Below are 54818 nucleotides of genomic sequence, written 5' to 3' on the forward strand. Positions count from 1 at the left end.
TTTCCCTTTCCGGCGGTTCCGACTCTATCAGATCCTTTCGGGCCTGATTCCCAGTCAGTGGGGCTTGTCTTCCCGGCTGTTGGGCCGTTCCGACGAGTGAGACTTTAGCGGAATCTCGGCTCCCGACCTAATCGGGGGCGTCCTCTCGAACGCCGATTCCTCATTTCGCAAATACGCATGAAAGCGAGCCGAAGACAGGCTCCCGGGAGGGGAACGCGACGTCGATCGCTTGAATGGTTCTTGCGGAATGGCCACCCGGGGACCGACCAGAGGTCGATGCTCACGTCCGGGCAACTCGGAGAACACTACGTATCCACCTGGGGAGTGTCAACCACCTGCCACGGGGCCTCCCCGGCGCTACGCTGGCAGGCATGACAACGCATGCGTGCACCCAACTGTGGTGGGCCGCCTGACCGGCGGCCGTACACACGCATGTACTCAACGGCCGCCACCTCGGCGGCCGTTTTCGTTTCTCCCCTGGAGGACCCGGAGCCCGGCCGTCGGGCCGGCGGTCCTGCATCAGAAGGCGGAGAGATGACGAGGATCTTCAGTGGGGTCAAGCCGACGGGGCATCTGACCCTGGGGAACTACCTGGGCGCCGTACGGCAGTGGGCCGAGGTCGACCAGTACCGGGCGGAGTCGCTCTTCAGCGTCGTCGATCTGCACGCGCTGACGGTGGACCACGATCCGGGCCGCGTGCGGCGGCTCAGCAGGCAGGCCGCGACGCTGCTGCTCGCGTCGGGGATCGATCCCGAGCGGGCCGTCGTCTTCGTGCAGAGTCACGTGGACGAGCACGCCCGGCTCTCCTATCTGCTCGAATGCGTCGCCACGGACGGCGAGATGCGGCGGATGATCCAGTACAAGGAGAAGTCCGTCCTGGAGCGGGCCCGTGGCGGGAGCGTGCGGCTTTCGCTGCTCACCTATCCCGTGCTCATGGCGGCGGACATCCTCGCCTACGGGGCCGACGAGGTGCCGGTCGGTGACGACCAGACCCAGCACGTCGAGCTGACGCGGGATCTGGCGGAGCGGTTCAACCAGCGGTACGGGCAGACGTTCGTGGTGCCGCGTGCCACGCCGCCCAAGGTGGCGGCGCGGGTCATGGATCTACAGGACCCGGCGTCGAAGATGGGCAAGTCCCATGAGTCCGGTGCGGGCATCGTCTATCTCCTCGACGAGCCCGAGGTCGTACGGAAGAAGGTCCTCCGGGCGGTCACGGACAGCGGCAGCGAGGTCGGGTACGACCGGGAGGCGCAGCCGGGGATCTCGAATCTGCTGGAGATCCTCGCCGCGTGCCAGGGCGGGGACCCCCAGACCCTGAGCGGTGCCTACGCGTCGTACGGCGCGTTGAAGAAGGACACCGCCGATGCCGTGGTGGAGCTGCTCAGGCCCGTCCAGGAGCGGCACAAGGAGCTGATGGCCGACCCGGCGTATGTGGAGGAGGTGCTGCGGCGGGGGGCCGAGCGGGCCAGGGGGATGGCCAGGCCGACGGTGGACGGTGCCTATCGGGCGATCGGGCTGCTACCGCCGGTGAACGAGGCGCGGTAGGCGCGTGACCTCGCCGCCGAAGCCCGCGCGGCGTGCCACCTCGGGCGTGGGCAGGTCGGTGCGTTCGAGCAGTTTCTGCGCTGCCGCGACGCGCTGGTCCAGGAGCCAGCGGAGGGGGGGTCGTGCCGGTGGCCGCCGTGGCGGAGGGCGTATTCGCGTACGGAGGCGAGGGCGTCGGCGTCGCGGTCGGCGCGCGGGGTGGGGTGCTCGATGAACTGGGCCTGGGTGACGCAGGGGTGGGTCAGTTGTTGCCCGAGGCCAGTTCCCGGCTGCGGTCCCTCGCTGCTTCCAGGGCGGCGATCAGGGCGGCCCGTACGCCGTGGTTCTCCAGTTCGCGGATGGCGTTGATCGTCGTGCCCGCGGGTGACGTGACGTTCTCGCGGAGCTTCACCGGGTGTTCGCCGCTGTCGCGGAGCATGACGGACGCGCCGATCGCCGCCTGGACGATGAGGTCGTGGGCCTTGTCGCGGGGCAGGCCGAGGAGGATGCCCGCGTCGGTCATGGCCTCCACGAGGAAGTAGAAGTACGCGGGTCCTGAGCCGGACAGGGCCGTGCAGGCGTCCTGCTGGGTCTCGGGGACGCGGAGCGTCTTGCCCACGGCGCCGAAGATGTCCTCGGCGTGGGACAGGGCGTCGGCGGTGGCGTGGCTGCCGGCCGAGATGACGGACATGCCCTCGTCGACGAGCACGGGGGTGTTCGGCATGACGCGGACGACCGGGGTGTTCTCGGCGAGGCGCTCCTCGATGAACGCGGTGGTGATGCCGGCCGCGGCGCTGATGACGAGGCGGTCGGCGGTGACGTACGGGGCGAGTTCGTCGAGCAGCTTCGCCATGTCCTGCGGCTTGCAGGCGAGGATGAGGGTGTCGGCCTGCTTGGCGGCGTCGGCGTTGCTGACGGGGGTGACGCCGTAGCGGGTGCGGAGCTCGTCGGCGCGTTCCTGCCGCCGGGTGGTGACCATGAGGTCGGCGGGGGCCCAGCCGCCGCGGATCATGCCGCTGAGCAGGGCTTCGCCGATCTTTCCGGTACCGAGGACCGCGACCTTCTGGCTCGGGTGCGCATGCGGCCTGCTCGGCCTGCTGGACCGGCTCGGCTGGCTCGGCTGGCTCGTCGTGCTCATGGGCGGGGCCTCCCGGGTTGCGTCGTCCGGGGGACATCCTCGCACCGCGGACGCCGGGGCCAGTGGAGGTGTCCGGTGGGCGGACCATGCCGTGCGGGTCTCGTCCTGGTGTCAGGCCGTGCGGCGGCGGAGGGTTGCCGCGCCGAGGGCGAGGACCAGGAGGGCGCAGCCGGCGACGACCGCGGCGTCACGTACGAAGTCGCCGGTGAGGTCGGGGTTGCGCAGGACCTCGTTCATGCCGTCGACGGCGTACGACATGGGGAGGGCGTTGGAGATCCACTCCAGGACCGGGTGCATGCTGTCGCGCGCCGCGAAGAGACCGCAGAGCAGGAGCTGCGGGAAGATCACCGCCGGCATGAACTGGACCGCCTGGTACTCGGACGCCGCGAACGCCGAGACGAAGAGGCCGAGTGCGGTGCCCAGCAGGGCGTCTAGCAGCGCGACCAGGAGCAGCAGCCAGGCGGAGCCGGTGACGTCGAGGCCGAGGGCCCACAGGGCGAGGCCCGTGGCAAGGGCGGACTGGACGATCGCGAGGGCGCCGAAGGCCAGGGCGTAGCCGGCGATGAGGTCGGCCTTCGCGAGGGGCATGGCGAGGAGGCGTTCGAGGGTGCCGGAGGTGCGTTCGCGCAGGGTGGCGATCGAGGTCACCAGGAACATCGTGATGAGCGGGAAGATCCCGAGCAGCGAGGCGCCGATGGAGTCGAAGGTGCGCGGGTCGCCGTCGAACACGTAGCGCAGGAGCAGCAGCATCACGCAGGGGACGAGGAGTAGCAGCGCGAGGGAGCGCGGGTCGTGGCGGAGCTGGCGCAGGACGCGGGCGGCGGTGGCGCAGGTGCGGTAGAGGTTCATCGGGGGCGCTCCTGACGGTCAGCGGTCAGCGGTCAGGGATGAGGCTCAGGGGCTGGGGGCGTGGCCTCGTCCACCAGGCGGAGGAAGGCGGCTTCGACCGTTTCCGTGCGGGTCCGGGTGCGCAGGGCCTCGGGGGTGTCGTCCGCGAGGATCTCGCCGTCGCGCATGAGGAGGAGGCGGTGACAGCGTTCCGCTTCGTCCATGACGTGGGAGGAGACGAGGATGGCGGCGCCGCGGTCGTCGGCGATGGCGTGGAAGAGGTTCCACAGGTCGCGGCGGAGTACGGGGTCCAGGCCGACGGTCGGCTCGTCCAGTACGAGGAGTTCGGGAGCGCCGAGGAGCGCGACGGCGAGGGACACGCGGCTGCGCTGGCCGCCGGAGAGGTTGCCCGCGAGGGAGTCGGCGTGCGAGGCGAGGTCCACGTCGTCGATGGCGCGGGTGACGTGTTCGCGGCGGCGTTCGGCGGCGGTCCCCCGGCCGGGGTCGAGTACGGCGGCGAAGTAGTCGAGGTTCTGGCGGACCGACAGGTCGTCGTAGACCGAGGGTTGCTGGGCGACGTAGCCGACGCGGGAGCGCAGGGAGCGGGCGCCCGCGGGGTGCCCGAGGACCTGGAGGCTGCCGGTCACTCTGGCCTGGGTGCCGACGACCGCCCTCATGAGGGTGGATTTGCCGCAGCCGGAGGGGCCCAGGAGACCGGTGATCTGCCCTCGGGGGACGGTGAAGCCGAGGCCGCGGAGGACTGTGCGGGGTCCTCGGACGACGGTCAGCTCGGCGGCGCGGATGGCCGCGGGGGGCTCTTCGGGTGCCGGTGGACCTACTGAGCCCTTGATCCCCGGCATGTTATTCCAGTTATTCATCATGTGATGAATAGTGCTGCGGGGAGGTTTGGGGCGTCAAGAAGGCGCGGGCCCCAGCGGCGGTGGACTGACCGCTCAGCGCTTGCGCTTTTTGCGGGAGGGGTTGCCCGCTCGGCGCTGCGTGCGCTTCGCGTACTGCTCGCGGGCCTCCTCGTACTCCTTGCGGTGCAGGCCCTCGCCCGGGGCCTCCGTCAGGGAGCGGAAGAAGTAGGCGAGCAGGGTGCCGACGAAGCCGATCGTGAGCAGGCCGCGCATGGAGGCCTGGGACCCCGGGTCGTGGCGCTTGGTGAACCCCTCCCACGTGCGGCGGAAGGCGATCGCGCTGCAGATCGCGAACATCACGACGACGAGCATGTTCACGAACGAGCCCACCTCCGCGATGGTCAGGCCCTCGTACGCGAAGCGCAGCACGAAGCAGCCCGCGGCCGCCGCGATCAGGGACCCGGCGGCGAGGCCCGCCCGGCGGGCGCCGTAGCCGCCGTCGTGGGCGACCCAGGTCGTCCCGAAGAAACGGATCGACTCCGGCTGCGGGCCGGGCGCGGTGCCGGAGGCGGACCCGGAGCCGGAGCCAGGCGCGGTGCCAGAGGTGGCGGGGGTGCCAGGTGTGCCAGGTTTGCCAGGTGTTCCGGGTTCTTCGCTCACCGGGTCATTATCGCTCGGGAGCGGTGCGGGCCGTGTCGGCGCCTTCGTGCTGCGGGGACGGGATGTCTCCACGCCCTCCTCACCACCTCTCCACCTCCGCTCCACCCCTCTTGGCCGTACGCGCCCTATTCGTCCCCCTCCTTGTCTCCCCGTACCGTCCGGCGGTTAGTTTGGGCGGGGTAAAGACGTAGCCGGGAAGCGCGGGGGAGGTCTGGACATGTCACTCCGTGGAGGAGACCCGGAGGAGATCGGCGGTTATCCGCTGGAGGCGCGGCTCGGTTCGGGTGGCATGGGGACCGTCTTCCTGGGGCGCTCGGCCTCCGGGCGGCCCGTGGCCATCAAGCTGATCCACCAGCAGTTCGCGGACGACGAAGAGTTCCGCATCCGTTTCCGGCAGGAGGTGGCCGCCGCCCGGCGGGTCAGCGGTGCGTTCACCGCGGCCGTGATCGACGCCGATCCGGAGGCCGCGCACCCGTGGATGGCCACCACGTTCATCGAGGGCCCGACCCTCGCCCAGCGCATCGCGAAGCGGGGCCCGATCGGCGGTGCCGAGCTGCGCAGGCTGGCCATCGGGCTCACCGAGGCCCTGCGTGACATCCACCGGGCCGGTGTCGTGCACCGGGATCTCAAGCCGTCCAACGTGGTCCTCTCCCCGGAGGGCCCCCGCGTCATCGACTTCGGCATCTCCCGCGCGGCGGACCAGCAGACGCTGACGATGACGGGGCGGGTGATCGGTACGCCGCCGTTCATGTCGCCGGAGCAGTTGCAGGCGCCGCGCGGTGTCGGGCCGCGCTCCGACGTCTTCTCGCTCGGCACGCTGCTCGTGTACGCGGCGACCGGGCAGGGCCCCTTCGACGCGGACAGCCCGTACATGACCGCGTACCAGGTGGTGCACGAGGCACCGTCGCTCGGCGCGGTCCCCGACGCGCTGCGGCGGGTGGTCGAGCCCTGCCTCGCCAAGGACCCCGACGAGCGGCCGTCGGCCGACGAACTCCTCGTGCGGCTCCGGGACCTGCCCACCGACCTCGGGGGCGCTCCGGGAACCGGCGACGGCCCGCGCCGCACCCGGGAGACGGACACCCAGCACCACCTGGTCACCGATGACACTTCCGTGGCTCCTGTGGCTCCTGTGGCTCCTGTGGCTCCCGTGTCCACCGCCACCGCCACCGCCACTGCCGACGGCACCTCCCGCCGTCCGCGCCGCCGCCTGCGTTCCGTGCTCGCCGCGGCCGTCGCCGTCGCCACGATCGGCGGCGGGGTCGCGCTGTTGCAGGCCGGGGACTCCGGCGGGAGCGGCGGCACGGACGACGGCGGGCGCACGGTCGCCGCGGCCAATGAGGCCGCGCTGCCCGACGGGTTCCGGCCGTGGCGCGAGGCGGTGCCGGGCGGCCGCGAGGACATCCCGGACGAGGTGCGCTGCGTGGCGCGCGGCGACGCGCTGTTCTGCGGCGGCGGCGGGGTCGTCGCCACCCGGATCAGGGCCGCCGACGGCTCCCGCGTCTGGACGGAGAAGAGTCCGGGCGTCCCGACGCAGGGCATGCACCTGGTGGGCGTGAGCGGTGACACCGTGCTCGGCTACCGCATCGGGACCGAGGAGGAGCCGGACAGCGCCGCCACCGAGGTGGTCGCCCTGGACGCGGACAAGGGCACGGAACTGTGGTCGACCCCGTCCGGCGCCCAGTCCACGAACGTGACCGGGCGCACGCAGGACGCCGTGGTCGTCGGCTCCACGGTCGTGACGGTCGACGCGTCGAACTCCCGCTTCGAGGCGCGGCAGGCGCACAGCGGCCAGGTGCTCTGGCGCACGCCGTTCCCCGCGGGCACGCAGTGTGCCCCCGTTCCCGCGGGCAAGCGGCTGTACGCGATGTGCGCGCCCGACGCCGAGCTGGCCACGAGCGATGTGCGCCGTCCCGTCGTGCGCCGGGCCGACCTGACCTCGGGCAGCCTGGGCCCGGCCGTCGCCGTCAAGGGACCCGCCATGCCGGTCGGCACCGCGGACGGCCGCCTCGTACTCCTCCATGAGCACCGCGAGGGACCCGCCCTGCTCGGCTACGACGGGGTGGCGCGGGTGGACATGGCGTCGCGCGAGGTGTCGTACGCGCGGCTGCCCAAGACGTACGACGGGACGCCCGGCATGGTCGGCGGCACCCTCTACTTCAGCGGGCAGACCGGCCTGATCACCGCGATCGACCCGGCGACCGGCGCGAAGAAGTGGTCACGGCAGACGGCGGTCGAGGGCGTGTCGGGACCGGTGGCGGACGGCAAGGGGACGCTGTACTTCAGCTCGGCCAGCGGCAGGGTCGTCGCGCTCTCCGCCGGCAGGGGCAAGCCGCTCCTCACCACGGACCCACGGGCCGACGGCCTGGCGGGCGAGCTGAACGCCACGCCCCGCGTGACCGTCACGGGGCGCGTGGTCGTCGTGGCCGCCGCCAAGAACACGGTGTTCGCCTTCGACGCGACGAAGCCGCCGCGGACCGGCTGACGCGCCGCGCTCAGCAGCGCGGTGCCACGTACCCGGTGGTGCCCGTGCGCACGTACGTGTCCGAGACCCAGCGGCCGCTGCCGATCCGGTCCCAGAGCTTCGAGGTGCCGCCCGGCCCGCTGACCGTCTCGCCCGCCTTCTGGCACTGGATGGTGACGCGCGCGCCCGCGCTGAGGCGGCCCACCTTGGAGTACGACGTGCCCGGGCCCGAGCGGACGTTGACCGACGCGATGATCGGGTAGGTCCTCCCGGCCGCGGCCGCGGTCAGGGCCTCGGCGTCGGCCACGACCTCGGCGTCGGCCTGGGCGTCGGCCTCGGTGGCCGGGACGTCCCCGGGAACTTCCGGCGTGATGACGTTCTCGCTCACAGTTCTCTCCCCCGTAAACGGCGGCGCGGGCCGCCCCTGGCGTGTTCCTCACACCAAGGACGCACCCGCGCCCCAAAACGTTCCGGAGATACCGGGCCGGTCAGCCTTTCAGCCTCTCGACCTTTCAGCCTCTCGACCTTCAGCCGAGCTTCGACACGTCGCGGACCGCGCCCTTGTCCGCGCTCGTCGCCATCGCCGCGTACGCGCGCAGGGCGGCGGAGACCTTGCGCTCGCGGGCCTTGGGCGCGTACACGCCGTTCAGGACCTCACGGCGGGCGGTCAGCTCCTCCTCGGGGACGAGGAGTTCGATCGAGCGGCCGGGGATGTCGATGCGGATGCGGTCGCCGTCCTCGACGAGAGCGATCGTGCCGCCGGCCGCCGCCTCGGGCGAGGCGTGGCCGATGGACAGGCCCGAGGTGCCGCCGGAGAAGCGGCCGTCGGTGATCAGGGCGCAGGTCTTGCCGAGGCCGCGGCCCTTCAGGAAGGAGGTGGGGTAGAGCATCTCCTGCATGCCGGGGCCGCCCTTGGGGCCCTCGTAGCGGATGACGACCACGTCGCCCGGCTTGACCGCCTTGTTCAGGATCTTCTCGACGGCCTCTTCCTGCGAGTCGCAGACGACCGCGGGGCCCTCGAAGGTCCAGATCGACTCGTCGACGCCGGCGGTCTTCACGACGCAGCCGTCGACGGCGATGTTGCCCTTGAGGACGCCGAGGCCGCCGTCCTTGGAGTACGCGTGGGCGACGTCGCGGATGCAGCCGCCCGCGGCGTCCGTGTCGAGGGTGTCCCAGCGCTCGGACTGCGAGAAGGCCTCAGCGGAGCGCTTGCAGCCGGGCGCCGCGTGCCACAGCTCGCTCGCCTCCCCGGAGGCGGAGCCGGAGCGGATGTCCCAGGCGTCCAGCCACTCCTTGATGGAGGGCGAGTGGACGGTGTGCACGTCCTCGTTGAGGAGACCGCCGCGGTACAGCTCGCCGAGGAGCGCGGGGATGCCGCCGGCGCGGTGCACGTCCTCCATGTAGTACGTCGTGCTGCCCGCGACGTTCGGGGCGACCTTGGCCAGGCAGGGGACGCGGCGCGAGACGGCGTCGATGTCGGTCAGGTCGTAGTCGACCTCGGCCTCGCGGGCCGCGGCGAGCAGGTGCAGGATCGTGTTGGTGGAGCCGCCCATGGCGATGTCGAGGGCCATGGCGTTCTCGAAGGCGGCGTGCGTGGCGATGGAGCGCGGCAGGACGGAGGCGTCGTCGCCGTCGTAGTACCGCTTGGTGATGTCGACGACCGTCTGTCCCGCCCGCTCGTACAGCGCCTTGCGGGCGGTGTGCGTGGCGAGGACCGAGCCGTTGCCCGGCAGGGAGAGGCCGATGGCCTCGGTCAGGCAGTTCATCGAGTTGGCGGTGAACATGCCGGAACAGGAGCCGCAGGTCGGGCAGGCGTTCTCCTCGATGCGGAGGATGTCCTCGTCCGAGACGCTCTCGTCCACGGCGTCGCTGATCGCGTTGACCAGGTCGAGCTTGCGGACGGTGCCGTCGACGAGCGTGGTCTTGCCGGCCTCCATCGGGCCGCCGGAGACGAAGACCGTCGGGATGTTGAGGCGCAGGGCGGCCATCAGCATGCCGGGGGTGATCTTGTCGCAGTTGGAGATGCAGATCAGGGCGTCGGCGCAGTGGGCCTCCACCATGTACTCCACCGAGTCCGCGATCAGGTCGCGGGAGGGCAGGGAGTACAGCATTCCGCCGTGGCCCATCGCGATGCCGTCGTCCACGGCGATCGTGTTGAACTCGCGCGGGATGCCGCCTGCGGCGGTGATCGCCTCGGAGACGATGCGGCCGACCGGCTGAAGGTGGGTGTGGCCGGGCACGAACTCCGTGAACGAGTTGGCCACGGCGATGATCGGCTTCCGCCCGATGTCGGCCCCCGGTACACCGGAGGCACGCATAAGGGCGCGGGCGCCCGCCATGTTGCGGCCGTGGGTGACAGTGCGGGACCTGAGCTCGGGCATCGTCGCTCGCTCCTTCAGGAATTCGGCGATCTACGGAGACCATCTACAGAGATATGGGACTGCTGTCGAGCGTACGCCGCCGCTCCACGATCTGGACAGCCTGTCCGAATACCGGGACGCACGTCTCGGCGAACGGCTACGCCGGGACCGCCGTCACGGTCCCGTCAGATGGCCCTGTACGACCGGGGCCACCCGTGTCACGATCCGTTCCGGGTTTGCCGATGCCAGGGGTTCGACCTTGATGACGTAGCGCAGCATGGCGATGCCCACGAGTTGTGCGGCGGCCAGCTCGGCCCGTAGTTCCGCGTCCGGCAGGTCGATGCGGCGTGCGATGCGGCCCAGGAGCTGCGTGGCGACGAGGCGGCGGAAGACCGCGGTGGCCGTGTCGTGGTTGACGGCGGAGCGGACGATGGCCAGGAGCGGCGCGCGCGTGGCGGGGTTCTCCCAGACGCCGAGGACGAACCGGGTCAGGCGCTCGCCCACCTCGTCGAGCGGGCCCTCCTCGACCGCGGCGGGCGCTTCGAACGCGGGCGCGAAGGCGACGGTGACGGCGGCCTCGAAGACCTGTTCCTTCGTGCCGAAGTAGTGGTGCACCAGCGCGGAGTCCACCCCCGCGGCCTTGGCGATGCCGCGCACGGACGCCTTCTCGTACCCCCGCTCGGAGAACTCGTCGCGGGCCGCCTGGATGATCCGGTCACGGGTGGCGGGGCCGGTCTCCGTCTCCGTACGGGAGGGCCGTCCCCGGCGGCGCGGGGCGGCGGCACCCGCGTCGCCCGGCGTCACCGGCGCTTCACCCCGACCGCGGAGGCGAGGTGCAGCCGCGTGAAGGCGAGCGCCTCGGCGAGGTCCGCCTCGCGCTCGGCGCCGGACATCGCGCGGCGGGTGTTGACCTCGATGACGACGTGCCCGTCGAAGCCGGTGGTGGCCAGGCGCTCCAAAAGTTCGGCGCACGGCTGCGTGCCGCGGCCAGGCACCAGGTGCTCGTCCTTGGCCGAGCCCTTGCCGTCGGCGAGGTGCACGTGGCCGAGCCGGTCGCCCATGCGGTCGACCATGTCCATGGCGTCGGCGCGGGCGGTCGCGGTGTGCGAGAGGTCGACCGTGAAGTGGCGGTAGTCGTCCTTGGTGACGTCCCAGTCGGGGGCGTACGCGAGCATCTCGCGGTCGCGGTAGCGCCAGGGATACATGTTCTCGACGGCGAAGCGCACGTCCGTCTCGTCGGCCATCCGCCAGATTCCGTCGACGAAGTCGCGCGCGTACTGCCGCTGCCAGCGGAAGGGCGGGTGCACGACGACCGTGGAGGCGTCGAGCTTCTCCGCCGCGGCCTTCGCGCGCTGGAGCTTGACCCACGGGTCGGTGGACCAGACGCGCTGCGTGATCAGCAGACATGGGGCGTGGATGGCCAGGATCGGAATCTGGTGGTAGTCGCTCAGCCTGCGCAGGGCCTCGATGTCCTGGCTGACGGGGTCGGTCCAGACCATGACCTCGACGCCGTCGTAGCCGAGGCGCGCGGCGATCTCGAAGGCCGTCGCCGTCGACTCCGGATAGACCGAGGCCGTCGACAGGGCGACCTTCGCATCCGGGATGCGCACCACTGGTTCTGCCACGCAAGACAGGGTACGGGCCGCGCCGGGACACCGGGGAGGTGGCCTCATGCCGCCCCGCGCAAGGCCTCGCGCCCATCCCGGCACAAGGCCTCGCGCCCATCCCGGCACAAGGCCTCGCGCCCGCCCCGCGCAGGGAGCCGCCCCGCTCAGGAGACCCGCCCGCTCAGGAGGCCGGCAGGTGGTCGAGCCGGCGCAGGATCACGCCCTCGCGCAGTGCCCAGGGGCAGATCTCCACGTTCTCGACCCCGAAGAGGTCCATGGCGCCCTCCGCGACCAGCGCTCCCGCGAGCAGTTGCGCGGCCCGCCCCTCGGAGACGCCGGGCAGCTCGGAGCGCTCCTCCGTGGTCATCGCGGCGAGCCGCGGAACCCAGTCCTCCAGGGACTTCCGCTTCAGTTCGCGCTGGACGTAGAGGCCCTCCGCGGAGCGGGCGGCGCCCGCGAGCCTGGCGAGCTGCTTGAACGTCTTCGAGGTGGCCACGATGTGGTCGGGGGCGCCGAAGCGGCTGAACTCCCCCACCGTCCGGGCGATCTGCGCGCGTACGTGCCGGCGCAGCGCCTTCACGTCGGCCGGGTCCGGCGGGTCCGCGGGCAGCCAGGCGGCGGTGAGGCGCCCGGCGCCCAGGGGCAGGCTGACCGCCGCGTCCGGCTCCTCGTCCATGCCGTACGCGATCTCCAGCGAGCCGCCGCCGATGTCGAGGAGCAGCAGCTTGCCCGCGGACCAGCCGAACCAGCGGCGGGCGGCGAGGAAGGTGAGTTTGGCCTCCTCCTCGCCGGACAGCACCTTCAGATCGACGCCGGTCTCGTCCCTGACCCGGCCGAGGACCTCGTCGGCGTTGGTCGCCTCGCGCACCGCGGAGGTGGCGAACGGCAGGACCTCCTCCACGCCCTTGTCCTCGGCGGCCTCCATCGCCTCGCGCACGATGGCGACGAGGCGGCCCACGCCCTCGGGCCCTATCGCCCCCGACGGATCGAGGAGTTGGGCCAGGCGCAGATCGGCCTTGTGCGAGTGCGCGGGCAGCGGGCGCGCGCCGGGGTGGGCGTCGACCACGAGCAGATGCACCGTGTTCGACCCCACGTCGAGGACACCGAGTCTCATGTACGAGACGCTACGCCGCGCGCGGCGGCGGTCTGGCTCCGGGCGGCCCACCGCACGCATACCCTGGAGTCGTGCCAAAGACGAAAAAGACGAAGGCCGACAAATCGAAGTCGGCGAAGTCGTCGCCCGAGTCCCATGAGCCGTCGAAGCAGGGGAAGCGGGAGAAGGTGGTGGGAAGGCCGGAGAAGGCCGAGAAGGTGGGAAAGTCCGGAAAGCCTGCGAAGACCGGGAAGGCGGAACCGGACGAGAAGGGCCTTGACTTCGCCCGCTCATGGGTGGAGTTCCCGGATCCGGCGGACGACGAGCAGGTCTTCCGCTGCGATCTGACATGGCTGACCTCTCGCTGGAACTGCATCTTCGGAAGCGGCTGCCAGGGGATCAAGGAGGGCCGCGCCGACGACGGGTGCTGCACGCTGGGTGCCCATTTCTCGGACGACGACGACGAGAAGCGCGTCGCCGGCTTCGTGGAGCGGCTCACCCCCGACATCTGGCAGCACCACGACGTGGGCCGGGAGACCGGCTGGGTCTCCACGGACGAGGACGGCGACCGCCAGACCCGCCCGTTCAACGGCTCCTGCATCTTCCAGAACCGCCCCGGTTTCGAGGGCGGCGCCGGCTGCTCGCTGCACATCCTGGCGCTGCGCGAGGGCCGCGAGCCCCTGGAGACCAAGCCGGACGTCTGCTGGCAGCTCCCGGTGCGCAGGACGTACGAGTGGATCGACCGGCCCGACGACACGCGGATCCTTCAGGTGTCGATCGGGGAGTACGACCGGCGCGGCTGGGGCCCCGGCGGCCACGATCTGCACTGGTGGTGCACCTCGGCGACGTCGGCGCACGGCGCGGGCGACCCGGTGTACGTCACCTACCGCCCCGAGCTGATCGAGCTGATGGGCAAGGAGGGTTACGACCGGCTCGTGGAGCTCTGCGAGGAGCGCCTCGCCTCCCGGCTGCCGCTCCTCGCCCCGCATCCCGCGGATCCCGCGTAACACCTGTCCCCTCGGTCGCCGGGCCCGGTCAGCCCGGGCTCGTCCCGCCGTCGCCCGGAGGCGCCGACGGGCCGCCCGGGGCGGGGTACGACGGGGTGGTCGTCGGCTCCGTGGGCGTCGGCGTGGGGTCGGGGTCCGACGGGTCAGGGTCGGTGGGCCTCGGGGTCGGGTCGGGGCCCGGGTCCGGGTCGGAGGGCCCGGGGTCGGTGGGGCGCGGGTCCGTGGGCCGCGGGCCGGGGTCCGGCGTGTGCGGCGGGCGCCCGTCGCCGTGCCCGTCGATCGAGATGACCGCGCCGGAAGGTGCGATCGAGACGCGTGCGCGCCAGGGCCCCGACGGCTCGCGGCGGTGGTCCACGTACACCCGCAGAGTGACCGTTTCGCCGGGCGCCAGCGTGCCCGACGAGCGGTTCAGATAGAGCCATGAGGCGTTCGCGCCGGCCGACCAGTCCACCGGGGCGCTGCCCGACGCGGTCAGGGTGATCAGGGTGATGTCGCCGCTCGGCCTGGCCGTCACGGTGAGGCGCCCGGCCGACGGGCCGCCGCCGCTGATGACCTCCACGGAGACGTCCGGCGACCGGCCGCCCGCGGTGAAGTGCGGCCCGGGGCCCTTGCGGGCATTGCCCGCGTTCTCATAGCCGTCGCCCGCGTGGTCGCTGCCGAGGCCTCCGGCGCCCTCGTCCTCGCTCGCGGTCACCGAACCGCCGTCGTGGCCCTCGCCGGTGAGGGGGCCGCGGTAGGCCGCCCAGAGGGCAAGGACCGGGGCGGCCACCACGGTGGCGACGACGGTCGTGGTGACGGCACGCGCGCGGATCCGGTCCCTGCGGGCCGCGTGGTCCTTGGGGTCCATCGGGAAACCGCGCCGGTCATAGCGGGGGTGGACGCCACGCGCGCGTGGGCCGTGCGCCATCGCGCGGTGCAGGGCGGCCCGGGGGGCCTCGATCAGGGGGAGCGTGGCGGGGCTCACGGCCGTGCCGGGCCAGGTGCCCGCTCCGGCCCGCTCGGCGGTGCCGCGGCAGCGCGGGCAGTCGTCGACGTGCCGGACGAGTTCGCGGCGCAGGGCCGTGCCGAGCAGGAGCTGGTTGTCGCCGGTGAGGCGGGCCACGATGGGGCAGCTGCCGGTCTCCACCACGGCGAGGGCGGCGCGGGTGCGCTCCACCTCGCAGGCGGCGGAGGCGAGCAGCTCGCGGGCCTTCGCGGGGTCCATGCCGACCACGGCGGCGACCTCGGCGGGGGTGAGCTGGTGGCGCACGGCCAGCTCCAGCGCCTCGCGCTGCTCGGGGGTGGTGCCGGCGGCCTCCGGCCAGGCGAGCCGGGCCAGTTCGCCGCGGCGCTCCCGCTGGACCTCCTCGGACTCTCCGGAGGGGCGGGCCGCCCCTGGGGCGGGTCCTGCGTCCCGCGGCGGGTCCTTCGGGGTGCGGCCCGCGCCCGCGGCGTGGGCGGCATGGCGGCTGCGCTTGGCCTCGGCGAGCCTGCGCAGGCAGACCCAGCGGGCCAGTGCGTAGAGCCAGGCCTTCAGCTCGCCGCCGGACTCCGGTCCGCGCGAGCCCCTGCGCTCGGCGATGTGGAGGACGTCGCCCACGGCCACGGTCGCCGCGTCGTGGTCGCAGAGGACGGACAGGCAGTACGTGAACAGGCCGTCCAGGCAGGGGTCATAGCGCCCGTGCGGGGCGGTCCGGGGCGCCTGGCGGGGCGCCACACGCTTGCGCGCGTCGCGGTGCGCCCGGTGTGCGCCGGTTTTGGTCACTGCGGTTTCCGGCCTGCTGCTCGTCACCGTGTGAAGGTAGGCGGATGATGCAGGCGTCTTCCGCCGTCTTGAGCGTATTTAATCCTTACGGGTGAACCAATCCCTCGAAAGGGGACAGGAACCCATCATTCCGTCGGCCGGCCCCGGCCGGTGACGGGTGGTGAACCGCGGCAGACGGCGTTGTCAGTGGGCTCGGCTACGGTTCCGAACATGGCTGCCCGTACGAAATCCGCCAAGGACCGTCCGTCCTACCGCTGCACCGAGTGCGGCTGGCAGACGGCCAAGTGGCTCGGCCGCTGCCCCGAATGCCAGGCCTGGGGCACCGTCGAGGAGTACGGCGCGCCCGCCGTCCGCACCACCGCCCCCGGCCGCGTCACCTCGTCCGCCGTGCCGATCGGCGAGGTCGACGGCCGCCGGGCCACCGCGCGCAGCACCGGCGTGCCCGAGCTGGACCGCGTGCTCGGCGGCGGCCTGGTCCCCGGCGCCGTGGCGCTGCTCGCGGGCGAGCCGGGCGTCGGCAAGTCCACGCTGCTCCTGGACGTCGCGGCGAAGGCGGCCAGCGACGAGCACCGCACGCTCTATGTGACGGGCGAGGAGTCGGCGAGCCAGGTGCGGCTGCGGGCCGACCGCATCGGCGCCATCGACGACCACCTGTATCTGGCGGCGGAGACCGACCTGGCCGCCGTCCTCGGCCACCTGGACGCGGTCAAGCCCTCGCTCCTGGTCCTGGACTCCGTGCAGACCGTCGCCTCCCCCGAGATCGACGGGGCGCCGGGCGGCATGGCGCAGGTCCGCGAGGTCGCGGGCGCCCTGATCCGCGCCTCCAAGGAGCGCGGCATGTCCACCCTCCTGGTCGGTCACGTCACCAAGGACGGCGCGATCGCGGGGCCCCGCCTCCTGGAGCACCTCGTCGACGTGGTCCTCCAGTTCGAGGGCGACCGGCACGCACGCCTGCGCCTGGTCCGCGGCATCAAGAACCGCTACGGGACGACGGACGAGGTGGGCTGCTTCGAGCTGCACGACGAGGGCATCACGGGCCTCGCCGATCCCAGCGGCCTCTTCCTCACCCGCCGGGCCGAGGCCGTTCCCGGCACCTGCCTGACCGTCACCCTGGAGGGCCGCCGCCCCCTGGTCGCCGAGGTCCAGGCGCTCACGGTCGACTCGCAGATCCCGAGCCCCCGGCGCACCACCTCCGGCCTGGAGACCTCCCGCGTCTCGATGATGCTGGCCGTCCTGGAGCAGCGCGGCCGGATCACGGCCCTCGGCAAGCGGGACATCTACAGCGCGACCGTCGGCGGAGTGAAGCTCTCCGAGCCCGCCGCGGACCTCGCCGTCGCCCTGGCCCTGGCCAGCGCCGCGACCGACACCCCGCTGCCGAAGAACCTGGTCGCGATCGGGGAAGTGGGCCTGGCGGGCGAGGTCAGACGGGTCACGGGCGTCCAGCGCAGGCTGTCGGAGGCGCACCGCCTGGGCTTCACGCACGCGCTCGTACCGGCCGATCCGGGGAAGGTCCCGCCCGGTATGAAGGTCATCGAAGTCGCCGACATGGGGGACGCCCTGCGGGTCCTGCCGAGGTCGCGTCGCCGAGAGGCCCCACGGGAGGAGGAAGAGCGCCGGTAGACTTTGCCCTGGTCTCGCCCACTCGTACGAAGTCAGGCGTACGGAAGTGGCATGGAGAACCCGCGACCGAGGGAGTGCAGTGGCAGCCAACGACCGGGCAGCGAGTTCCGGCAAGTCCGGCGGAAGCTCCGCTGCCGACGCCCTGATGCGCGCCTCCCTGAGCGCCGTCGCCCCCGGCATGGCCCTGCGCGACGGCCTGGAGCGCATCCTGCGCGGCAACACCGGCGGTCTCATCGTGCTCGGCTGGGACAAGACCGTGGAGTCGATGTGCACGGGCGGATTCATCCTGGACGTCGAGTTCACCGCGACGCGCCTGCGTGAGCTCTGCAAGCTCGACGGCGGCATCGTCCTCGACAAGGACATCACCAAGATCCTGCGGGCCGGCGTGCAGCTCGTGCCGGACCCGAGGATTCCCACCGAGGAGACGGGCACGCGGCACCGCACGGCGGACCGCGTCTCCAAGCAGGTCGGCTTCCCCGTCGTCTCCGTCTCGCAGTCCATGCGTCTGATCGCGCTGTACGTGGACGGGCAGCGCCGCGTCCTTGAGGACTCGGCGGCGATCCTCTCCCGCGCCAACCAGGCCCTGGCGACCCTGGAGCGGTACAAGCTCCGTCTCGACGAGGTCGCGGGCACGCTCTCCGCCCTGGAGATCGAGGACCTGGTGACCGTGCGGGACGTCACGGCGGTCGCCCAGCGCCTGGAGATGGTGCGCCGCATCGCCACCGAGATCGCCGAGTACGTGGTGGAGCTCGGCACGGACGGCCGCCTCCTCGCCCTCCAGCTCGACGAGTTGATCGCGGGCGTGGAGCCCGAGCGCGAACTGGTCGTCAGGGATTACGTCCCCGAGCCGACCGCGAAGCGGTCCCGCACGGTAGACGAGGCTCTCTCGGAGCTGGACTCCCTCAGCCACGCGGAGCTCCTCGAACTCTCCACCGTGGCCCGCGCCCTGGGGTACACGGGCTCCCCCGAGACCCTGGACTCCGCGGTCTCCCCCCGGGGTTTCCGCCTGCTCGCCAAGGTCCCGCGGCTGCCCGGCGCCATCATCGACCGCCTGGTCGAGCACTTCGGCGGCCTCCAGAAGCTGCTCGCCGCCAGCGTGGACGACCTCCAGACCGTGGACGGCGTCGGCGAGGCCCGGGCCCGCAGCGTCCGCGAGGGACTCTCCCGCCTTGCGGAATCCTCGATCCTGGAGCGGTACGTCTAGCCTTCCGGCCGGGGGGCGGTGGCACCGCCCCCCCAGAGGCGGTGGCTCAGTCCTTTTCGAGGACGAACGAGGCCTGGGCCGTGCCGAGGCCGGGCGCCTTCGCCTCGACCAGGTAGGTCCCGGGCGCGGCCTTCTTCGCCGGGGACGTGGCGCACTTCTCGGCGCTCGCCCTGCGGTCCCAGTCCACGGTGTGCGTGACGCGGCCGTCGGCCGGCACCCGGAGCAGCAGGCTGCCGCTGCCGGAGGGGCAGTCGTCCGAGGACCAGAACGCGTCGTCGCCCTCGGCCTGAGTGATCGTCAGGACGGTTCCCTTACCGCCGAGATCGACCTTGCAGGCCTTGCCGCCGCCGTTCTCCGCGATCAGCTCGAACATGGGCTTCTCGTCGATCCCGTACGTGTTGCGCACGCTGCGGACCTTCAACTTGACGTCGCTCTTGGCGCAGTCGGGCAGCCGCGTGCCCGCCGGGAGGCCGCCGGCCGAGCCGCCGCCGCCCTTGGCGTCGCCGCCCGAGTCACCGCCCGAGCCCGCCGAGCCGCCCACGTCCGACCCTCCGGAGCCACCGGCACCGCCCGAGCCGGAACCGGAGCCCGAGCCCGAACCGTTGCCCGAGCCGTCGTCCGACTCGTCGCGCCCGCCCGGGTGTTGGCTGATTGCGGGCCCGGACTCGGAGGGGCCCGGAGTGATGGACGTGGCGGGTCCGTTCTCGCCCGGCCCGTTGGCGCCGTTCTTCCCGTCGCCGCCACCCATGGTGACGATCCAGACGACAAGCAGGGCCAATAGGCCGATTACGGACAGCAGAACGGCCCTCCGACGCCAGTAAATGGTGGAGGGAAGCGGCCCGACCGGATTGCGCAGAGATCCCACGCCCAAACCTTACGAGAGAACCGGCTCTTCTCCCGCCCCACCCGCCGTCCGGAGCAACAAAGTTTGTTCGATCATCATTCTGGTTCGGTTCCGATGCCGGTTCCGATGCCGGTTTCGATGCGGTTCTGATTCCGGTTCCGGGCTCCGCCATGGGTCGCAATCCACCCGATCCCCCGCGAACCCTGTCGATCGTCGGGGGCGGGACAGGTCGATCGCCGGGTGCGGGGATTCGGAGCCTCTCCGTACCGTCCATAATCATGGACACCATGGACGACGACCTCTACCGCGACACACTCGACTTCGCTCACGACACCCCGTCGTGGTTCCAGCACCTCGCGGAGGTGTGGACGGAGCTCGGGCTGTTGCTCTTCGGCGTGCTCTTCGTCGTCGCCTGGTGGCGGGCCCGGCGGGGGGATCCCCGCGCGCTGGCCATCTCGGTGCTCGCTCCCCTCGCCACGGCGGTGGCGTACGTGTGCAGCGAGGCGCTCAAGTCCGTGATCGACGAGGAGCGGCCCTGCCGGGCGGTCTCCGGGGCGCTGAAGCCGCTCGTCGAGTGCCCCGCCTACGGCGACTGGTCGTTCCCCAGCAACCACTCGACGATCGCGGGCGCCGCCGCCATCGGCCTCACGCTGGCCTGGCCGCGCATCGCGGCCCTGACGGTTCCGATGGCGGTGCTCATGGCCGCCTCCCGGGTCTTCGTCGGCGTCCACTACCCGCATGACGTGGCGGTCGGTCTCGTCTTCGGCGCCCTGGTCACGTATGTGGTCGTACGGCTCACCACGCGTCCGGTGGCGCGGGTCGCGCAGTCGATGCGGGGGTCCTCCACCGCGGTCGTGAAGTGGTTCGCCGGGCCAGGGCCCGCGCTCGCCCCGTCCCCGGCCACGGATCCGGCGGCGTACGACACCCCGACGATGACGTTCCACCGTCACGACGCGCACGGCCCGGACCCGTACGGCCAGGACCCGTACGGCCACGATTCCCCCCGTCACGACTCCCCTCGCCGCGACTCCCCCCGCCGCGGGTCGCACCGCCGCTGAATCTCCGTGCCCCGGAGGCCTCGCGCCCCGGGGCCTCTCAGTCCCGGGGTACGAGATCCGCCTCGTACGCGACGATCGCCGCAAGGACGCGGTTCTTGACGCCGAGGCGTTCCAGGACCGCGCTGACGTAGGCCTTGACCGTGCCCTCCACCAGGTGGAGCCGGGCGGCGATCTCCGGGTTGGAGAGGCCCGCGCCGACCAGGCCGAGGACCTCGCGCTCGCGCGGGGTGAGGGTCTCGACGCGGGCCCGCGCGGCGGCTCCGCGGTTCCTGCGGCCGGCCTCGAAGCCCTCGATGACGTGCCGGGCGACCTTGGGCGAGAGGAAGGCGGCGCCGTCCGCGACCGCCCGTACGCCCGCGATCAGCTCGTGCGGGTCGCCCGACTTCAGCAGGAAGCCGGTGGCTCCGCCGCCGAGGGCCCGGGAGACGTACGCGTCCTCGGAGAACGTCGTCAGCATGGCGACCGCGGTGCCCGGCACCGTACGCACGATCTCCTCGCCCGCGGCGAGGCCGTCCAGGCGCGGCATACGGATGTCGAGCAGCGCCACATCGGGCCGGTGGGCCTGGGCCAGGGAGACCGCCTCGCGCCCGTCGGCGGCCTCCGCGACGACCTCGATGTCCTTGCCCGCGGCGAGGATGGCGCGGACGCCCGCGCGGATCATCGCCTCGTCGTCGGCCAGCAGGACGCGGATTGGCTCGTTCACGGCTTCTCTTCCTCGGGTTCGGGGCGCTCGTTCGCCGTCGGGATCACTGTCTTGTCGACGAGGCGGTCCGCGTCGTCCCCTGCTGTGCCGAAGCAGAGCCTGAAGTAGGGGACGGCGGAGAAGAGCCTGTCCTCGGCCCGGTAGTAGACGCAGTCGGCGTCCGCGGGGGCCGGGCTCGGCGCGCGCTCCGCGGGCGGGTCGGATGCGGTCCGGGCGGGCAGTACGCGCTCGGCCTCCGCGCGCGGGTCGCCGACGCGCAGCCGGGCGAAGTCGGCGGGGTCGAGGACGGAGTGCGTCCGTGAGTACGCGTACCAGGCGAAGGCGCCGCCGACGAGCAGCGCGCCCGTGGTGAGGGCGGCGCCGAAGGCCAGGACGGTGCGGCGGCGCGCGTACGCGAGGTGGGCGCCGGAGCGCGGGGGCGCGGGCCCGGCGCCCTGGACCGGCAGCCGGGCGGTGACCCGGTGGCCGTGGCCGTGCGGGCCCGCGTGGAAGGTGCCGCCCAGGTCCGTGACGCGGGCCCGCAGCGCGCGCAGGCCGGAGCCGCCGTGGGACGGGGGGCCAGGTTCGGCCGGGCGGTCGTTGGTGACCGTGACGGTCGTCGCCGAGGCGTCCCGGGTGACCGCCACGGTGACGGGGGCGCCGGGGGCGTGGCGGGCGGCGTTGGTCAGGGCTTCCTGGACGACGCGGTGGAGGGTGCGGGCGGTCGTGTCCTCGGGGGAGGCGGCGCCCGGGGCCTGTCCGTCGTTCCTGGCCGGCGGCCCGTCGTCCGTGTAGCTGATTTCGAGGCCGGACTCGGCCGCGCGTGCCACGAGGTCCGCGACGCTCTCCCCTGCCGGGGCGAGCGGGGCCGTCTCGTCACCCTCCTCGCGGAGCAGGCCGATGATGGCGTGCAGCCGGTCCGTGGCGTGCGAGGCGGCCGCGCGGAGGTCGGCGGCGGCCTCGCGGTGCGGTGCGGGCAGGTCGGGGGCGACCTGGAGGGCGCCCGCGCGGACGGCGATGAGGCTCAGCTCGTGGCCCAGGTCGTCGTGCATGTCCTGGGCGATACGGGCCCGCTCGCGCAGCCTGGCGCGGTCGGCGACGATGCGTTGCTCGCGCTCCAGCTGGTCGGCTCTCGCCCACCCGGCGGCGGCCAGTTCGCGGTTCTGGCGCCAGTAGCGGCCCGCGAGCCAGGGGAAGACCGTGCCGAAGAGCAGCGTGCCGGTGAGGACGAGCCACTCGACCACGGGGTCGACGTCCCGTACGGCGATCTTGACCGTGCCGATCAGGGCGACCGCGCCGAAGCCGAGTGGGGCGGGGCTGATGTGCTCGGCCCGGCGGCCCATGAGCAGTGCGAACACCGCGAGGGCGGGGCCGTAGGAGAGGGTGAAGAGGGACGGGGCGGCGGCCAGGCCCAGGGCTGCGGCGAGGAGGAACGCGAGGAGGGGGCTCGCCCCGCGGACGGCGACGGCGGCGGCCAGGACGGCCAGCGCGGTGAGCCGCTCCTGCGGGGAGGCCGGTTCGTTCAGGCCCAGGTGGTCCACCGACACCGCGGGGACGGCCAGGGCCGCCCACAGCAGTGCGCTTCTGGTACGTCTCTCCACGCGGCCGACGGTACTTGCCGGGGGGCGGGCGTCTCCCCTGCCGATCGTCAGGTCCTTCCCGAACCCGCCGTTTCGCGGGGGCGCCGTTTCGCGGGGCGCCGCTTGGCGGGCCGCCGCTTGGCAGGGCGCCGCTTGGCAGGCCGCCGCTTGGCAGGCCGCCGCTTGGCAGGCCGCCGCTTGGCAGGCCCCGCCCCCGCTTCGCGGCGGGCACCATTTCGCGGCAGGCGCCACTTCCCGGGCCAGCCGCGTTTCGCAAGGCGCCGTTTCGCGGACCAGCCGCCGTTTCGCAAGGCGCCGCCTGGCATGGCGCCGCTTCCCAGGCCCCGCACCCGCTTCGCCGCGGGCGCCGTTTCGCGGCGGGCCCCGTTTCGCAGGCCCCGCCCCGCTTCGCGGCGGGCGACTCCCGCTCGGCCCCGTCGCCTCCCGCTCGGCCCCGCCCCTTCGCCCCGCGTCGGGACACCCCCGTAGGAGCCACGACAGCGGGCGTCCCGCCAGAACCGTCGGGGGCATGGCAGGATCGTTGGTGCCATGACTGCTCCCGCGAAGCCCTTGCCGCACAGCCCGAGCCCCGGAGACGTTCCCGGGGCCGCCGGTGACGCCCTGCACCTTCCCGTCATCGCCTGGTTCGACGCCCACGCCCGTGACCTGCCCTGGCGGCGCGAGGACGCCGGGCCGTGGGGCGTGATGGTCAGTGAGTTCATGCTCCAGCAGACGCCGGTCAGCCGGGTCCTGCCCGTGTACGAGCAGTGGCTGGCCCGCTGGCCCCGCCCCGCCGACCTCGCCAAGGAGGCGCCCGGCGAGGCCGTCCGCGCCTGGGGGCGGCTCGGTTACCCGCGCCGCGCCCTGCGGCTGCACGGCGCGGCCGTCGCCATAACGGAGCGGCACGGCGGCGACGTCCCCACGGGGCACGCCCAGTTGCTCGCCCTGCCGGGCATCGGGGAGTACACGGCCGCCGCCGTGGCCTCGTTCGCGTACGGGCAGCGCCACGCCGTGCTCGACACGAACGTGCGCCGCGTCTTCGCGCGCGCCGTGACCGGCGTGCAGTACCCGCCGAACGCCACCACGGCCGCCGAGCGCAAGCTCGCCCGCGCCCTGCTGCCGGACGAGGAGCACACCGCCTCCCGCTGGGCCGCCGCGTCGATGGAGCTCGGCGCCCTGGTCTGCACCGCGCGGAACGAGTCCTGCGAGCGGTGCCCGATCGCCGCGCGGTGCGCGTGGCGCGCGGCCGGCAAGCCCGCGCACGAAGGCCCGGCGCGCCGCGGCCAGACGTACGCGGGAACGGACCGCCAGGTGCGGGGCAAGCTGCTCGCCGTGCTCCGCGAGGCCGTGACGCCCGTGCCGCAGGCCACGCTCGACCGGGTCTGGGACGAACCCGTGCAGCGGGCCCGCGCCCTCGACGGCCTGGTCGCCGACGGTCTCGTCGAGCCGCTGCGGGGCGGCCTCTACCGGCTGCCGCTGACCTGAGCCTTGCCACCCGGGGGTGGCGGCCGCCGCCACCCTCGCAAACGCAGGTTTTTACGCCGGTCCTACGTCTGTTACACAACCTACGTACAGCCGTGCGCCCGCCGCTGGCTCGTCCGCACAACCTCGTGACAACGCCTCCGTAACTTCATACCCGTACCGCGGAGCAGGGAAAGCGGTCGGCGATGGAGACGGAACGGAGGCGGTTTGAGATGGCGCACGGAGAGGTGCTCGAGTTCGAAGAGTACGTCCGCACTCGGCAGGATGCCCTGCTGCGCAGTGCCCGGCGCCTGGTCCCGGACCCCGTGGACGCCCAGGACCTGCTCCAGACCGCGCTCGTACGGACGTACGGCCGCTGGGACGGCATAGCCGACAAGCGGCTCGCGGACGCGTATCTGCGCCGCGTCATGATCAATACTCGTACGGAGTGGTGGCGGGCGCGCAAGCTCGAAGAGGTACCCACCGAGCAGCTTCCCGACGCGAGCGTGGAAGACTCCACCGACCAGCACGCGGACCGCGCGCTGCTCATGGACATCATGAAGGTGCTGGCACCCAAGCAGCGCAGCGTGGTCGTGCTGCGACACTGGGAGCAGATGTCCACAGAGGAGACGGCTGCCGCACTCGGCATGTCGGCCGGAACGGTCAAGAGCACGCTGCACCGGGCGCTGGCCCGGCTCCGCCAGGAGCTGGAGAGCCGCGACCTGGATGCCCGCGCGCTCGAACGTGGGGAGCGGGAGCGTTGCGCGGCCTAGGTCCTGGGGTCACGAACAGTGTGAAGGCGGTGAGCACGGCGGTGGCCGTGCTCACCGCCCTCGGCCTTTCACTCGCCGCCTGCTCGACGGGCGGCTCCGGCGCGCGTGACGAGGGCCCGGCCCACAGCGAGGCGGTGGTGTCCTCGTCGCCGTCCCCCTCGGCCTCCACCGGCCTGCCGAAGCAGAAGATCGACGCGGTGCGGCTCGTCAAGGACGACCCGGAGGTCAGCCCGGCGATCAAGCGGGACCTGAAGCCGTGCGCCGGGGACACCTACCCGGTCGACGTCTCGTACGGGAACCTGACCGGAGGATCGGCCTCCGATGTCGTGGTGAACGTTCTGACCTGCGCGGACGCGGTCGGCATCGGCAGCTATGTGTATCGCGCGCAGGATGGCGGATACGAGAACGTGTTCAAGGCCGAGGAGCCCGCGTCCGTCTACGCCGAGATCGACCGGGGCGACCTGGTCGTGACGAAGCAGCTCTACGAGAAGGGCGACTCGGTGGCCTACCCCTCCGGCGAGGAAGTGATCACGTACCGCTGGGCGTCGAACCGCTTCACCGAGACGGAACGCACGCGCAGCGACTTCAGCGACGCGGTGGGCGGCGAGGCCACCCCCCCGTCCGCGGACTGACCGGTTCCGGTCGCACACTACGTACGACACGTATGACACGTATGACACGTACGGGACGCACGACACGCACGACACGCACGAGAAGGACTGAGAGCATCCGATGGCAGAGCAGACCCATGTCCTGTTCGTCGAGGACGACGACGTCATCCGCGAGGCCACCCAGCTCGCCCTGGAGCGCGACGGTTTCGTGGTGACCGCCATGCCCGACGGCCTCTCGGGCCTTGAGGCGTTCCGCGCCGACCAGCCCGACATCGCGCTGCTCGACGTGATGGTGCCGGGCCTGGACGGTGTCTCGCTCTGCCGCCGCATCCGCGACGAGTCGACCGTCCCGGTGATCATGCTGTCGGCGCGCGCCGACTCCATCGACGTCGTGCTCGGCCTGGAGGCGGGCGCCGACGACTACGTGACCAAGCCGTTCGACGGCGCCGTCCTGGTCGCCCGCATCCGCGCGGTCCTCCGCCGCTTCGGGCACGCGAGCGGCCCGGGCTCGTCGGGCGGCGCCGGCGACTCGGGGTCCGCGGCCGACGGGGGCGTGCTGCACTTCGGCGATCTGGAGATCGACACGGAGGGCATGGAGGTGCGCAGGAACGGCACGCCGGTGGGCCTCACGCCGACCGAGATGCGGCTGCTCCTCGAATTCTCCTCCGCGCCCGGCACGGTCCTCTCCCGCGACAAACTCCTTGAGCGGGTCTGGGACTACGGCTGGGGCGGCGACACCCGCGTCGTCGACGTCCACGTGCAGCGGCTGCGCACCAAGGTCGGCCAGGACCGCATCGAGACGGTGCGCGGCTTCGGCTACAAACTCAAGGCGTGAGCGGGCGCGTGAGCGGGCGCGTGAGCGGGCGCGTGAGCGGGCGCGTGCCCCACGGCGTTGATGGCGTAGATGGCGTAGATGGCGTACGGCGGCCCCACGCGGGCCGCGGACTTTGGAGACACATATGAGCGGGGCGTCCAGGGCGGGCGGACGGTTCCGCACCGCGCTGCCCTCCGGTCTGCGCACCGGCGTGCGCTGGAAGATCAGCGCGGCGATCGCGCTGGTCGGCGCGCTGGTCGCGGTCGTCCTCAGCCTCGTCGTGCACAACGCCGCGCGCGTCTCGATGCTCGACAACGCGCGCGACGTGCAGGACGAGCGCATCCAGTTCGCCCTGCGCCTGTACTCCGCGTCCCAGCGGCAGACCCTCCAGTTCGGCACGAAGGTCGACGACCCCGCGCTCCCCGGCGAGCTGCGCCAGAAGGTCCTGACAGGCCGCCGCGCCACGTTCGTCGAGGACAAGCCGGGCGGCGTGCCGGACATCTGGGCCGCCGTGCCGCTCGCCGACGGGCACGTCCTCTCGCTGCACTCGCGCTTCACCGACCGCAGCGCCACCGTCATGAAGGACCTCGACCAGGCCCTGGTCATCGGCTCGATCACGGTCGTCTTCGGCGGCTGCGCGCTCGGCGTGCTGATCGGCGGGCAGCTCTCGCGGCGCCTGCGCAAGGCGGCGATGGCGGCGAGCGACGTCGCCCAGGGCCAGACGGACGTCAGCGTGCGCGACGCCATCGGCGGCGTGGTGAAGGACGAGACCGACGATCTGGCGAGCGCCGTGGACGCCATGGCCGACGCCCTCAAGCAGCGCCTCGAAGCCGAGCGCCGGGTGACGGCGGACATCGCGCACGAGCTGCGCACCCCGGTGACCGGGCTCCTCACGGCGGCCGAGCTGCTGCCCCCCGGACGCCCGAGCGAGCTGGTCAAGGACCGCGCGCAGGCCATGCGCACGCTCGTCGAGGACGTACTCGAAGTGGCCCGTCTTGACTCCGCGGCCGAGCGCGCCGAATTGCAGGACATCACCCTCGGCGAGTTCGTGAGCCGGCGCATGGCGGCGCTGACCACGGACGTCTCGGTGACGGTGGTGCACGAGTCGGAGGTCACCACCGACCCGCGCCGCCTGGAGCGCATCCTCGGCAACCTCGTCGCCAACGCCACCAAGCACGGCAAGCCGCCGATCGAGGTCAGCGTCGAGGGCCGCGTCGTCCGGGTGCGCGACCACGGGCCCGGCTTCCCCGAGGCGCTCCTCCACGAGGGACCGAGCCGCTTCCGCACCGGCAGCACCGACCGCGCGGGCCACGGCCACGGCCTCGGCCTGACGATCGCCGCGGGCCAGGCGCGCGTACTGGGCGCACGGCTCACCTTCCGCAACGTACGCCCGGCGGGCGCGCCGCCCGACGAGCCCGCCGAGGGCGCGGTGGCCGTGCTGTGGCTACCGGAGCACGCCCCGACGAACACCGGCAGCTACCCCATGCTGCAACTCCCGGACAAGCCGTAGCTCCACGGGCCCCGCGTCAGCTCTTGCCGGCCGGGGCCGAGCCGCTCGTATCGGCCGGGGCCGAGCCGCGCAGCGGGAGTTCCTTGACGAAGAGTGCCGCGACCAGGGCGACCACCGCGATGGCCGCGCCCAGCAGGAACGCCGAGTGCGTACCGGAGGCGACCGCGTACTGGTACGCGTCGCGCACCGGCTCCGGCAGCTTCGCCAGGCTGTCCGCGGTCAGCTGCGTCGACTGCTCGGTGATCCTGCCGCCGGTCGAGCCGGCGCGCTCGGCCATCACGTCCTGGACCCGGTCGTTGAAGAGGGCGCCCATGAGCGCGACGCCGAAGGACGAGCCGAGCGTACGGAAGAGGGTGGCCGAGGACGAGGCGACGCCCATGTCCTTCATCTCCACGCTGTTCTGCGCGACCAGCATGGTGATCTGCATCAGGAAGCCCATGCCCGCGCCGACCACGGCCATGTAGAGGCCCGAGGTGAGCCGCGAGGTCCCCGTGTCCATCTGCGCGAGCAGGAAGAAGCCCGCGACCATCAGTACGGAGCCGGCGACCGGGAAGACCTTGTACTTGCCGGTGGCCGTGGTGTACCGGCCCGCGAACACCGAGACGACCATCATCGAGAGCAGCAGCGGCAGGAGCAGCAGCCCCGAGTTGGTCGCCGACGCCCCCTGCACCGACTGCTGGTAGAGCGGCAGGAAGAGCATCGCGCCGAACATCACGAAGCCGGTGATGAAGCCGATCACGGCCATCAGCGAGAAGTTGCGGCTGCGGAAGATGTGCAGCGGCATGATCGGCTCGGCGGCCTTCTTCTGCACGAAGACGAAGCCGATCAGGGCGACGACGCCGATCGCGATGATCTCCATGATCACGGCCGAGCTCCAGGCGTACTCGGAGCCGCCCCAGGTGGTGACGAGCACGAGCGCGCTGATGCCGACGGTGAGCAGGGCCGCGCCGAGGTAGTCGATGCGCCCCTCGGCCTTCTTCTTGGGCAGGTGCAGGACGGCGGTGACCATGGCGAGCGCCACCGCGCCGAGCGGCAGGTTGATGTAGAAGGCCCAGCGCCAGCCGAGGTGGTCGGTGATCGTGCCGCCGACCAGCGGGCCGCCGATCATCGCGACCGCCATGACGCCGGTCATCATGCCCATGTACTTGCCGCGGTCCCGCGGCGGCACCAGGTCGCCGATGATCGCCATGACGCCGACCATCAGACCGCCGGCGCCCAGGCCCTGGATCGCGCGGAACCCGATGAGCTGGCCCATGTCCTGCGCCATGCCGCTGAGCACGGAGCCCACCAGGAAGATCACTATCGCGGTGAGGAAGGCGCCCTTGCGCCCGTACATGTCGCCGACCTTGCCCCAGATGGGGGTGGAGGCGGCGGTGGCCAGGGTGTAGCCGGTCACGACCCACGACAGGTGTTCGAGGCCGCCGAGATCGCCGACGATGGTCGGCATCGCGGGGCTCACGATCATGTTGTCGAGCATCGCGAGCAGCATCGTGATCATCAGGGCCATCAGTACGACGCGTACGCTGCGCGGCGCCGGCTGGTCCCCCTTCTGCTCCGGTACGGCTCTCGCCGTAGTCGTGTCAGCCATGTTTCCCACTCCCCGCGGTCCCCCAGGAACGCCCTGGTCGCCGGGCGCCTTACTTGCCGCCCGGCTAGTTGATTACACTGGGGAAAGTAGACCCCTAACTAGCCGGGCGTCAAGTAAGTTAATGCGGAGTCGAGGAGTACCCCGATGGGCACGGGCACAGGCAAGCAGCAGCGCCGCGGGGACACCCGCCAGCGCATCCAGGACGTGGCCCTCGAACTCTTCGCCGAGCATGGGTACGAGAAGACGTCGCTGCGGGAGATCTCGGAGCGTCTGGAGGTCACGAAGGCGGCGCTGTACTACCACTTCAAGACCAAGGAAGACATCCTGAACAGCCTCTTCGAGGACCGCACCAGGCCCATCGACGAGCTGATCGAGTGGGGCCGCGAGCAGCCGCAGCCGCCCTCCCTGGAAACCAGGCAGCAGGTTCTGCACCGCTACAGCGAGATCCTCGTCGACGCGTCGCCGCTCTTCCGCTTCATGCAGGAGAACCAGGCCACGGTGCGCGACCTTCAGATCGGCGAGGCCTTCAAGGGGCGCATGATCGGGCTCTTCGACATCCTCAAGGACCCCGGGGCCGACATGATCGACCAGGTGCGGTGCTTCAGCGCGCTGTTCACCATGCACGGCGGGATGTTCGCGCTCAAGGACGTCGAAGGCGACCCCGAGGAGAAGCGCAAGGCCATCCTGGAGGTCGCCATCGATCTGATCACGCAGGCGCACACGGGCGCGAGCGGCGGCTAGGCCGGGCCGAGGGCCTGGCCCAGCCGGGCTGGTTCTTGGGTCAGAGCTTCAGGCCGACCGAGCCGAGGAAGGCCACGGGGTCGATGGCCGAGCCGTAGTTCGCCGTCTTGCGGATCTCGAAGTGCAGGTGAGGACCGCTGGAGTTACCGGTGTTGCCGGAGAGGGCGATGTGCTGGCCGGTGTTGACGTTCTGGCCCACGTGGACGTCGATCCGCGAGAGGTGCGCGTACTGCGAGAACGTGCCGTTGTCGTGCTTGATCACGACGGCGTTGCCGTACGCGGGACCGTCACCGCCGCCGTTCGGGCCGGCCTTGACGACGGTGCCGGCGTGCGCGGCGCCCACGTTGGTGCCGACCGGCACGGCGAAGTCCTGGCCGGAGTGCTTGGAGGACCACATGTTGCCGCCGAGACCGAAGGTCGCGGAGAGCGTGTAGCGCTCGACCGGGTGGACCCAGGAGGTGGCGGCCTTCTTGGCGTCCGCGGCCTTCTTGGCCGCGTCCTTCTGCGCCTTGTCGGCGGCCTTCGCCTGAGCGTCGGCCTGGGCGCGGACCGAGTTCACGGAGACGCCGGGCAGGGCGCCGCCGGACTGGGCGCTGTCCGCAGCGACCGAGACCCCGGCCCCCAGGACCGCCGACGCCCCGAGACCCGCGGCGACGACGGCCACCTTCGTACGGAGCATCGACGGACGGGGCTGGTGGGACTTGGTGCGCTTCGACATATGTGTGTCCTCCGGAGCTTTGATGACTGAGGGGGGCATGCGTTGATCCGGCACGCGGGAAGCGGGTGAGTTCCCGCGGATCACGTATCGCCGGATCGGCCATACCTTGGTAACCCGCCCTCCGGTCACCGCACAAAGGCCCCATCTACTACGGAAAGCCGTAGCAGGCCGTCAGCATTTCAACCTCTTGACACCACCAAATACGGACAATTACTCCACGTCCGACTTTCGGCGTTTTTCCCGGGCCGAGGGGTGGCTTCGCACGTCGGAGGCCCCCCGGCCGCATGCGGGGGACGCCCCGGGCGGAGTCCCGCCAACCACGCCGAACGGCCCGAAGACCGCGGGCCAAAGGTCCCGAACGCCCACTGCGGCTGTCCCACTATTCCGCCTAGTAACGGACAAAACCCCTGTGCGTCATGTCACCGGGCACGGTGATCCACCCAGCCGGAATTGTGACGCGGGCTACGCCCGAGGGGGCCTGGGGAGGCCGCCACAGCTCGCCGAGCCCCGCCCCCCGCCCTTCACCTGTCGAGCTGCCGTCGTCCTCGGCGGGGGCTCTGCGGAGCGTGGGCAGCAGGTCACGTCCGTCGTACACGGCCACGCGTACGTGGGTGGCGGCGACGGCGGCCCGCAGGTGGACGTCGCTCTCGGTATGCCGGTGCACATGGGTCACCAGCTCGGAGGTGCAGAGCGCGGCGGCCTCCCCGAGACGCCCGAGCCCGAGGGTCTCCAGCGTGCCGCGCACGAAGTCCCGGCAGATCTTGGCGGAGTGCACGTTGCCCGGGAGGTGCCACATCACCTCGTAACGATCGGCTCGGCGCGGCAGCGCTCCCGCCCATCGACGCGATGGCGCTCCCCGGCAAGCATGGGACGCGCGATTCACTGGGGCTTGTCCAGCACATCCTGTACACCCTCCTGGGAGCACAAGCATGAGCACTCTCGACTGGCAGAAGTCCTCGTTCAGCGGCGACCAGGCGAACTGCGTATACGTCGCCGCCGATCCCTCCGGCCGCGTCCACCTCCAGGAGAGCGACGATCCGGCCGCGACCCTCACCACCACCCCCGAGGCCCTGGCCGCGCTCATACGGACGCTCACCGCCCCGGCGTAGGCCCCGTAGGCCCGGCCCGTAGGCCCGGCCCGTAGGCCCGTAGGCGCATGAAAAAGGGGCTGCCCCGGAGCCGTGTGAAACGGTCCGGGGCAGCCCCTGTGAAGCGTGCCCGGGGGCTACGCCTCCTTGCTCAGGTTCGGGCCGGCGCCGCCACCCGCGGCGGACTCGATCGGCGGCACGTCGGGCAGTGCCGCCTTCTCCTCGCCACGGAAGGTGAACGTGGCGGTCTCGCCCTCGCCCTCCGTGTCGACGACCACGATGTGGCCCGGACGCAGCTCGCCGAAGAGGATCTTCTCGGAGAGGCTGTCCTCGACCTCGCGCTGGATCGTGCGCCGCAGCGGACGCGCGCCGAGCACCGGGTCGTAACCCTTCTTCGCGAGCAGATCCTTCGCGGACTGGGAGAGCTCGATGCCCATGTCCCGGTCCTTGAGGCGCTCGTCCACCTTGGTGATCATCAGGTCGACGATCTGGAGGATGTCGTCCCGCGTGAGCTGCGGGAAGACGACGACGTCGTCCACGCGGTTCAGGAACTCCGGGCGGAAGTGCTGCTTCAGCTCGTCGCTGACCTTGTTCTTCATCCGCTCGTAGTTGGACTTCGTGTCGCCCTGGGCCGCGAAGCCGAGGTTGAAGCCCTTCGAGATGTCACGGGTGCCGAGGTTGGTCGTCATGATGATGACCGTGTTCTTGAAGTCGACGACCCGGCCCTGGGAGTCGGTCAGGCGACCGTCCTCCAGGATCTGAAGGAGCGAATTGAAGATGTCCGGGTGGGCCTTCTCGACCTCGTCGAAAAGGACGACGGAGAACGGCTTGCGGCGGACCTTCTCGGTCAGCTGACCGCCCTCTTCGTAACCCACGTAACCGGGGGGCGAACCGAAGAGACGCGAAACCGTGTGCTTCTCGCTGAACTCCGACATGTCGAGGGAGATCAGCGCGTCCTCGTCACCGAAGAGGAATTCGGCGAGCGCCTTGGACAGCTCGGTCTTACCGACACCGGACGGGCCCGCGAAGATGAACGAACCACCCGGACGCTTCGGGTCCTTCAGACCCGCTCGCGTACGCCGGATCGCCTTCGAGAGCGCCTTGACGGCGTCCTTCTGGCCGATGACCCGCTTGTGGAGCTCGTCCTCCATGCGCAGCAGACGGGAGGACTCCTCCTCCGTCAGCTTGAAGACCGGAATGCCGGTGGCGGTCGCGAGGACCTCGGCGATCAGCTCGCCGTCGACCTCCGCGACGACGTCCATGTCGCCGGCCTTCCACTCCTTCTCGCGCTTGGCCTTCGCCGCGAGCAGCTGCTTCTCCTTGTCGCGGAGAGAGGCCGCCTTCTCGAAGTCCTGGGAGTCGATGGCCGACTCCTTGTCGCGGCGCACGCCCGCGATCTTCTCGTCGAACTCGCGGAGGTCCGGCGGCGCGGTCATCCGGCGGATGCGCATCCGGGAGCCCGCCTCGTCGATCAGGTCGATCGCCTTGTCGGGGAGGAAGCGGTCCGAGATGTAGCGGTCCGCCAGCGTCGCCGCCTGGACGAGGGCCTCGTCGGTGATGGAGACGCGGTGGTGGGCCTCGTAACGGTCGCGCAGGCCCTTGAGGATCTCGATGGTGTGCGGCAGCGACGGCTCCGCGACCTGGATGGGCTGGAAGCGGCGCTCGAGGGCCGCGTCCTTCTCCAGGTGCTTGCGGTACTCGTCGAGCGTGGTCGCACCGATGGTCTGGAGCTCACCACGGGCCAGCATCGGCTTCAGGATCGAAGCGGCGTCGATGGCGCCCTCGGCGGCACCCGCGCCCACGAGCGTGTGCAGCTCGTCGATGAACAGGATGATGTCGCCGCGGGTGCGGATCTCCTTGAGGACCTTCTTCAGGCGCTCCTCGAAGTCACCGCGGTACCGGGAGCCGGCGACCAGCGCGCCCAGGTCGAGGGTGTAGAGGTGCTTGTCCTTGAGGGTCTCGGGCACCTCGCCCTTGACGATGGCCTGCGCCAGGCCCTCGACGACGGCGGTCTTGCCGACGCCGGGCTCGCCGATGAGCACCGGGTTGTTCTTGGTGCGGCGGGACAGCACCTGCATGACCCGCTCGATCTCCTTCTCGCGCCCGATGACCGGGTCGAGCTTGGACTCGCGGGCGGCCTGCGTGAGGTTCCGGCCGAACTGGTCGAGCACCAGGGACGTGGAGGGCGTGCCCTCGGCAGGACCGCCCGCGGTGGCGGTCTCCTTGCCCTGGTAGCCGGAGAGCAGCTGGATGACCTGCTGCCGCACCCGGTTGAGATCGGCACCCAGCTTGACCAGGACCTGGGCGGCGACGCCCTCGCCCTCGCGGATCAGGCCGAGCAGGATGTGCTCCGTGCCGATGTAGTTGTGGCCCAGCTGAAGGGCCTCGCGGAGCGAAAGCTCCAGGACCTTCTTGGCACGGGGGGTGAAGGGGATGTGCCCGGACGGAGCCTGCTGGCCCTGCCCGATGATCTCCTCCACCTGCTGGCGGACCGCCTCGAGCGAAATCCCGAGGCTCTCCAGGGCCTTAGCGGCGACACCCTCGCCCTCGTGGATCAAGCCCAGGAGGATGTGCTCGGTGCCGATGTAGTTGTGGTTGAGCATCCGGGCTTCTTCCTGAGCCAGGACGACAACCCGCCGCGCGCGGTCGGTGAACCTCTCGAACATCGTTAATCGCTCCTCAGAGCGGTCAGGCAGTAAGGGGTCGGTCCCCTCCCTGTCCTTCCGCAGCTTAGTCCCGCAAGCGGGGACCGCTCATTCCATCTGCCGACACCCGGACCTCTTCTCAGAGGATCTCCAGACCCGGAAAGCCGACACCTGCTCCAACCCGATGGTGCGAGACGATGTTCCCGCAGGCCAGGCAGTTACCCCCACCATCACTACGCCGATGGCGAACGGAGGCCTGCCGGAGCCGCGTGTCGACCCTCCCCACTAGGGATGTCTTACCCGTTACGACTGACACTCCATGCGGCGCGCCCCGGTTCCCTCAGCTACGGGCGAACACCCTTGCACTGCCGGACACGCCCGGACGCCCCTTTTTCGGACACTCTGTGCTTTCAACCGGCCACAGCGCGTAACCCGGGAACCGTTTCGGCTGTTGCCCGAACATGGCCCTCACAGTTCCTCAGCCCCGCAGGCCGGTCGAGAGTGATCCGGTGCGGCAGTGGTACGAGAACGAGCTCGGCTGGGCGACCGCGCCCGGACCCGGTCCGGTGCGTCTGGTGACGGGGCTGCGCTTCGACGTACTGGAACTGCCCGCCGAGGCGGGGTTCGCGGCATTGCGCCATCTCGGGCCGAAGGCGCCGGTGGCGCTGCTTGGCGAAACGATGCGCCTGCTGATCGGCGCGGGTGGCGCCGACGAGCTGCCGGGGCTGCTCGACTGGCTGGAGTGGGGGGACATCCCCCTCGGCCTCACCGCGGTCGGGGCGGGCGGCCTGATCGAGGCGCCCACGCCTCCGGGGTGGTCCGGTTCGCCGGGGTCCGCCGTCTGGCTGCGGCCCCCGGAGCCCGGGTGCGAGGTGGAGCCGACGCTGCCGGCGCCGCTGTCCCTGCCCGCCGTGGGGAGGGGTGGGACGGTGCACCACAGCGACCCCGCCGTGGGCTCCGATCTCGTACGACTGGTGGACACGGCGGCGACCCAGTGCCACCGCGTCCGGCTGCGGCGTCGCAGCCGTCAGCCGTTGGCCTTCTCGTAGGCCTCGCGGATGGACGCGGGAACGCGGCCGCGGTCGTTGACCTCGAAACCGTTCTCCTTCGCCCAGGCGCGGATCGCCGCGGTGTCCTGACCGCCGCCGGACGCCGCCGCACGCGTCTTGCCGCGCCCGCCGGAGCCACGGCCGCCGGTGCGCCGGCCGGCCTTGACGAAGTCCTCGAGGGCGCCACGGAGCTTGTCCGCGTTCGCCGTGGTGAGGTCGATCTCGTAGGACTTGCCGTCCAGCGCGAACGTCACGGTCTCGTCCGCCTCGCCGCCGTCGAGGTCATCGACAAGAAGGACCTGAACCTTCTGTGCCACCGGATTTCCTTTCATCGATAACTTCAAGGCCGGACCGCACGACGTGCGTCGCCGATTCGCGACCCCTGTTATATGCAGTACTGCAGTACGTCGGAAAGCAAACCGCTTTTGCCGGAAAAACACAAACCCCTGGGTGAGATCCATGAGAGATCCACGCCCCGAGAACCCTGGAAACATGCGCGTTTCGGACATAGGCCACCGGGCACGAGGTGGTCACGGAATACGACCTTGACGATCACAGATGCAGAAGCATCCGGCTGTTGCCCAAGGTGTTCGGTTTCACTCGTTCGAGGCCCAGGAACTCCGCGACGCCCTCGTCATAGGAACGCAGGAGCTCGCTGTAGACATCTCCGTCGACCGGAGTCTCACCGATCTCCACGAAGCCGTGCTTGCCGAAGAAGTCGACTTCGAAGGTGAGACAGAAAACCTTGCGCACGCCGAGCCAACGGGCGGTCTGGAGCAACTTCCCCAACAGCTGATGCCCTACTCCGGCTCCCCTGACCTCGGGATTCACCGCGAGCGTCCGGACTTCCGCGAGGTCTTCCCACATCACGTGCAGTGCGCCGCAGCCGACCAACTCGGCGTTGTCGTCGCGTTCCGCCACCCAGAACTCCTGGATGTCCTCGTAAAGCGTCACGGTCGCTTTGTCCAGGAGGATACGCTCACGGACGTACGAGTCGAGGAGCCCTCGCACGGCGGGCACATCGGAGGTTCGTGCCCTCCGGACGGAGACCGCTTTTGACTTACGTTCGCTGAGTTCGGGTCCCTCTGCTGCCATGAGCGGACGCTATCGCTCTGTCTCGCGCTCGGCGTCGCCGGGGTTCTCCGGGCCTTGGACGGCCGGACCCTGGACGATACGCATGGCGTCGCTCAGCGCTTCGCGCTGTTCCGCCGACATCATGCCGAAGAAGGCGACGAGAGCGGCGGCGGGGTTGTCGCTCCGCGACCAGGCTTCGTTCATCAGTGCGGCGGCGTACGCAGCCCGGGTGGAGACCGCCTCATATCGATAGGCACGGCCTTCCGCTTCGCGGCGCACCCAGCCCTTCTGATGAAGATTGTCCAAAACGGTCATCACGGTCGTGTACGCGATGGAGCGTTCCTGCTGAAGGTCTTCCAGGACTTCTCGAACGGTCACGGGGCGGTTCCACTTCCACACCCGTGTCATGACGGCGTCTTCGAGTTCTCCCAATGGACGAGGCACAGCAGAACAATAGTGGGCGGCGTCACTATCGGCACTATCGGCGCGAAGGGGATCGAAGGGGAGTTAAGAGGATTTATACGTCAAAAAGGGCGTACGACTCAGAAAGGTGTGAGTCGTACGCCCTTGCGTCTCTGGTCGCGTGTGGCGATCCGGGGCTGGGCCGGCCGGGGTCTAGGCGCCGCCGGTCTCCGGCATGCGGCGGGCCGCTTCGGCGCGGCTGATCGCGTCCGCGGCCGCGTCCTCCTTGGCCTTGTTGGCACCGCCCTGGGTCTTCACGATCGTCACGATGAGACCGCCGAAGAACACGGCCATCACTACGGGGGGCACGAGCGCGGAAACGTAGTCCATGCCCTCCAGAGTAGCTAGCCCGCCGCGCGCTGACGCGGGGGGCCCGCGGGTGCCGCCGGAGCCGCCGGCGCGGCGGGGCGGCGTTTCGGCGGGAAGACCTCCGCCGGGGTCGGGACCGGGCGGGCCGGGTCCGGAGCGGGGGCCGCCGGGCGCCGGGCGGGCTCGGCCGCGGGCGCGACCTCGTCGTCCGCCGCGGTGCGGCCACCGGGCAGGGCGAGCAGGTGGGTGCGGGACGCGGGTACGACGGGGCGCTCCGGCGCCGCCGGTACGGCTCGCCCCGCGAGACGGGCGCGCACGGCGTCCTCGGTGAGCGTGCGGCAGCGGTCGAGGAGGGCGGCGGCCTTGGCGTTGCCACGCAGGGCACGGAGCGCGGCGAGGTCGTCGGGGCCCGGCTGGTAGCCGGTGCCCAGCACGTCGGCGAGGAGCGCGAGGTAGCCGGACGCGGTGCCGGGCAGTCCCGCCCGGTAGCGGGCGAGGTCGGCCACCATGAAGGCGCGCAGTCTGGCGCCTTCGCTCACGGCCTCGTCGACCGATTCGGCGAGGCGGAGACAGTCCTGGATGTCCTCGTCGGAGGCGGGGCGTGGATGCAGGGCGAGAGCCAGAGCACGGCGGAGCACACGCAGCTCCTCCGCGCTGAAGGCCATACCGCCGCGGGAACCGTAGGGCGTGGGCATGAGTTGACGATAAGCGCAACTCGGACAAAATCCGCTTAACGCCAGTTTAGTGGCGCGGCGGGTCCTGGCGGGGGCGCCTCCAGCGGTGGGAGGACGGCTTGGCTGCGGCCCGCTCACCGCCGAGCCCCGCCCCACCGCGGCCTGTCCCCTGCGGCGGCACCCGCTCCTACGTCACCGAGTCGGCCGCGGCGAGACGGGTGGGCCGGGGCAAGCATCCGCCGCGAAGCGGCTCCTGCGGGAGGCGAAGCAAGGCCGAGCGGCCAGTCAGAGGCGGGGCACGTTCCGCTCGTAGACCAGGCGGAGCCCGATCAGCGTGAGCCAGGGCTCGTGCTCGTCGATGACCGAGGCCTCCCCCAGGACCATCGGGGCGAGCCCGCCCGTCGCGATGACCGTGACGTCGTCGGGGTCGCCCCCCGCACCCGCCAGTTCCCGCGCCATGCGGTTGACGACCCCGTCGACCTGGCCCGCGAAGCCGTATAGGATGCCCGCCTGCATGGCTTCCACCGTGTTCTTGCCGATCACGCTCCGCGGGCGCGCCAGCTCGATCTTGCGGAGCTGGGCGCCGCGCACGCCGAGCGCCTCCACGGAGATCTCGATACCGGGGGCGATGACGCCACCCGCGTACTCCCCCCGCGCGGAGACCGCGTCGAAGGTCGTGGCGGTGCCGAAGTCGACGACGATCGCGGGTCCTCCGTAGAGCTCGACCGCCGCGACCGCGTTGATGATGCGGTCGGCGCCGACCTCCTTGGGGTTGTCCATGAGGATCGGGACGCCGGTCTTGATGCCGGGCTCGACGAGCACGGCGGGCACGTCCCCGTAGTACCGGCGTGTGACCTCGCGCAGCTCGTGCAGGACCGAGGGCACCGTCGAACAGATCGCGATGCCGTCGATGCCGTCGCCGAGCTCGTCACCGAGCAGGGGGTGCATGCCCATGAGGCCGTGGAGCAGCACGGCCAGTTCGTCGGCCGTGCGGCGCGCGTCCGTGGAGATGCGCCAGTGCTCGACGATGTCCTCGCCGTCGAAGAGGCCGAGGACGGTGTGGGTGTTGCCCACGTCGATCGTGAGGAGCATCAGGCCCGCACCGCTTCCCGCAGGTCGAGGCCGATGTCCAGGATCGGGGAGGAGTGCGTGAGAGCGCCCACCGCGAGGTAGTCGACGCCTGTCACCGCGTACGCGCGGGCGTTCTCCAGGGTGAGGCGGCCGGAGGATTCGAGGAAGGCCCGGCCCGCGACGATGGCGACCGCCTCCTCGGTCTCGCCCGGCGTGAAGTTGTCCAGGAGGATCAGGTCGGCGCCCGCGTCGACGACCTCGCGGAGCTGGTGGAGCGTGTCGACCTCGACCTCGATCGGCACCTCGGGGAACTGCTCGCGCACGGCCTTGAAGGCCTCCGTGACGCCGCCCGCCGCGACCACGTGGTTGTCCTTGACCAGGGCCGCGTCGGAGAGCGACATGCGGTGGTTGACGCCGCCGCCCATCCGGACCGCGTACTTCTCCAGGGCGCGGTAGCCGGGCGTCGTCTTGCGGGTGTCGCGGACCTTCGCCTTCGTACCGTCCAGAACGTCGGCCCACGCGCGCGTGGCGGACGCGATGCCGGAGAGGCGGCACAGGATGTTCAGCGCGCTGCGCTCCGCGGTGAGCAGGTCGCGGGTGCGGGTGGTGATGCTGAGCAGCTTGGCGCCCGCCTCCACGCGGTCGCCGTCCTCCACGTGGCGCTCGACCTCGAACTCGTCCTCGCAGACGACGGAGACGACCGCTTCGGCGACCCGCAGGCCGGCCACGGTGCCCGCCTCGCGGGCGACGAAGTCCGCGGTGGCCACGGCGTCCTCGGGGATGGTGGCGACCGTGGTGACGTCCACGCCGCCGGCCAGGTCCTCCTCGATGGCCATGTGCGCGATGTCCTCGACCTGGAGCGGGTCGAGGCCCGCCTCGGCGAGGAGCCGTGCGAGAGCGGGGTCGAGGCCGCACTCCAGGGGGTCGAACGCGTCGTCCCCGCCGCAGCCGCAGGCATCGCCGCAGCCGCCGCCGGTCGGGGCGAGGGGGAGGTCGTCGGGGGTGCTCACGGTCACTGCTCCTGGGGAGTGGGACGGATCGTCGGGGGGAAGTCGGGGGTCTGCGTCGTATGGGCCGCCAGGGTGCGGTCCGGGTTCAGGCGTACGACGATGTGGCGCCGCCAGGCGGCGTCGTCGCGGTCGGCGTGGTCCTCGCGCCAGTGGCAGCCGCGGGTCTCCTCGCGGCGCTGGGCGGCGGCGACCAGGACGCGGGCCACGCACAGGAGGTTGGTCGTCTCCCAGGTGTCGACGCCGGGCTCCGCGGTCTTGCCGTCGTCGGCGAGCGCGCCCGCGGCCTCGGCGTGGATGCGGGCCAGGCGGGCCGCGGCCTCGGAGAGGGAGTCGGCGGAACGGATGACTCCGGCGCCTTCGGTCATGACGCGCTGGATGGCGAAGCGGGCCTCGGGCGGCAGCAAGGGGTGGGCTGGTGTCTCCGGTTGCGCCACGGGGGCAGGCACGCGTGCGTGGAGGCCGTTCTCCGCGTGCCGTGCCGCGATGTCGGCGGCGATGCGCTCGGCGTAGACCAGTCCTTCGAGCAGGGAGTTGGAGGCCAGGCGGTTGGCGCCGTGCACGCCGGTGCAGGCGACCTCCCCGCATGCGTAGAGCCCGGGGACGGTGGTTCGGCCGATCGGGTCCGTGCGGACGCCGCCCGAGGCGTAGTGCGCGGCGGGGGCGACGGGGATGGGCTCGGTGATCGGGTCGATGCCGTGGGCGCGGCAGGCGGCGAGGATCGTCGGGAAGCGGTTCTCCCACATGTCGGCGCCGAAGTGCCTGGCGTCCAGGTACATGTGCTCGGCGCCCTGCTCCAGCATGCGGCGCGTGATGCCCTTGGCGACGATGTCGCGGGGCGCGAGCTCGGCCAGTTCGTGCTGGCCGACCATGAAGCGCACGCCGTCGGCGTCCACCAGGTGCGCGCCCTCGCCCCTGACCGCTTCGGAGACCAGCGGCTGCTGGCCCTCCGCGTCGGCGCCGAGGAAGAGCACCGTGGGGTGGAATTGCACGAATTCGAGGTCGGAGACCTCGGCGCCCGCGCGCAGGGCGAGCGCGACGCCGTCGCCCGTGGACACCGAAGGGTTGGTGGTCGCCGAGAAGACCTGGCCCATGCCGCCGGTCGCGAGGACGACGGCCGGGGCGTGGACGGCGCCCACGCCGTCGTGCTGGCCCTCCCCCATGACGTGCAGGGAGACGCCCGCGGTGCGGCCGTCGGCGTCCGTGAGCAGGTCGAGGACCAGGGCGTTCTCCACGGTCGGGATGCCCTGCGCGCGGACGGCCTCGACCAGGGCCCGGGAGATCTCCGCGCCGGTGGCGTCGCCGCCCGCGTGCGCGATGCGGCGGCGGTGGTGGCCGCCCTCGCGGGTCAGCTCGATGGCGCCCTCGGGGCCCGTGTCGAAGTGGGCTCCGGTCTCGATCAGCCTGCGTACGGCGTCCGGGCCTTCGGTGACGAGGGTGCGTACGGCCCCCTCGTCGCAGAGGCCCGCGCCCGCCACGAGCGTGTCGTCCAGGTGCTGTTCGGGGGTGTCGCCCTCGCCGAGGGCCGCGGCGATGCCGCCCTGGGCCCAGCGCGTGGAGCCGTCGTCGAGGCGGGCCTTGGTCACCACGACGGCCTTCAGGCCTGCCGCCTCGCACCGCAGCGCCGCGGTGAGACCGGCCACGCCGGAGCCGACGACCACGATGTCGGCGTCGAGGGACCAGCCAGGGGCGGGCGCGTGCAGCCGTATTCCGGTGGCACTCATACGGCGTCTCCGAAGGTGAGCGGGATGTTGTCGATCAGCCGCACCGTGCCGACCTTGGCGGCGACGGCGAGGACGGCGGCACCGGTGTGGCCCGGGCGGACCTCCTGGAAGTCGGCCGGGTCGACGAGCGCCACATAGTCGAGCTCCAGCGGGGGCCGCAGGCGCGCGGCGTCGTCGAGGACGAGGCGGGCCGCCGCGACGACGGCGGCCGGGCCGCCGGACGACGAGGGCGTGGCGCACTGCGCCACGGCGTGGGCGTCGGCCGCCGCGCGGGACTCGCCGATGGCGTTCAGGGCGTCGACGCGCGCGCGTGAGGCGTGGGCGCCGACGGCACGCGCGCGCAGGGCCTCCTGGGCCGCATGCCGGTCGCGGCCGGCGAAGAGGGCCTGGGAGAGCGCCAGAGCGGTGCGGCGCTCGTCCGGCGCGAGGTAGCGGTTGCGGCTGGAGAGGGCCAGGCCGTCGTCCTCGCGCACGGTGGGGACGCCGATGATCTCCGCGTCGAAGTTCAGGTCGCGTGCCATGCGGCGGATGAGGGCGAGCTGCTGGGCGTCCTTCTGGCCGAACAGCGCCATGTCGGGCCGGGTGAGGTGCAGCAGCTTGGCGACGACGGTGAGCATGCCGTCGAAGTGGCCGGGGCGCGTGGCGCCTTCGAGGACCGTGCCCATGGGGCCCGCGCTCACGCGGACCTGCGGCTCGCCGCCCGGATAGACCTCCTCGACGCCGGGGGCGAACACGGTGTCCGCGCCCGCCCGCTCGGCGACCTTGAGGTCGGTGTCCAGGGTGCGCGGGTAGCGGTCGAGGTCCTCGCCCGCCCCGAACTGGAGGGGGTTCACGAAGACGGTGACGACGACCTCGCCGTCGGGCCCCGCGGCGCGGCGGGCGGCGCGGATCAGCGAGGCGTGTCCGTCGTGCAGGGCGCCCATCGTCATGACGACGGCTCTGCGGCCTTCACGCGCGCGTGTGCGCAGGGACTCGGCGGTGTGCACGAGGGTGGTGGTCATCGCTCTCGCCCTCCGGTGCCGCCCGCCCGGCCCGTGCCGTTGTCGGCGAGCACTCCGAGGAGGTCCTCGGCGAGCTCCGGCTTGAGCAGGCCGTGGGCGAGGGCGCGGTCGGCGGTGGCGCGGGCCATCGCGAGATACCCGGCGACGGTCTGGGGGGCGTGCTTGCGCAACTCGGCGACGTGGGCGGCGACCGTGCCCGCGTCGCCGCGCGCGACGGGTCCGGTGAGCGCGGCGTCGCCCGACCGCAGCGCGTTGTCCAGGGCGGCGCCGAGCAGGGGGCCGAGCATGCGGTCCGGGGCCTCGACCCCGGCGTCGCGCAGCAGCTCCATGGACTGGGCGACCAGCGTGACCAGGTGGTTCGCGCCGAGAGCGAGCGCCGCGTGGTAGAGCGGGCGGTTCTCCTCGGCGATCCACTCGGGCTCGCCGCCCATCTCGATGACGAGAGCCTCGGCGGCCAGCCGCAGCTCCTCGGGCGCGGTCACGCCGAAGGAGCAGCCGGCCAGGCGCTGCACGTCGACGGGGGTCCCCGTGAACGTCATGGCGGGGTGCAGGGCCAGCGGCAGGGCACCGGCCCGCAGCGCCGGTTCGAGGACCTGTGTGCCGTACCGCCCCGAGGTGTGCACGAGAAGCTGGCCCTGGCGGATCGCCCGGGTCTCCGCGAGCCCCTCGACCAGGCCGGGCAGGGCGTCGTCGGGGACGGTCAGGAGCACGAGATCGGCCCGCTCCAGGACTTCGGCGGGTGTGACGAGGGGGATGTCGGGCAGCATGGCGGCGGCCCGCCGCACCGAGGCGTCCGACACCCCGGAAGCGGCCACCGGGCGGTGCCCGGCGAGCCGTAGCGACGCGGCGAGCGCGGGGCCGACACGGCCCGCTCCGACGACTCCCACCGTGAGCCTCGCGGGGCGGTCCCGCGGGTCCGGCTGATGCGATGCGTTCACGCGATGAGCCTTCCGTTCCAGTCCGCTCGGGGTACCGGACGATTTCTCGTCATGCTAACGCGATTGGCGGCTGCCACGTCTTCCGCTGTCCACAGGCTGTGGTTATTAGTGTGACTGGGCCGGGCGGGCGAGTCATGCTCTGGGCATGACTTCGAACGAAGCGGTACAAGCGCCCCTCCAGGACCGGACCGATCCCCCCGGCGCCGACGGGGAGCCGGACATCCAGGCGCGGCGCTTGGCGGCGGAGCGTGGCGCCACCCGTACCCTGACCCGCTCGCACGCGCACACCCCGCTCGCCGAACGCTTCTCCGCGCTCGCGGCCGCGGCCACCGAGGTCGTCGGCCCGGGGGAGTCCGCGGACATCTACGGGAACGGCGTCGTCGCCGCCCTGGAGGACGAGGTCGCGCGCCTGCTCGGCAAGGAGGCCGCCGCCTTCTTCCCTACGGGCACCATGGCCCAGCAGGTCGCTCTGCGCTGCTGGGCGGGCCGTACGGGGAACACGACCGTGGCGCTGCACCCCCTGGCTCATCCCGAGCTCCATGAGGGAGGTTCCCTGGGCACGGTCAGCGGTCTGCGCACGGTGCATCCGACGACCGCGCGGCGCCTGCCCACGGCCGACGAGGTACGGGACTTCGCCGAGCCCTTCGGGACGCTGATGCTGGAACTGCCGCTCAGGGACGCCGGTTTCGTCCTCCCGACGTGGGAGGAGCTCGAAGCGGTGGTGGAGGCGGCGCGCGAGCGGGACGCGGTCGTCCACTTCGACGGCGCCCGCCTGTGGGAGTGCCCCACCCATTTCGGCCGCCCCCTGGCGGAGATCGCGGACCTCGCGGACACCGTGTACGTGTCGTTCTACAAGTCCCTCGAAGGGCTGAGCGGCGCCGCGCTCGCGGGGCCCCGCACGCTTGTGGAGGAGGCGAAGGTGTGGCGTCACCGCTACGGTGGCCAGCTCTTCCAGCAGTACCCCGCCGCCGTCTCGGCCCTGCTCGGTCTGCGGCGCGTGCTGCCGCGGCTGCCCGACTACGTGGCCCACGCGCGCGTGGTGGCCGAAGCGCTGCGCGAGGGGTTCGCCGCCGCCGGGGTGCCCTGGTCGCGCGTGCACCCCGAGCGCCCGCACACCCACCAGTTCCAGGTCTGGCTGCCGTACGAGCCCGGCGTGCTGGACGAGGCCTCCATCGGGCAGGCGGAGGAGACCGGGACCCAGCTCTTCGACCGGTGGTTCCCCGACGGGCCGCCCGGCCTCTCGGTCACGGAGGTCACCGTGACCGATGAGGGCCTGGCGTGGACGGCCGACGACGTCAGGGAAGCGGTCGCGGAGTTCGTGCGACGGATTCCCGCCGACGGCGCGCGTCGCGGATGAGTCCGGTCAGCGCGGAGCGGATGCGGCCGTGTGCGGGGCGTTCCGCGATGACGGCCCGGAAGCGGCCGTAGTCGCGGATCTCGCGGACGGCCTGCCAGTCGTGGCGGCCCGGCGCGGGCGGCCACGGCCGGCCGTGCTGGGCGGCGCGGTAGGTGTCGAGCAGGTGCTGCTGGGTGACGCTCATGACGTACTCCCTCACATGACAAATGGTACTTAACGGGCATCAACGGGCTGGTGGTGCCGCGCTGACCGGTGGACGGACGGGCCGGCCGCGGACGGCGGATCGGCGGGCGTGGGTGAGTGGGACGCGGATCGCCGAACGGCGGGCCGGCCGCGGGACGGCTCGGCGCGAAGGCCGCTCCGGCCGTAGGTGTAGGTCATCGGCGACGGCGGCGCTGCCGTGCTCCTTCGATGACCCCACACTGCTCCCGCGGCTCCACCGCCGTCGCGTCGATTGACGACGCTCGTCAATCGACGGCCGCGCTGTCAGTGGCGCGGTGCACCATGGGGCCATGAGCGTGCGCATCGACATCACCGGGCTGTCCCAGGAGCGGATTCACGTCGTGCCCTCGCCCCTGGCCGAGCTCGGCATGGCGCTGCACGCGCTGTCCGAGCCGGGCCACCACCCGGGGCTCCAGGGCTGGGCGACAGCCGTCTCCGCGCGCCTCGACCCCTGCCTCGCGGACCGCATGTGCGAGGCCGACTTCCTGTGGCGCTCGACGTTCTCGGACGTGTTCGCGCCCTTCGCCGGACTGCCCGGCCAGAGCGCGCTCCCCGCGGCCACGCTGGCCGAGGAGCTCGACCAGCTCGACAAGCTCACCGACGAGCAGTTCGTGGACGCCGCCCTGGAGTTCACCTGCCAGTCGACGTACGCGGAGCCGGACCGCAACCTCCTGGCGGACCCCGTCGTGCAGCAGCGCGCGCTGGACCTGGCCGCGGCCCGCGGGCCCCACCAAGTGCGGTTCACCCGGCGGCTCCTCGACGACCCGCCCGCCGTCCGCACCTGGCTCCGCACGCTGCTCCAGGACTGCGACGAGGCGTTCTTCGCCGACACCTGGGCCCGCCTGAGCCACCAACTCGCCGCGGACGCCCGGCACAAGACCGAGCTGCTGCGGCGCAAGGGCCTCGGCGAGGCGCTGAAGTCGATCTCCGGAGCGGTCTCCCTGGACGGGAGCGGCCACCGCATCACCATCGACAAGATCACCGATGGGCAGACGGCCACCGGCCACGGCGGTCTGGTGTTCGTGCCGACCAGCCTCGGCTGGCCGCACCTCATGGTGCTGCACCGCAGGGGCTGGCAGGCGTCGATCACGTATCCCGTGAGCGCCCCCGGCCTCACGGCGCCGCCCACCGTGGAGCAGCTGACCCGCCGCATGTCAGCGCTGGCGCACCCGGTGCGGATGCGGCTCTGCCGCCACCTGGCGCGCGGGTCGTACACCACGGGCGAGCTGGCCGACGCGCACGGCATGACCGCACCGGAGATATCCCGGCACCTGACGGTGCTGAAGAAGGCCGAGCTGGTCACCACGCGCCGCCGCGGGCGCTATGTGCAGCACCAGCTCGACATCAGCGTGGTCTCCCGCCTCGGCAGCGACTTCATCGAGGGCGTCCTGCGCTAGCCGATACGGGGGGCACGCCCGGGGGTTAGCCCCACCGCGGGCCGACCGGGCAGCAGGATCGCCCCGGGCCGCCGCCGACGGAAAAGCTGGGTCCGGCAAGCCGCCGGGGTTTCCCGGCGACCCCGTAGCGACAGCCCGTAGCGACAACCCCGAGGAGTCGGCCCGTGCGTGAGCAGGCAGAGCAGAGGCATCGTCCGTCCGAGCGGCGGCGAGGCGGCCGTCGTGGAGCCCTGACGGTCGCGGCCCTGATGACCGCCGCGGCCATGGCGTCGGCCGCCCTCACGCAGCCCGCGGCGTCGGCCACCGCCGCGCCCGACACCGTCCGGCAGGGCCTGCACGCGCTGGTGCGCTCCGACGGCGTGCCCGCCGCACTGGCGAGCGTCGAGGACCGCGCGGGCCGCGCCCGCACCTACACCGCGGGAACCGGCGACCTGGCGACCGGCGCGAAGGTGCCGAGGGACGGGCAGGTGCGGATCGGCAGCAACACCAAGGCGTTCACCGCCGTGCTGGTACTGCAACTGGTCGGCGAAGGGAAGATCGGCCTCGACACACGGATCGAGACCTATCTGCCGGGCCTCGTCCGCGGCGAGGGGATCGACGGCCGCCGCATCACCGTCCGCCGGCTCCTCCAGCACACCAGCGGCCTGCCCGACTACGTCAGGTACCTCTCCGATGAGGTCCGGTACTACGCCCCGCGCGACCTCGTCCGCCTCGCCCTGGAGCACGAGGCCGAATTCACCCCCGGCAAGAAGTGGGCGTACAGCAACACCAACTACGTCCTGGCCGGCCTCATCGTCGAGAAGGTCACCCGCCATCCCCTGGCCCACGAGCTGGAGCGGCGCATCATCGGGCCCGCCCGGCTGCACCACACCTACTTCCCCGCCCCCGGCGACTCGACCATCCGGGAACGCCACCCCAGGGGCTACGACAGGGACGCGGCGGGCGCCCCGGTCGACGTCACGGAGTACGACCCCTCCTGGGGCTGGTCGGCGGGCCAGATGATCTCCACCAACTCCGACCTCAACCGCTTCTACGGCGCACTCCTCGGCGGCCGTCTCCTCAAGGAGGCCCAGCTCGCCGAGATGCGCACCACCGTCCGCGCCGACTACTTCGGCCGCGGCGCGCGCTACGGCCTGGGTCTCGTGCGCAGGCCGCTGTCGTGCGGCGGCGTCTACTGGGGCCACGGCGGCAGCACGACGGGGTACGAGACCCGGGGCGGCGCCACCGACGACGGCCGGGCCGCCAACGTCGCGGTGACCACGCAGCCCTCCGACAAAGCCGTCATGGACCACGTCGACGCCGTCGTGGACAAGGCCCTGTGCCGCTGAACCGGGGAGCCCGGGAAAGCCCCCTGGCGGGGCTCTAGGAGCCGCCCCCGGCCCGCACCAGGCCGGTCTCGTAGGCGAGCACGACGACCTGGACCCGGTCCCGCAGCCCCAGCTTCGTCAGGATGCGGCCGACGTGCGTCTTCACGGTCGCCTCCGAGAGGACGAGCCGCGCCGCGATCTCGCCGTTCGACAGGCCCTGCGCGACCAGGATCATGACCTCGCGCTCGCGCTCGGTGAGGCGCTCCAGCTCCTTGTGCTGCGGCTGTCCGCCCGCGTTCGGCAGCATCGGCGCGAAGCGGTCGAGCAGGCGCCGCGTGGTGGACGGCGCGACCACCGCGTCACCGCTGTGCACCGAGCGGATGGCGGTGAGCAGCTCGCCGGGCGGTACGTCCTTGAGCATGAAGCCGGACGCGCCGGCCTTCAGCCCCGAGAAGGCGTACTCGTCGAGGTCGAAGGTGGTCAGGATCAGCACCTTCGGCGGGTTCTCGCCCTGGCAGATGCGCCGGGTCGCCTCCACGCCGTCCAGCTTGGGCATGCGCACGTCCATCAGGACGACGTCGACCGCGGTCGACCGCAGGACTTCCAGGGCCTCGACCCCGTCGCCCGCCTCCGCGACGACCTCCATGTCCGGCTGTGCGGCGAGCACCATCCGGAACCCGGTGCGCAGCAGCACCTGGTCGTCGACGAGCATCACGCGGATCGACATCAAGGGAGTCCCTTCGGGGGTATGCCGTTGACAGGTGTCATCGGTGGACATCAATGAGTGGGCTTGAGGGGCAGCAGGGCGCTGATCCGGAAGCCGCCGCCGGGCCGCGGGCCCGCGTCCAGCGTGCCGCCGACCATACCCACGCGCTCCCGCATGCCGATCAGGCCGTGCCCTCTGCCGTCGGCGCCGCCGTCCTCGTACAGCTCGTGCGGGGCGCCCTTGCCGTCGTCCTCGACGAGCAGTCCCAGGCCGTCGTCGAAGTAGACCAGGCGCACGCTCGCCCCTGCCTTCTCGCCGCCGTGCTTGCGCGTGTTGGTCAGCGCCTCCTGGACGATGCGGTACGCGGTGAGCTCGACGCCGCTGGGCAGCGGGCGCGGGGTTCCCTCGACCTTGTAGTCGACGGGCAGGCCGGACGTGCGCACCTGTTCGATGAGCTCGTCGAGCTGCTCGACGTCGGGCTGCGGGACGTACTCGGAGCCCTCCTCGGGCTCCCCGGTCCGCAGCACGCCGAGCAGGCGCCGCATCTCCGCGAGAGCCTGGCGGCCGGTCCCGGAGATCGTCTCCAGGGCCTTCTTGGCCTGGTCGGGCGCGGCGTCCAGGACGTACGCGGCGCCGTCGGCCTGGACCACCATCACGGAGACGTTGTGCGCGACGACGTCGTGGAGCTCGCGCGCGATCCGCGCCCGCTCGGCCGCCACCGCGACCTTGGACTGCGCCTCGCGCTCCTTCTCCAGCCGGTCGGCGCGCTCCTCCAGCTGGGCGAGGTAGGCGCGGCGGGTGCGGATGGAGTCGCCGAGGACCCAGGCGAGGGCGAAGGGCACGATCTGGAACGCCGTGATGAAGACGGTGCCGATGACGCCCAGGTCCCCCGTGGGCCAGCGCATCATCGCGAGCGGGGCCGCGCACAGGCCGCCGATCAGCGCGAACCGCGAGGCCCACTTCGCCCCGTCGGTCGCCGCCGTGTAGATGATCACCAGCATCGCGAAGTTCGCGGGCAGCGTCTCCACGTCGAAGACGAGCTGGAGGAAGCCGATGACAGCGGCGAGCACCAGCATCTTCTCGGGCGCCCGCCGGCGCAGCGCGATCACCAGGCAGAGCCCGAGAGTGGCGGGGATCGCCCCGATGTGCGGCTCGTAGCGGCCGTCCGCCTCGGGCACGGAGACCAGACCGATCCCGGAGATGCCGAGCAGGACGAGAGCCCAGAAGCCGTCGACCCCGGTCGGGTGTCTGCGGAGGAAGTCATAGAGGCGCTGCACGTAACCCAGCGTAGGCAGGCCCATGGCGCCCCGGGGTCAACCGGAGGTGCGATCCGTATCGGGCGCGTGTACTCCCCAAGGTGGAGGCCCGCTTAGCCTGCGGTCGTGACGAACGACGAGCAGAGGAGCCCCGCCGCCGTCCCGCGCGGCTGGCGCGAGGCCTCGGAGACCGCTCTGTACGGGCCGGGCGGCTTCTACCGCCGCCCGGAGGGACCCGCCGGACACTTCCGCACCTCCGTGCACGCCTCGCCCCTGTACGCGGCCGCCGTGGCGCGGCTCCTGTGCCGCCTGGACGGTGTTCTCGGCCACCCGGACGAGCTGGCCTTCGTCGACATGGGCGCGGGCCGGGGAGAGCTGACGGCGGGGGTCCTCGCCGCTCTGCCCGCCGAAGTGGGGGCACGCGTGCGTGCGTACGCGGTGGAGCGCGCGGAGCGGCCCGCCGGGCTCGATCCGCGCGTGCGGTGGCGGTCCGCTGCCCCGGCCGGCGTCACGGGGCTGCTCTTCGCCAACGAGTGGCTGGACAACGTCCCCCTGGACGTCGCCGAAGTGGCCGCCGACGGCACGGCACGCCGCGTCCTCGTGAGCGACGACGGCACGGAGTCCCTCGGCGGTCCCGTGGAGGGGCGGGACGCCCGCTGGCTCGCCCGCTGGTGGCCGCTGGGCCCCGAGCCCGGCCGGCGGGCGGAGATCGGGCACCCCCGCGACGAGGCGTGGGCGGCGGCCGCAGCAGCCCTGGAGCGCGGCCTGGCGGTCGCCGTGGACTACGCGCACCTCCGGGAGGCCCGGCCGCCCTTCGGGACGCTCACGGGCTTCAGGGCGGGCCGCGAGACGGCACCCGTGCCGGACGGAAGCTGCGACATCACGGCGCACGTGGCGCTGGACGCCTGCGCGCCGGCCGGGGCCGCGCTGCTCAGCCAGCGGGCGGCGCTCGGCGCGCTCGGGGTGAGCGGCGGCCGCCCGCCGCTGGCCCTGGCCTCCAGCGACCCCGCGGCCTACGTACGCGCGCTGGCCCACGCCGGAGAGGCCGCCGAGCTGACGGCACCCGGCGGGCTCGGGGACTTCCGGTGGCTGCTGCAACCGGTCGGCATCCCGGACCCGCTGCTCACGCCCTGACGCGGAGGCGCCCTGGGCGGCGCTACTTGTCGATGTCGCCGACCACGAAGAAGAGCGACCCCAGGATGGCCACCATGTCCGCGACCAACTGGCCGGGCAGGAGTACGGCCAGCGCCTGGATGTTGTTGAACGAGGCCGACCGCAGCTTCAGGCGGTACGGCGTCTTCTCGCCCTTGGACACCAGGTAGTAGCCGTTGATGCCGAGAGGGTTCTCGGTCCACGCGTACGTGTGGCCCTCCGGTGCCTTGAGGACCTTCGGGAGGCGCTGGTTGACCGGGCCCTGCGGGAGCTCCGCGAGCCGGTCGAGGCAGGCGTCGGCGAGGTCGAGGGCGTTGTGGGTCTGCTCAAGGAGGCACTCGAAGCGGGCCAGGCAGTCGCCCTCCTCGCGCGTGACGACCTTCAGGGTGTCCTGGAGTTCGCCGTACGCGAGGTAGGGCTCGTCGCGGCGCAGGTCGAAGTCGACCCCGGAGGCGCGGGCGATGGGGCCGCTCACTCCGTAGGAATGCGCTGCCTCGGCCGTGAGGACGCCGACGCCGCGCGTACGGCCACGGAAGATCTCGTTGCCGAGCACCAGACGGTCGTACACGTCCATGCGCGAACGCACCGACGCGACGGCCTCCCGCGCGCGCGTGGTCCATCCGGCGGGCATGTCCTCCTTGAGGCCGCCCACGCGGTTGAACATGTAGTGCATGCGCCCGCCGGAGATCTCCTCCATGACGTTCTGGATCTCCTCGCGCTCGCGGAACGCGTGGAACACGGGGGTGATCCCGCCCAGTTCCAGGGGGTAGGAGCCGAGGAACATCAGGTGGTTGAGGACGCGGTTCAGCTCCGCGAGCAGGGTGCGCGTCCACACCGCGCGCTCGGGCACCTCCATGCCGAGCATCCGCTCGACGGCCAGCACGACGCCCAGCTCGTTCGAGAACGCCGACAGCCAGTCGTGGCGGTTGGCCAGCATCACGATCTGCCGGTAGTCCCTGGCCTCGAAGAGCTTCTCCGCACCGCGGTGCATATAGCCGATGACCGGCTCCGCGTGCTGGATGCGCTCGCCGTCCAGGACGAGGCGCAGGCGGAGCACACCGTGCGTGGACGGGTGCTGGGGGCCGATGTTGAGCACCATGTCGGTGCTCTCGGCCGCGCCGCCGATGCCGAGCGTGGTCTGCGTGGTGGTCTCCGTCGTGGGACTCATGCGCCCAGTCTCCCTCACGCGCCCCCGGGTGTCGGAGGTCGTACGTACGCTTGAGGCATGGACACGGGGACGGCAGAGCCCGCACGACCGGCGGGGGCGCACGAGGGACCGGTCTGGACGGGGCTGCCGCGCGGCCTCCTGAAGATGCGGCGGCTGCTGCTCGTGGTCTGGATGGTGGCGCTCGCCGCGGCCGTCGGCGTGCTGCTGGGCCTGTTCGCGGGCCCCGCCTGGGCCGCCTTCGCCCTGCTGCCGCTCGCCGTGGCCGCGTGGGGCTGGTGGATGCTGGAGCGGAACTGGCGCTCGTGGCGGTACGCGGAGCGCGTCGACGACCTGCTGATCAGCAGGGGCGTGCTGTGGCGCGAGGAGACCGTCGTGCCGTACGGCCGGATGCAGCTGGTCGAGGTGACCTCGGGCCCCGTGGAGCGGCACTTCGGGCTCGCGGGCGTCCAGCTGCACACCGCCGCCGCGGCCACCGACGCGCGCATCCCGGGGCTGCTCCCCGAGGAGGCCGAGCGGCTCCGCGACCGGCTGACCGAGCTGGGCGAGGCCCGATCGGCGGGGCTGTGAGCGGCGACGCGTCCGTGGCGGACGGGGTCGCGGAGGACGGGGCCTTGGAGGACGGGGTCGCGGAGGAAGCGGCGGTCAAGGGCGGTCCGCCGGGCGGCGGCGCGGTCCCTGAGCGGCGGCTGCACCCCGTCACGCCGCTGCGCCGCGCGTGGGCGCCGTTCGCGATCCTGGTGGGCTGGGCGGTCCACGACCCGAACGGCACACAGCAGCGCCTCTCCGAGCTGACCGCGACCACCCTGCTCATCGGCAGCGCGGCCGTGGTGCTCGGCGGAGCCGCGTACGGCCTGCTGAGCTGGTGGTTCACCCACTTCGCCGTCACCGACACCGAACTGCGCATCCGCACGGGCCTGTTCTTCCGGCGCACCGCCCACATCCGGCTCGACCGCCTCCAGGCCGTCGACGTGACGCGGCCGCTGCTCGCCCGCATCGTGGGCGTCGCCAAGCTGAAGCTGGACGTCGTCGGCGCGGACAAGAAGGACGAGCTGGCCTTCCTCGGCGAGCGGGAGGCGGCCGAGCTGCGGGCCGAACTCCTCGCCCGCGCGGCCGGTTTCGCCCCCGAGCAGGCCCGCGAGGTCGGCGAGGCCCCGGTGCGCGGCCTCCTGCACGTACAGCCGCGCATGCTCGCCGTCTCCCTGCTGCTGACCGGCGGGCCCTGGGTGATGCTGATGGCCGCGGTGGTCGTGCCGGCCTTCCTGTGGTTCGCCACGCACAGCGTCTGGACCGTCCTCGCGACGGCCCTGCCGATGCTGGGCGGCGCGTTCGCGAGCAGCGGCGGGCGCTTCATCACGGAGTACGACTGGACGGTGGGCGAGTCCCCCGACGGCCTGCGCATCGACCACGGGCTGCTCGACAAGGCCCACGAGACGGTGCCGCCGGGCCGCGTGCAGACCGTGCACGTCGTACAGCCGCTGCTGTGGCGGCGGTACGGCTGGGTTCGTGTGGAGCTGGACGTGGCGGGCTCGTCCAACAGCGTCCTGGTGCCGGTGGCGCCGCGGGAGCACGCCGAGGCGGTGATCGGGCGCGTCCTGCCCGGGGTCCGCGTGCCGGAGGCCGCCGAGCTGGTGCGGCCGCCCGCGCGCGCGGCGTGGTGCGTCCCCTTCTGGTGGAAGGGGTACGGCATCGCGGTCACCGACGCGGTCTTCGCGGCCCGGCACGGCCTGTTCAAGCGCCGCCTCTCCCTGGTGCCGCACGCCAAGGTGCAGAGCGTGCAGCTCTCGCAGGGCCCCTGGCAGCGCTACAAGGACGTGGCCGACGTACGGGTCCACACCGGCGCCAACAAGACCGTGACGGCACGGCTCCGCCCGGCCGCGGAGGCCGCCGAGCTGCTCCAGTCCCAGGCGGACCGCTCCCACACGGGCCGCCGCGAGGCCCGCCCGGACCGCTGGATGGCGTAGCCCCGGCGGGCGGCCGGGACGTCCGTTTCCGGCAGGCCGGGCGCTAGGCGCGCAGTGCCGTCCGGAGGCCGGCCACGTCGATCTGCTCGGTTTCGTCGTGGGCCGTCAGGTCGATGACCTGGCCCACGCCGCGTGCCGCGTCGGAGTCGGGCGCGGCCTTGAACTCCGCCTCGGCCTCGGCCTTGTGCACCGCGAGGGCCTCCTCGCCGACCACGTCGGCGAGGTCCTCGTTCTGCACGGTCTCCAGCGCGCCCGGGACGACGTTCTTGTTGCCGAAGAAGTCGAACCCGCCCTGCGGTACCGGGCGGCGCGCCTGCACGGGCGGCGCGACGGCGACCGCGCGCTCATGCCCCCCGTATCCGTCGGCCGCCCCGGGCTTCCCCCGCGACTCGTCCTCCGCTTCCGGCGCCGGGGTGGGCTCCGCTCGCGGCGTCATGGCGGGTTCCGCTCGCGGCGTCATGCGGTCGAGCGCGGCGTTGGCCCGCTGGAAGAGCGAAGGCGTCGGACCGGCGCCCGGAAGCGCGGCGGCCCGATCAGGGACGGCACCGGCACCGGCGGCCGGAGCGGCTCCCGCACGCGGGCTCTCCGCACGCGGGCTCTCCGTACGCGCTGCGGAGCCTTCCTTGCGCGGGGCGGCGCTCTCCGTACCCGCGGTGGGGGGGGGGGGTCCCGGCCCCACCGCGGGTAGCAAGGTCGCCATGCCCTGCAACAAGTCCTCCGGGCCCCCCCTCCGCAGTGTGGGGGGCAGGGAAGGGGCCTCGAGG

At 72.2% G+C, this 54818-nt stretch carries 50 protein-coding genes and 3 pseudogenes; 20 read left to right on the forward strand and 33 right to left on the reverse strand.

Annotation, left to right across the window (positions count from 1 at the left end; all coding sequences use genetic code 11):
* The first annotated feature begins 534 nt into the window (after positions 1-534).
* Positions 535-1545, forward strand: a complete 1011-nt coding sequence (gene trpS, locus ACZ6JY_RS03785; RefSeq protein WP_469191950.1) for a tryptophan--tRNA ligase — start codon at positions 535-537, stop codon at positions 1543-1545.
* On the opposite strand, the pseudogene ACZ6JY_RS03790 reads toward trpS, so the two are convergent.
* The 5 genes and pseudogenes from ACZ6JY_RS03790 to ACZ6JY_RS03810 all read right to left on the reverse strand — a co-directional run.
* Positions 1500-1772: pseudogene (locus ACZ6JY_RS03790) on the reverse strand (AraC family transcriptional regulator); the annotation flags it as partial. The gene trpS and the pseudogene ACZ6JY_RS03790 overlap by 46 nt on opposite strands.
* A gap of 14 nt (positions 1773-1786) precedes the next feature.
* The gene (proC, locus tag ACZ6JY_RS03795) at positions 1787-2662 is read right to left on the reverse strand and encodes a pyrroline-5-carboxylate reductase (RefSeq protein WP_469191952.1); all 876 of its coding nucleotides are present in this window, start codon (positions 2660-2662) and stop codon (positions 1787-1789) included.
* A gap of 111 nt (positions 2663-2773) precedes the next feature.
* Complete coding sequence (locus ACZ6JY_RS03800) at positions 2774-3511, reverse strand: ABC transporter permease (RefSeq protein ID WP_469191954.1); 738 nt, start codon at positions 3509-3511, stop codon at positions 2774-2776.
* Positions 3512-3543: 32 nt separating this feature from the next.
* Positions 3544-4371 (reverse strand): ABC transporter ATP-binding protein, encoded by an 828-nt coding sequence (locus ACZ6JY_RS03805; RefSeq protein ID WP_469191956.1) that lies wholly within the window; start codon positions 4369-4371, stop codon positions 3544-3546.
* Between the two features lie 72 nt (positions 4372-4443).
* Positions 4444-5010: an EamA/RhaT family transporter gene (locus tag ACZ6JY_RS03810; protein WP_469191958.1), complete on the reverse strand. Its 567-nt coding sequence runs from the start codon at positions 5008-5010 to the stop codon at positions 4444-4446.
* Between the two features lie 217 nt (positions 5011-5227).
* Between ACZ6JY_RS03810 and ACZ6JY_RS03815 the strand changes: the two genes are divergently transcribed.
* Positions 5228-7492, forward strand: coding sequence for a protein kinase domain-containing protein (locus ACZ6JY_RS03815; protein ID WP_469191960.1), 2265 nt, complete (start codon positions 5228-5230; stop codon positions 7490-7492).
* Between the two features lie 10 nt (positions 7493-7502).
* On the opposite strand, the gene ACZ6JY_RS03820 is transcribed toward ACZ6JY_RS03815, so the two are convergent.
* From ACZ6JY_RS03820 to ACZ6JY_RS03840, 5 genes are all read right to left on the reverse strand, one after another.
* The gene (locus ACZ6JY_RS03820; RefSeq protein WP_469191962.1) at positions 7503-7859 is read right to left on the reverse strand and encodes an SH3 domain-containing protein; all 357 of its coding nucleotides are present in this window, start codon (positions 7857-7859) and stop codon (positions 7503-7505) included.
* 139 nt (positions 7860-7998) lie between these two features.
* Positions 7999-9852 (reverse strand): dihydroxy-acid dehydratase, encoded by a 1854-nt coding sequence (gene ilvD, locus ACZ6JY_RS03825; protein ID WP_469191963.1) that lies wholly within the window; start codon positions 9850-9852, stop codon positions 7999-8001.
* 153 nt (positions 9853-10005) lie between these two features.
* Entirely contained in the window at positions 10006-10635 is a 630-nt protein-coding gene (locus tag ACZ6JY_RS03830; protein WP_469191965.1) for a TetR/AcrR family transcriptional regulator, read from the reverse strand.
* A complete protein-coding gene (locus tag ACZ6JY_RS03835) occupies positions 10632-11456 on the reverse strand; it encodes a sugar phosphate isomerase/epimerase family protein (RefSeq protein ID WP_469191967.1) in 825 nt (274 codons plus the stop codon). The genes ACZ6JY_RS03830 and ACZ6JY_RS03835 overlap by 4 nt, the downstream gene beginning before the upstream one ends.
* 163 nt (positions 11457-11619) lie before the next feature.
* Complete coding sequence (locus ACZ6JY_RS03840) at positions 11620-12552, reverse strand: Ppx/GppA family phosphatase (protein WP_469191969.1); 933 nt, start codon at positions 12550-12552, stop codon at positions 11620-11622.
* 71 nt (positions 12553-12623) lie between these two features.
* On the opposite strand from ACZ6JY_RS03840, the gene ACZ6JY_RS03845 reads away from it, so the two are divergent.
* Positions 12624-13538, forward strand: a complete 915-nt coding sequence (locus ACZ6JY_RS03845) for a DUF3109 family protein (protein WP_469191971.1) — start codon at positions 12624-12626, stop codon at positions 13536-13538.
* A 28-nt stretch (positions 13539-13566) separates the two neighbouring features.
* On the opposite strand, the gene ACZ6JY_RS03850 is transcribed toward ACZ6JY_RS03845, so the two are convergent.
* Positions 13567-15309 (reverse strand): BACON domain-containing protein, encoded by a 1743-nt coding sequence (locus ACZ6JY_RS03850; protein WP_469191973.1) that lies wholly within the window; start codon positions 15307-15309, stop codon positions 13567-13569.
* Between the two features lie 183 nt (positions 15310-15492).
* Here ACZ6JY_RS03850 and radA point away from each other — a divergent pair, with 183 nt between their 5' ends.
* Positions 15493-16902 (forward strand): DNA repair protein RadA, encoded by a 1410-nt coding sequence (gene radA, locus ACZ6JY_RS03855; RefSeq protein ID WP_469191974.1) that lies wholly within the window; start codon positions 15493-15495, stop codon positions 16900-16902.
* Between the two features lie 79 nt (positions 16903-16981).
* Positions 16982-18106: a DNA integrity scanning diadenylate cyclase DisA gene (gene disA / locus ACZ6JY_RS03860; protein ID WP_469191976.1), complete on the forward strand. Its 1125-nt coding sequence runs from the start codon at positions 16982-16984 to the stop codon at positions 18104-18106.
* A gap of 46 nt (positions 18107-18152) precedes the next feature.
* Here the strand turns inward: disA and ACZ6JY_RS03865 are convergent, their stop codons facing one another.
* On the reverse strand, positions 18153-18971 hold the full coding sequence (locus tag ACZ6JY_RS03865) for a hypothetical protein (RefSeq protein WP_469191977.1): 819 nt from the start codon (positions 18969-18971) through the stop codon (positions 18153-18155).
* A gap of 257 nt (positions 18972-19228) precedes the next feature.
* Between ACZ6JY_RS03865 and ACZ6JY_RS03870 the strand changes: the two are divergent.
* Positions 19229-19840 (forward strand): annotated as a pseudogene (locus ACZ6JY_RS03870) (phosphatase PAP2 family protein); the annotation flags it as partial.
* Between the two features lie 205 nt (positions 19841-20045).
* Here ACZ6JY_RS03870 and ACZ6JY_RS03875 read toward each other — a convergent pair.
* Complete coding sequence (locus ACZ6JY_RS03875; protein WP_469192979.1) at positions 20046-20669, reverse strand: response regulator; 624 nt, start codon at positions 20667-20669, stop codon at positions 20046-20048.
* A gap of 38 nt (positions 20670-20707) precedes the next feature.
* Complete coding sequence (locus ACZ6JY_RS03880) at positions 20708-22291, reverse strand: sensor histidine kinase (RefSeq protein WP_469191979.1); 1584 nt, start codon at positions 22289-22291, stop codon at positions 20708-20710.
* 528 nt (positions 22292-22819) lie between these two features.
* Here ACZ6JY_RS03880 and ACZ6JY_RS03885 point away from each other — a divergent pair.
* From ACZ6JY_RS03885 to cseC, 5 genes are all read left to right on the forward strand, one after another.
* A complete protein-coding gene (locus tag ACZ6JY_RS03885; protein ID WP_469191981.1) occupies positions 22820-23755 on the forward strand; it encodes an HhH-GPD family protein in 936 nt (311 codons plus the stop codon).
* A 209-nt stretch (positions 23756-23964) separates the two neighbouring features.
* A complete protein-coding gene (locus ACZ6JY_RS03890; protein ID WP_363248336.1) occupies positions 23965-24504 on the forward strand; it encodes a SigE family RNA polymerase sigma factor in 540 nt (179 codons plus the stop codon).
* Between the two features lie 29 nt (positions 24505-24533).
* Positions 24534-25136 carry a hypothetical protein gene (locus ACZ6JY_RS03895; RefSeq protein WP_469191983.1) on the forward strand — a complete coding sequence of 201 codons (603 nt, stop codon included), beginning with the start codon at positions 24534-24536 and terminating at the stop codon, positions 25134-25136.
* 100 nt (positions 25137-25236) lie between these two features.
* Entirely contained in the window at positions 25237-25950 is a 714-nt protein-coding gene (gene cseB, locus ACZ6JY_RS03900) for a two-component system response regulator CseB (protein ID WP_469191985.1), read from the forward strand.
* Between the two features lie 124 nt (positions 25951-26074).
* Positions 26075-27439, forward strand: coding sequence for a two-component system sensor histidine kinase CseC (cseC, locus tag ACZ6JY_RS03905; protein ID WP_469191987.1), 1365 nt, complete (start codon positions 26075-26077; stop codon positions 27437-27439).
* Between the two features lie 16 nt (positions 27440-27455).
* Here cseC and ACZ6JY_RS03910 read toward each other — a convergent pair whose 3' ends face one another.
* Positions 27456-29027: an MDR family MFS transporter gene (locus ACZ6JY_RS03910; protein WP_469191989.1), complete on the reverse strand. Its 1572-nt coding sequence runs from the start codon at positions 29025-29027 to the stop codon at positions 27456-27458.
* A gap of 144 nt (positions 29028-29171) precedes the next feature.
* Between ACZ6JY_RS03910 and ACZ6JY_RS03915 the strand changes: the two genes are divergently transcribed.
* Positions 29172-29768 (forward strand): TetR/AcrR family transcriptional regulator, encoded by a 597-nt coding sequence (locus tag ACZ6JY_RS03915; RefSeq protein ID WP_469191991.1) that lies wholly within the window; start codon positions 29172-29174, stop codon positions 29766-29768.
* A gap of 40 nt (positions 29769-29808) precedes the next feature.
* On the opposite strand, the gene ACZ6JY_RS03920 is transcribed toward ACZ6JY_RS03915, so the two are convergent.
* Positions 29809-30486 carry a M23 family metallopeptidase gene (locus ACZ6JY_RS03920; protein WP_469191993.1) on the reverse strand — a complete coding sequence of 226 codons (678 nt, stop codon included), beginning with the start codon at positions 30484-30486 and terminating at the stop codon, positions 29809-29811.
* 388 nt (positions 30487-30874) lie between these two features.
* Positions 30875-31285, reverse strand: a complete 411-nt coding sequence (locus tag ACZ6JY_RS03925) for a hypothetical protein (protein WP_469191994.1) — start codon at positions 31283-31285, stop codon at positions 30875-30877.
* Between the two features lie 130 nt (positions 31286-31415).
* Here ACZ6JY_RS03925 and ACZ6JY_RS03930 point away from each other — a divergent pair, with 130 nt between their 5' ends.
* Positions 31416-31595: a DUF397 domain-containing protein gene (locus ACZ6JY_RS03930; protein ID WP_469191996.1), complete on the forward strand. Its 180-nt coding sequence runs from the start codon at positions 31416-31418 to the stop codon at positions 31593-31595.
* Positions 31596-31711: 116 nt separating this feature from the next.
* Here ACZ6JY_RS03930 and ACZ6JY_RS03935 read toward each other — a convergent pair whose 3' ends face one another.
* Complete coding sequence (locus ACZ6JY_RS03935) at positions 31712-34240, reverse strand: ATP-dependent Clp protease ATP-binding subunit (RefSeq protein ID WP_469191998.1); 2529 nt, start codon at positions 34238-34240, stop codon at positions 31712-31714.
* Positions 34241-34680: 440 nt separating this feature from the next.
* Here ACZ6JY_RS03935 and ACZ6JY_RS03940 point away from each other — a divergent pair, with 440 nt between their 5' ends.
* On the forward strand, positions 34681-35268 hold the full coding sequence (locus ACZ6JY_RS03940; RefSeq protein WP_469192000.1) for an SCO3374 family protein: 588 nt from the start codon (positions 34681-34683) through the stop codon (positions 35266-35268).
* Here ACZ6JY_RS03940 and ACZ6JY_RS03945 read toward each other — a convergent pair.
* From ACZ6JY_RS03945 to ACZ6JY_RS03990, 10 genes and pseudogenes are all read right to left on the reverse strand, one after another.
* A complete protein-coding gene (locus ACZ6JY_RS03945; protein WP_469192002.1) occupies positions 35247-35585 on the reverse strand; it encodes a histone-like nucleoid-structuring protein Lsr2 in 339 nt (112 codons plus the stop codon). The two genes, ACZ6JY_RS03940 and ACZ6JY_RS03945, sit on opposite strands and share 22 nt — an antisense overlap.
* A 235-nt stretch (positions 35586-35820) precedes the next feature.
* Positions 35821-36363, reverse strand: coding sequence for an amino-acid N-acetyltransferase (locus ACZ6JY_RS03950; protein ID WP_469192004.1), 543 nt, complete (start codon positions 36361-36363; stop codon positions 35821-35823).
* Between the two features lie 24 nt (positions 36364-36387).
* A pseudogene (locus ACZ6JY_RS03955) lies at positions 36388-36786 on the reverse strand (BlaI/MecI/CopY family transcriptional regulator); the annotation flags it as partial.
* A 171-nt stretch (positions 36787-36957) separates the two neighbouring features.
* Positions 36958-37134, reverse strand: coding sequence for a hypothetical protein (locus tag ACZ6JY_RS03960; protein WP_469192006.1), 177 nt, complete (start codon positions 37132-37134; stop codon positions 36958-36960).
* Between the two features lie 14 nt (positions 37135-37148).
* Positions 37149-37778, reverse strand: a complete 630-nt coding sequence (locus tag ACZ6JY_RS03965; protein WP_469192981.1) for a hypothetical protein — start codon at positions 37776-37778, stop codon at positions 37149-37151.
* Between the two features lie 294 nt (positions 37779-38072).
* Entirely contained in the window at positions 38073-38879 is an 807-nt protein-coding gene (locus ACZ6JY_RS03970) for a type III pantothenate kinase (protein ID WP_447038175.1), read from the reverse strand.
* A complete protein-coding gene (nadC, locus tag ACZ6JY_RS03975) occupies positions 38879-39868 on the reverse strand; it encodes a carboxylating nicotinate-nucleotide diphosphorylase (protein WP_469192008.1) in 990 nt (329 codons plus the stop codon). The genes ACZ6JY_RS03970 and nadC overlap by 1 nt, the downstream gene beginning before the upstream one ends.
* Positions 39869-39870: 2 nt before the next feature.
* Positions 39871-41589, reverse strand: coding sequence for an L-aspartate oxidase (locus ACZ6JY_RS03980; RefSeq protein ID WP_469192010.1), 1719 nt, complete (start codon positions 41587-41589; stop codon positions 39871-39873).
* Positions 41586-42590, reverse strand: coding sequence for a pantoate--beta-alanine ligase (gene panC, locus ACZ6JY_RS03985; RefSeq protein WP_469192012.1), 1005 nt, complete (start codon positions 42588-42590; stop codon positions 41586-41588). The genes ACZ6JY_RS03980 and panC overlap by 4 nt, the downstream gene beginning before the upstream one ends.
* Positions 42587-43528 carry a Rossmann-like and DUF2520 domain-containing protein gene (locus ACZ6JY_RS03990; RefSeq protein ID WP_469192014.1) on the reverse strand — a complete coding sequence of 314 codons (942 nt, stop codon included), beginning with the start codon at positions 43526-43528 and terminating at the stop codon, positions 42587-42589. Before ACZ6JY_RS03990 ends, panC begins: the two co-directional genes overlap by 4 nt.
* Before the next feature lie 145 nt (positions 43529-43673).
* On the opposite strand from ACZ6JY_RS03990, the gene ACZ6JY_RS03995 reads away from it, so the two are divergent.
* The gene (locus tag ACZ6JY_RS03995) at positions 43674-44885 is read left to right on the forward strand and encodes a threonine aldolase family protein (RefSeq protein WP_469192016.1); all 1212 of its coding nucleotides are present in this window, start codon (positions 43674-43676) and stop codon (positions 44883-44885) included.
* On the opposite strand, the gene ACZ6JY_RS04000 is transcribed toward ACZ6JY_RS03995, so the two are convergent.
* The gene (locus tag ACZ6JY_RS04000) at positions 44824-45069 is read right to left on the reverse strand and encodes a hypothetical protein (RefSeq protein ID WP_469192017.1); all 246 of its coding nucleotides are present in this window, start codon (positions 45067-45069) and stop codon (positions 44824-44826) included. The genes ACZ6JY_RS03995 and ACZ6JY_RS04000 overlap by 62 nt on opposite strands.
* A 328-nt stretch (positions 45070-45397) precedes the next feature.
* On the opposite strand from ACZ6JY_RS04000, the gene ACZ6JY_RS04005 reads away from it, so the two are divergent.
* Complete coding sequence (locus ACZ6JY_RS04005; protein WP_469192019.1) at positions 45398-46504, forward strand: DUF5937 family protein; 1107 nt, start codon at positions 45398-45400, stop codon at positions 46502-46504.
* Positions 46505-46668: 164 nt separating this feature from the next.
* The gene (locus tag ACZ6JY_RS04010) at positions 46669-47832 is read left to right on the forward strand and encodes a serine hydrolase domain-containing protein (RefSeq protein ID WP_469192021.1); all 1164 of its coding nucleotides are present in this window, start codon (positions 46669-46671) and stop codon (positions 47830-47832) included.
* 34 nt (positions 47833-47866) lie between these two features.
* On the opposite strand, the gene ACZ6JY_RS04015 is transcribed toward ACZ6JY_RS04010, so the two are convergent.
* Together ACZ6JY_RS04015 and ACZ6JY_RS04020 are read right to left on the reverse strand one after the other, a co-directional pair.
* A complete protein-coding gene (locus ACZ6JY_RS04015) occupies positions 47867-48538 on the reverse strand; it encodes a response regulator transcription factor (RefSeq protein ID WP_469192023.1) in 672 nt (223 codons plus the stop codon).
* Positions 48539-48588: 50 nt separating this feature from the next.
* A complete protein-coding gene (locus ACZ6JY_RS04020; RefSeq protein ID WP_469192025.1) occupies positions 48589-49794 on the reverse strand; it encodes a sensor histidine kinase in 1206 nt (401 codons plus the stop codon).
* Positions 49795-49899: 105 nt separating this feature from the next.
* Between ACZ6JY_RS04020 and ACZ6JY_RS04025 the strand changes: the two genes are divergently transcribed.
* Positions 49900-50907, forward strand: coding sequence for an SAM-dependent methyltransferase (locus ACZ6JY_RS04025; protein WP_469192027.1), 1008 nt, complete (start codon positions 49900-49902; stop codon positions 50905-50907).
* A 22-nt stretch (positions 50908-50929) separates the two neighbouring features.
* On the opposite strand, the gene ACZ6JY_RS04030 is transcribed toward ACZ6JY_RS04025, so the two are convergent.
* Positions 50930-52093 carry an NADH-quinone oxidoreductase subunit D gene (locus tag ACZ6JY_RS04030; protein ID WP_469192029.1) on the reverse strand — a complete coding sequence of 388 codons (1164 nt, stop codon included), beginning with the start codon at positions 52091-52093 and terminating at the stop codon, positions 50930-50932.
* A gap of 57 nt (positions 52094-52150) precedes the next feature.
* Between ACZ6JY_RS04030 and ACZ6JY_RS04035 the strand changes: the two genes are divergently transcribed.
* On the forward strand, positions 52151-52660 hold the full coding sequence (locus ACZ6JY_RS04035) for a PH domain-containing protein (protein ID WP_469192031.1): 510 nt from the start codon (positions 52151-52153) through the stop codon (positions 52658-52660).
* A 44-nt stretch (positions 52661-52704) separates the two neighbouring features.
* Complete coding sequence (locus ACZ6JY_RS04040) at positions 52705-54054, forward strand: PH domain-containing protein (RefSeq protein WP_469192983.1); 1350 nt, start codon at positions 52705-52707, stop codon at positions 54052-54054.
* A 43-nt stretch (positions 54055-54097) separates the two neighbouring features.
* On the opposite strand, the gene ACZ6JY_RS04045 is transcribed toward ACZ6JY_RS04040, so the two are convergent.
* A complete protein-coding gene (locus ACZ6JY_RS04045) occupies positions 54098-54490 on the reverse strand; it encodes a hypothetical protein (RefSeq protein ID WP_469192032.1) in 393 nt (130 codons plus the stop codon).
* Positions 54491-54818: the final 328 nt, after the last annotated feature.

The sequence above is a fragment of the Streptomyces sp. NPDC046335 genome, assembly GCF_055587985.1.

Coding starts and splice junctions, on each gene's coding strand:
- trpS (WP_469191950.1), top strand. CDS start 535: ATGACGAGGATCTTCAGTGGGGTCAAGCCGACGGGGCATCTGACCCTG.
- proC (WP_469191952.1), bottom strand. CDS start 2,662: ATGAGCACGACGAGCCAGCCGAGCCAGCCGAGCCGGTCCAGCAGGCCG.
- ACZ6JY_RS03800 (WP_469191954.1), bottom strand. CDS start 3,511: ATGAACCTCTACCGCACCTGCGCCACCGCCGCCCGCGTCCTGCGCCAG.
- ACZ6JY_RS03805 (WP_469191956.1), bottom strand. CDS start 4,371: ATGATGAATAACTGGAATAACATGCCGGGGATCAAGGGCTCAGTAGGT.
- ACZ6JY_RS03815 (WP_469191960.1), top strand. CDS start 5,228: ATGTCACTCCGTGGAGGAGACCCGGAGGAGATCGGCGGTTATCCGCTG.
- ilvD (WP_469191963.1), bottom strand. CDS start 9,852: ATGCCCGAGCTCAGGTCCCGCACTGTCACCCACGGCCGCAACATGGCG.
- ACZ6JY_RS03840 (WP_469191969.1), bottom strand. CDS start 12,552: ATGAGACTCGGTGTCCTCGACGTGGGGTCGAACACGGTGCATCTGCTC.
- radA (WP_469191974.1), top strand. CDS start 15,493: ATGGCTGCCCGTACGAAATCCGCCAAGGACCGTCCGTCCTACCGCTGC.
- ACZ6JY_RS03875 (WP_469192979.1), bottom strand. CDS start 20,669: ATGATCCGCGCGGGCGTCCGCGCCATCCTCGCCGCGGGCAAGGACATC.
- ACZ6JY_RS03885 (WP_469191981.1), top strand. CDS start 22,820: ATGACTGCTCCCGCGAAGCCCTTGCCGCACAGCCCGAGCCCCGGAGAC.
- ACZ6JY_RS03890 (WP_363248336.1), top strand. CDS start 23,965: ATGGCGCACGGAGAGGTGCTCGAGTTCGAAGAGTACGTCCGCACTCGG.
- cseB (WP_469191985.1), top strand. CDS start 25,237: ATGGCAGAGCAGACCCATGTCCTGTTCGTCGAGGACGACGACGTCATC.
- cseC (WP_469191987.1), top strand. CDS start 26,075: ATGAGCGGGGCGTCCAGGGCGGGCGGACGGTTCCGCACCGCGCTGCCC.
- ACZ6JY_RS03910 (WP_469191989.1), bottom strand. CDS start 29,027: ATGGCTGACACGACTACGGCGAGAGCCGTACCGGAGCAGAAGGGGGAC.
- ACZ6JY_RS03915 (WP_469191991.1), top strand. CDS start 29,172: ATGGGCACGGGCACAGGCAAGCAGCAGCGCCGCGGGGACACCCGCCAG.
- ACZ6JY_RS03920 (WP_469191993.1), bottom strand. CDS start 30,486: ATGTCGAAGCGCACCAAGTCCCACCAGCCCCGTCCGTCGATGCTCCGT.
- ACZ6JY_RS03930 (WP_469191996.1), top strand. CDS start 31,416: ATGAGCACTCTCGACTGGCAGAAGTCCTCGTTCAGCGGCGACCAGGCG.
- ACZ6JY_RS03935 (WP_469191998.1), bottom strand. CDS start 34,240: ATGTTCGAGAGGTTCACCGACCGCGCGCGGCGGGTTGTCGTCCTGGCT.
- ACZ6JY_RS03940 (WP_469192000.1), top strand. CDS start 34,681: ATGGCCCTCACAGTTCCTCAGCCCCGCAGGCCGGTCGAGAGTGATCCG.
- ACZ6JY_RS03950 (WP_469192004.1), bottom strand. CDS start 36,363: ATGGCAGCAGAGGGACCCGAACTCAGCGAACGTAAGTCAAAAGCGGTC.
- ACZ6JY_RS03960 (WP_469192006.1), bottom strand. CDS start 37,134: ATGGACTACGTTTCCGCGCTCGTGCCCCCCGTAGTGATGGCCGTGTTC.
- ACZ6JY_RS03965 (WP_469192981.1), bottom strand. CDS start 37,778: ATGGCCTTCAGCGCGGAGGAGCTGCGTGTGCTCCGCCGTGCTCTGGCT.
- ACZ6JY_RS03970 (WP_447038175.1), bottom strand. CDS start 38,879: ATGCTCCTCACGATCGACGTGGGCAACACCCACACCGTCCTCGGCCTC.
- ACZ6JY_RS03980 (WP_469192010.1), bottom strand. CDS start 41,589: ATGAGTGCCACCGGAATACGGCTGCACGCGCCCGCCCCTGGCTGGTCC.
- panC (WP_469192012.1), bottom strand. CDS start 42,590: ATGACCACCACCCTCGTGCACACCGCCGAGTCCCTGCGCACACGCGCG.
- ACZ6JY_RS03995 (WP_469192016.1), top strand. CDS start 43,674: ATGACTTCGAACGAAGCGGTACAAGCGCCCCTCCAGGACCGGACCGAT.
- ACZ6JY_RS04000 (WP_469192017.1), bottom strand. CDS start 45,069: ATGAGCGTCACCCAGCAGCACCTGCTCGACACCTACCGCGCCGCCCAG.
- ACZ6JY_RS04005 (WP_469192019.1), top strand. CDS start 45,398: ATGAGCGTGCGCATCGACATCACCGGGCTGTCCCAGGAGCGGATTCAC.
- ACZ6JY_RS04015 (WP_469192023.1), bottom strand. CDS start 48,538: ATGTCGATCCGCGTGATGCTCGTCGACGACCAGGTGCTGCTGCGCACC.
- ACZ6JY_RS04030 (WP_469192029.1), bottom strand. CDS start 52,093: ATGAGTCCCACGACGGAGACCACCACGCAGACCACGCTCGGCATCGGC.
- ACZ6JY_RS04035 (WP_469192031.1), top strand. CDS start 52,151: ATGGACACGGGGACGGCAGAGCCCGCACGACCGGCGGGGGCGCACGAG.
- ACZ6JY_RS04045 (WP_469192032.1), bottom strand. CDS start 54,490: ATGACGCCGCGAGCGGAGCCCACCCCGGCGCCGGAAGCGGAGGACGAG.